Below are 48049 nucleotides of genomic sequence, written 5' to 3'. Positions count from 1 at the left end.
TTCAAGTTGGACAAGATCGGCAATCGGGGTGGGCGTGAGGTAGGTCATAAGGGGGTGCACTCCAGACACCATCATTGGAACAAGAAAAAGAGAAATTTCAAAACAGAATGCGATGATCATTAAATAATCGCTGACAAATTAAAAGCTTCTACAGCCAAGATTTCACGAAAATTCATCCTGCGAAATAATGCCTATCATAATGATTTTATGGGGATTTAACTGTGTTTTCGTGTCCCTGTCGTCAGTGCTCCCATGAATGTCCTCTGACGGTAGGGCAGGAATGTGTAATACTGGTTAACGTCGCATTTACCTGCCAAATTTTCGCCCTAATTCCGCCCTCAACTTGCCGGATCGGGGGGCTCAGGTGAGCGCATTGTAGTGTGTAGTTTTTCGGGTGTGTGATGTTGGGCTCTTTGGTTTGGGGCATTGTCGCCGGTTACGCCGTTTTTGGTATGGCGTGGATGACAGGTGTTTCTCTTCTCTTTTCTTTCGTCATAGGCGCCCTTCTGGGGGGCGGCGTATTCACCCTTCTGTCGCTCCGCTACAAAACATCCCAAGACACTGAAGTGAACGCGAATTGCCCTCGTCGGCAGGACTGCTGTTCCTCATCCTGAGATACCACTGCTCACAAGTTAGCCGCTCGCCGGAGGGTTTGCCGTGTTTGGGCGAACCCTCCGGCAAAATCCTGTGCTAGTGCAGAAATCCCAACCTTTTCCTAGCTTTCCTTTACCTGTTAAAGCTATGTCGAGCACAGCCTTCGCCGCCGGGGGAAGGGTGACAGTAAATATGGGACAAGCTTTATGAAATTTGTTGTTGCAGGCATTGGATATGTGGGCCTCTCGAACGCTGTTCTACTGGCGCAGAACCACCCTGTTGTGGCTGTCGATATTTCCGAAAGCCGCGTGGCGGATGTAAATGCCCGTAAGAGCCCCATCGTCGATGCCGAGCTCGAGGATTATCTGGCCAATCGCGACCTGAACCTGACCGCGACCACGGATCTGGCCGGTGCCGCTGCGGATGCCGATTACGTCATCGTGGCGACCCCCACCAACTATGACGCTGACACCAACTACTTCGACACCAGCAGTGTCGAGACGGTGATCAAGGCTGTTATCGCGGTTAATCCCAAAGCAACTCTGGTGATTAAGTCCACGATCCCCGTGGGTTACACCGCCCGTCTGGCCGAGGAACTGGAAACCGATCAGGTCATCTTCAGCCCCGAGTTCCTGCGTGAGGGCAAGGCGCTTTATGACAACCTGCACCCCAGCCGGATCGTGGTCGGCGAGCAGAGCGAACGCGCCAAGGTCTTTGCCGAGGCGCTGCTTGAAGGCGCAATCAAAAAGGACGTGCCGATCCTTTACACCGGCGCGACCGAGGCCGAGGCGATCAAGCTATTCGCGAACACCTACCTTGCGATGCGCGTCGCCTATTTCAACGAACTCGACAGCTATGGCATGGCGCTGGGTCTCGATACCCGCCAGATCATTCAGGGCGTTGGCCTCGATCCGCGAATCGGCAGCCACTACAACAACCCGAGCTTCGGTTATGGTGGTTACTGCTTGCCCAAGGACACCAAGCAGCTGCTGGCGAACTACTCTGAAGTGCCGCAGAACATCATCCGCGCGATCGTGGACGCCAACCGCACTCGCAAGGATTTCCTGTCCGACGCGATCGTTGCCCGCAAGCCCAAGATTGTCGGCATTTACCGTCTGGTGATGAAGGCGGGCTCTGACAACTTCCGCCAGAGCTCGATTCAAGGCATCATGAAGCGCGTCAAAGCCAAGGGCATCGAGGTCATCGTTTACGAACCCGTGCTACAAGAGAACGAATTCTTCCGTTCGCGCGTGGTAAATGATCTGGAGGCCTTCAAGGCCGAGGCTGACGTCATCGTGGCCAACCGCATCACCGACGATATCGCCGATGTTGCGGACAAGGTGTTCAGCCGCGATCTGTTCGGATCTGATTGATCCGGCTTACAGCGGTACGAAATCAGGTAGGCGTTTCAGACTGTTACGGACAATGTCCATCAGTCTGGCGTCGGCCTGTTCCGCTGTTTCTTTTGGGTAAATCGGGGTCACATATCGGACAAGGGCGCCATCGGTGCGGCCCATGGTCAGTCCATCTGACAGAACCGTCAGCTTTGCCTTGAAGTCGTTCGTTAACCGTTTTCCCCGCTGTTCAAACCAGTAATAGACCAACTGCTGGTCGGTTCCCTTCTGGATGATGGCGCGGTTCACGGCAAAGTCGCCGTAATCTCCACCGACCTGAATATTGAAGGGATTAATTTCGTAAATTTCCCAACCGGCAGATGGCAGACAGACCTCGGGCGAATGGATGCCTTGGCCTTCGGTCTGGCGCGCGTAAAAGGCCACGAACATGTTCGCGGTTTTGCCTGTGTTTTGGTCGATATAGGTCGCGTTCAGATAGTCATCCGCTGCCAGAACCCGCTCGATTTCCGGATCTAGACTGGACGTCGCCCCCCGCCATTTACCGAGTTGCCGCGGAAATACGGTAAATGCATCGCGTTGCAGCGGCTGTGCCGGAGAAGTGTCGATGGTGATGCTGGCGGCAGAAATACCCGCAGTCATCAGGATCGCAATCGCCAAGGTTTTTGAGAACCTGATTTCCCTGATTTTAGCCAGGTAAGGAAGCAGGCCGTCGAAGTCCAAATCCAGCGATTCGGTTAACGGGCGGGGCGTTGCTTCGGTGCGTTGCAGGCCCCAGGCCATCAGGAACAGGATCGCGATACATGCCAGGAACACGACCCAGCCTTCGAAGAAATGTAGGAATCCTTCGGCCTGTTCGATCCCGTAGCTGTTTACCAGTATGCCAATTACTCCGATGCGGAGGGCATTCATGAACACCGTTAACGGCGCGGCGGAGATCAAAAGAATGGCTTTGTGCCAGAGGGGCCCCCGATAAAGGATTGCGAACAAATAGGAAAAGCTGAGAATCGGGAAAAGGTACCGCAAGCCCGAGCAAGCCTCGGCCACCTGTAGCTTGTAGACCCCAAGGTCGATCACGTTGCCTTCTAGGTAAACGGGCACCCCTGCCAGCCGGACAAACCAAACGCCGAGTTCGGAACTGACCCTTTGCAAGTAGGTTGTCAGGTTCCAATACATGAACTGCGGCAGGGGCAGCATGAAGATTAGATGGATCACAGGCAGCAGGTGAAGACGCCCCCGCTTCGCACCGAATTGTACCAGCACTACTCCACCAAGCCACAGGATGAAGCCATAGGTGACGATGTCGGGAATGCGCGCCAGATTTCCGATTGCTGCCACCAGTAAAGCCGTGGTTATGACGGCCAAGCCGAAAACCCGGTCTTTGGGGTGGCGCTTGGCTGATGGCAGGGTTCGCAATTCCCTGAGGAATAAGTATAGCGAAATCAGTGGGATGAGTGGGCCGTGGCTGTATTCTGGCCTAGCCCAAGCCTGGATCAAATCCACGAAGCCGGGCCAGAAAATCGGGATCGCACTGAGCGTCAGGAGTAGGAAACACCAGAACCCAACCGAGTAAGCGCCCGTTCCTGCACGGAGGCTTTTGGAATGTACCGATGAAAATGCCATCGTGAAAACCCGAACCAAAAAATGAACCAAAATACACAGGCACCCTATCAGAGCGGCGATAGGATGCCTAATGCATATCGGAACCAATTCCGAGTAGGATGCGGAATTGTTCTTTCATTTTGGTTAATCAGCGAAGGCTAATAGGTCAGTTTCCGAAGCTAAAATCGCGGCTAACGCGCACGTAAACCTTGTTTGAGATGGCGTCTTCCAGACCCTCTTGCATGTTGCGACGCTGGCTGACGCCGGTGGTCAGGGTCCAGTCGCGGGTCAGCTGATGGTCATAATCCAGCGCGAGGTCGGCCTGCCATGTGGTCGGAGAGGTGCCCTCGACATAGTCCACTTCGCCGTAGTTGCCGCTGAGCGAGATGGAGGACAATCCGTTGATTTCGTAGGATACATTCGAGCCAAGCTGTGAAACCACGCGGTCCCCGCCGGTATCTGTGGCGGCAACATTGCGAACCAGATTCATGCCAACGGTGCTGCGCTTCATGTCGCGCGTATAGCTCATTTCGCCGATCCAGGTGCCATCGCCATTGTCGTTCTGGCTAAAGCCAAGCTCACCCGACAGGGTTGCGCCGGGCATCTCCATCGTTCTGGAAAAGGTTAACGCGTCGCGTGCGCCGGTCGCTGCAATGCTGTGGTCATAGGCCACGCCAGCGGATCCCAGCGTCAGCTCGCGCTGGTAACCAAGGTTAAAGGTCGAGCCTTCCTCGGTCTCCTCCAGCCCCGCAGAGGTGGTGTCGACGGTGGTGTAACCGGCGGCAAAGTTCAGGGTGCTCAGCCGCCCGATCTCGTAGGTCAGACCGGTTTCGGCGCTACGCGTCTCGCGCTCGGTGTTCTGAAGGTTGTCTGCCTCGTGGTATTTGTACCCGAGATCCGCGTTCATGGTCACCACAGGGGACAGACGGATGCGCGTCTTCAGCGTGCCGCCGGTCGTCCCGCTGTCGTAATAGGTCGGCGAGGTGGTGTCGAAATACTGGACGTTGCCACGCTCGGCGCTGATGTCCAGTTCGACGGGCATATCCTTGAGCATTTCCAAGGTGACCGACTGGTTCGACACGCGGCGACGGCCGGTGTCCGGCGTGATTGTGACTTCGCCGGTTTCCGGGTCAAAGACGTTGGTGACCGCACTGACGTCCTGTTCATCCACGCGGGTGATGGCGCGCAGGGTGCTGCCCGCGCCCTGACGTTCATAGAACATGCGCAGGGTCGGATCGGTGATGTCCTGAATGGTATCGTCCGGCTCTTCCGAGAAGGTCAGCGTGCCAGAGGTGTCGATATCCAGCTGTTGGATGGCCGTGCGGCGGCTGAAACCGGCGCTCAGGGTCGTGGCAAAAGTGTTGGTATCGCCCGCGGACGGGCGATCCATTCCAGCATTGCTTTCACTGCGCAATTCCGAGGAAATACCGAAACGGGTCTCATTTCCGGGGGTCTTGTCGTCCTGTGCGATCGCCGTGGTCGCCAGCAGCGTCGCTGCCGAGAACGAAAAGAATTGATAGAGCCGCTGACTCGACTTCATCGCCTGTACTTTCCCTTGCGCAGGGCGAAATCGGTGATTTCGCCTGCTATGCTGCCTCAATGACCCCTCTGACGGGGGTTACCCGTTAAAATCGGGCTTGAGGCTACATTATTCGAAAAGGCGGCGTTCGGGAACCACAATTACATCTCCTTCTTGGAGACGTGTTGCACCAGAGATACCCTTACCCCCTTTGTAATCGAACAGGTATTTGATTTCTTGGCCGGTTTTGGAATTCACGCGGCGCAGTTCGATACGGTTGGTCGCCGCAAAACGGGTGAAACCGCCCGCGGTTGCGATGGCCTGCAGGATGGTGACGTTTTCCTTGGTGTCGATGTTCAGGCGGCCCGGCGTTGTGATTTCGCCCATCGCGTAGACACCGTACGTGCGCACGACCGGTGCCGCAGTAGGGCGGGGCGGGGCCAGCGACGCGACGCTGACAAAGACGTTCGGTGCTACGTTAAAGTTGGGCGCAAGTTTGGACACGATCGACGATTTCACCGCGCCAACTGTTTGGCCCGCTGCTTTGATGGTGCCTGCGAAGGGAAAGTTAATATTTCCATCGGGTAGGACCAGCACAGGACGGCTGAGGTTTGCATCCTCAAGCACTTCGATCTGCAGGGTGTCGCCGGTTTTGATCCGGTAGTTGTCAGCGGCTGCGGTGGTGCCAATGGCCAAAAGAGCCAGAGAAATTCCAGTTAAAACAAGGCGCAGAAGGGCCCGCGCCATGATATAGAAACTCATTTTATAACCTCGTTAAAGACGGGGAGGGACGCTTTGCTCTGCTTGATTAGGGCAGGGCGAAACCCCGTTTCACTGATGCGAATGCGCTTTCATGATATGTCAATTCAGCTATCAATGAAACGTTTTCTCACAGTGAAGGGTTGGTTTTTTGCAAAGCTTCCCGACCTGTCTAATTCCCCGCCGAGGCCTGCTCTGGCACAGCGAGGCCGCCCAAAGCGTCGTTCACCATATTCGCCAGATCGGGCATTGCCTCGGGCGCCTGAGCTAGCAAATCTGCGGCTTGCAGCAGGACTTTGCGCGCCTTTTCCGGTTGATTGGTGGCGATATAGGCCATGCCAGCGTGGTACTGCACAGTCGGATCGAAGCTGAGCGCACTTGCTGCCGTATCCAGATGTGCTACCGCATCGGTTAACTCTCCGCGTCGATACGCGATCCAGCCATAGGTGTCCTGATAGGCCGGAATTGCGGAATTCTGCAGCCGGCGGGCGATGATGTAAGCGCGGTTCAGGCTGTCTTCGTCCGTGCGCGCAGTCGACAAGAGGCTGGCGAGGTTGTTGGCGATCATCTCGGCATCGGAATTTTTCTGGTAGAGATCTTCGTAAAGGACGATCGCCTGATCAATGTCGCCCGAGGTCTGCATATGGCTCGCCCGAATCCAGAGCAGGCCGGCGTCATCGGGCAGGTGAGTCAAAGCTTCGTCCAGAACGGCCAGGCCTTGATCCATCTGTCCATCCCGCTGGAGCAGATTGTAGATCGCCATCCAGCTATCCCGCTGGGTGGGGTCGTTGGTAACCAGTTTACGGAACAGAGCTATCGCCTTGGCGTCCTGTTTCTGATGGCCGAGCGTAGTCGCGTAAAGGAAAATGGCGACGGGATCTTCGGGGTTGGCGTCATAGGCTTTGCGCGCGAAATCGGTAGCTTCGTTGATCTGGTCGTTCAGAATCAGACTGCGCACGACCATCGCCGTGCCATTGCTGTCAGCCCCCAGATTAGCCTCGACGAATTGCATCAATTCCGCGGTTTTCCGGCGCAGGGCCAGTTGCTGCCCCTCGAGTTCGTTCGCCAGAGAGGTCGCCGCGGGCGCATCAAGGGAACGCAGGCGCTGGATGTCTTGGGTTACGCGGCCCCAATCCTCCATCGCGATGTGGATTTCGGCGAGGGTGCCGATGAGCGCGAGGTCGGTGTTCTGTCGGCGCAATGCGTCGATGGTTAACTCTTCGGCGGCGTGGAGCTGACCTTGGGCCTTCAGGACGTTAACCATGCGCAGGGTCAGAGAGGGTTCATAATTCGCAGCCTCGACTGCGCGCATCAGAACGTCGGACATCAGATCGCGGCTGCCTTCTCGCTCATAGGCTTGCGACAGGGTAGCGAGGACTTGGGCGTTGTCCGGCGCCTGATCCAAGGCCTTGCGCAGAAGCAGAATGGCGTCCCCGGTTTCGTCGGCGGCGATCATCCAGCTGGCTTGCAGGCGAAGGGCTTCGACCTGACTGGGATCATGGGTGAGGGTCGCGGAAACCAGAGATTGCGCCTCTTCGTGCTGATCCTGATCGTCCAGAATGGTGGCAAGGGCCATGCGGGCGCGATCTTTGCTTTCGCTTTCGGGGGCGTCCTCGATCAATGTGCGAAGTTCGTTAATGGCTTGGTCGCGTTCGCCATTCTCGTAACGCAACGCGGCGCGCATGGCGGCAAAGGTAAGGCTGTCCCGCGCGACATCTTCGGGCATCGGTTGGGCATTCAGCGCCTCGTCCAAGGCAGCCAGGGCGGGCGCGATTCCGCGGGTGCCACGGATATAGGTGATCAGCGTTTGGCGGGCGTCGGGGGATTGTCCGACCTGCTTCGCTAGCCATGCCTCGGCATCGTCGGTGCGGCCTTGCCGCGTGTACCAGTTAACCAGTTTGACACCGAGCGACTCCTCCTCTGGGAAAAGCTGGGTCATGGTTTGGAGCGAGGTTTCGATTCCACTTAGGTCCCCCAGCCGCTCCAGCGCCATCAGACGCGCGCGGTGGAGCGGGAGGCTGTGCTGATCGATCGCCAACCCAGCGTCAGCTTGGTCCAGAAGGGCGGTCCATGCGCCATTCTCGATCAGGTCCGCCATGACGGTCTGGCGCGCGTAGAACTGGCCGGGATCGGCCTGAAGAACGGCTTTGGCTTGCTCGAGGGCGTCGTGGACGCCCTTGGCGTCCTTGCCCTGAACCGCGAGTTGATAGGTGATCGCTGCACTCATGGCGCTTACGTTGGGATCATCGGGCAGGGCGGCCTTGGCTTTGGCGACATAGGGCGCAGCGCCCTCGTAATCACCGTTGGCCAGTAGCATCTGGGTCACGGTCCGGTTGGCGGCGCCATCTTCGGGGGTTTGCTCGGCAAGGCGCAGGTATTGCGCCAGCCCTTCTTCAAGCTGGCCGCGTTCGATGACGGTATCAGCATAGAGGCGACGGGCCTCTGTATGGCTGGTGTTCAGCTTGAGCACGTTACGCAGTTCGATCAACGCACGGTCGGGGTCGCCAGCCTCGAGCAGGGACATCGCGTTGCGGAAATGCTCTTCCGCCCGCTCCTCGGACGAGTCGCAGGCGGTGAGCGTGAAAAGAAGGGAGATCACGAGAAGAAGTCTGGTCACAATCAATCGATCCTGAAAGTTAACGGGGCCTTAGACCCCTGTCCCCCGCAGAACCACGACCACGGTCCGCAAGAGGATGCGCATGTCCGTGCGCAGGCTGAGTTTGTGCAAATAGGCGTCGTCGTAACCCGCCCTCTCCGCAAAGCTGGAATCGTGGCGGTCTGAAACCTGCCACATGCCTGTCAGGCCGGGGCGGGTCAGGTAATAGGCGCGGCCGGGGTACATCCCAGTTTGCTCGACCATCATGGGACGCGGGCCGACAAGGCTCATTTCCCCGCGTAGGACGTTGATAAGCTGGGGTAATTCATCCAGTGAAGTCTTCCGCAGAAAACGACCCACTGTCGTGATGCGCGGGTCGTAGCGCAGCTTCTGGTGCTTGTCCCACTCGGCTTGTGCCTCGGGGCATTTTTTCAGGTAGGCGGCCAGCTTTTGGTCCGCCTCGGGCACCATCGTTCTGAATTTGAACATGCGGAAGATCCGCCCGTGCCGCCCGATCCGTCGCTGACTGTAGATCGGGTTGTGCCCGTCCATCGCGATCAGCGCCGTAATCACCAAGGTCATGGGCAGCAGGAACGGCGAGGCCAGTAAAAGCAGGCCCACCGAAAGCCAGACATCCAGAAGCCGCTTGTAATAGAGCGCATAGGTCTGGTCGGGCCGAAGGAACGCTGGCGGAGTATCGGCGGGATAAACCACCGGTTGATGGTGAGACGTTGCAAAACTGTCGGAAAGCATCATGACAACCGAACTCTTTAACAAAAACGGGACCAGCGAGGGGGCTCGTCCGATAAAAAATCGTTACGAAGCCAGCGTGATTGGGGCTGGCAAATGTGCAAATTTGGTTAACGTGGTCGCGAAATGAAATTAAAATATTTATTACAGTACCTACTGCCTGACTACATTCCAAATTTATTCGATTTTTTTCAAGACCTTTAACCAAATGGAAACAGTGATCGGCGCGTAGTTGCCTGCCGATATCAGGTTAAATGTCATGTAAAACAGGAAGGTAGTTCGATTTCTGTTGGCTGGCTTTTCAGTCTTTGTGCAGCGGAGAAGTATGCTATCCGAGAAGATGTTTATGTATCGTTAACGATGTCGCTTAAATCGGTCGAAGCTAAAAATATTTATCAAATTGGTACAATATGAAAATGATACTTATTTGTTAGGTTGCATTAAATGTAAGTTTTGGACAATATTAAGGAGTGATTTCTATTTGGTTGTAGGGTTTCAGAATGGGCGAAGGTAAACATTCTGCTTTGGGTTGTTTGGTGGGCCTTGGTTGGTCTGCGTCGCGTCGATGATCCGCTTTGCTCCACTTCTGGCTCTGTTGCCTGTGATGCCGGTCCGGTTGCCTCGGATATTTTAGAGGGTCGCCGTGTTAACTGATTTTTCAAAAAGGTTTTTATGCATGTCTTCCGGTGCGATGTACGCCGCCCATTTCGGGCTCAAACAGCGTCCGTTTACCCTGTTACCCGATCCTGAGTTTCTGTTCTGGTCGCCCCAACATCGTAGGGCCTACTCGGTGCTGGAGATCGGCATCCTTTCCCGTGCGCCCATCACGCTGGTCACCGGCGAGATCGGTTCGGGTAAAACCACGTTGCTGCGTCAGCTGCTGAACCGCATGGAAGAGGAGCTGACAGTTGGCCTTATTTCCAACGCCACCGGCGGTCGAGGAGAGCTGATCCGGTGGGCGCTGAATGCCTTCGGGATCGAGGTGCCAGAGGATCATGCGGACTATGTCGACCTCTATCAGGCGCTCGTGGACTTTATGGTGCACGAATACGCCGAGGGGCGTCGGATCATCCTGATCATCGACGAGGCGCAGAACCTGTCTGCGGAATCCCTCGAAGAACTGCGGATGTTAACCAACGTGAACTCGAACAAGGACGAGCTGTTCCAGCTGATCCTGGTGGGGCAACCTGAGCTGCACGATTTGGTGTTACAGCCCCAGTTGCGTCAGTTGGCGCAACGGGTTGCGGCTAGCTTTCACCTTGGGGCCATGAACGAGGCGGGCGTCCGCGATTACATCCGCCACAGGCTGCGGATCGCGGGCGGTGATGGCGAAGAGATCACCGCGGATGCCGTTCACCGTATTTTCGACAGTACTGATGGAATTCCTAGGTTGATCAATCAGTTATGCGACCTGTCCATGATGTATGCTTGGACGGATGACGAAGAATTTGTGTCGGCCGAGACGGTCGATGCCGTGCTGGAGGATGGGGTGTTCTTTGGCGCGCAACTTTTGGGTGGGGCTCAGAAGGAGAAACAGGCTTGATGCACGAGCTGAAGTACGCATTTGCGATCTTTCTCAGGCGATTGCCCTGGTTTTTGCTGGTTGCAGGGGGCATTTCGACCCTCGCAATTCTCACTGCGATCAGTTTGCCGCCGGCATATGTTAGCCAAGTGAAGCTTTTGGTCGAGAGTTCGCAAATTCCCGGTGACTTGGCCGAGTCGACCGTCCAGACATCGCCGCAAGAGCAGTTGCAGATATTCGAAACGCGACTTCTGACGCGGGCAAATATGCTGGACATCTCGCGCAAACTTGGTGTGCCGGAAAATGTGGCAGAGATGTCGCCTGACCAGATCGTGGACGCGATGCGGGCGCGGACCAGCATCCGGATTTCCGCCGGCCGGCAGGAAGCCACGCTGATGAGCATCAGCTTCGAGGCGACCGATCCTCAGAAAGCGGCCGGTGTCCTGAACGAATACCTGACCCTGATTCTGCGCGAGGATGCGACCTATCGCACGACCCGCGCTGGCCAGACGCAGGAGTTCTTTGAACAGGAGGTGGATCGTCTTGGGGCCGAGTTGAGCGCCCAAAGCGCCAAAATCCTGACCTTCAAGAACGATCATTCCGATGCTTTGCCCGAAAGTCTGGAGTATCGGCGCACGCTGCTGCTGAACCAGCAGGACCGGATGTTGCAGATCGAACACGAGATCACCGGACTGGGTGATCAGCGCGAGCGGTTGACTCAGATTTTCAATTCGACCGGACGGGTGGATGCAGGCGCGGCCCAAACCCCCGAAGAGGTGCGTCTACAGGAACTTGAGAACGAGCTTAACAGCGTCCTGTCCATCTATTCCGAGAACCACCCACGGGTCCTGGCGCTGCGCTCTCAGGTGGCACAGGCGCAGAAATCCGTTAGCACCGCGCTGCGCCAACAGGATGGGGTCACCGAAACCGACCCCGCGCGGGCGATGTTCAAGCTGCAGATGGAAGAGATCGACACCCGCCTGGCCTATCTGACCGAACAGAAAACCCAGCTGGAAGCGCAGATGCAAATCCTGACCCAGAGCATCGATTTGACCCCAGCAAACGCCATCGCGCTTGAGGCGCTGGAGCGGGATCATCAAAACGTGCAGGAGCAGTATAATCAGGCGGTGGACCGCTTGGCGCGCGCCTCGACCGGCGAACGGATCGAGGCTTTGTCGCGTGGGCAGCGGATTACTGTGGTCGAACAGCCGACCGCGCCGTCCTCTCCGACCAAGCCGAACCGTTCGCTGATTGCGGGTGGCGGCACGGGCTTTGGCATTCTGGTGGGCCTGGCGCTGATCGCAGGTCTCGAGATGCTGAACCGCACGGTGCGGCGCCCCGCAGATCTGGTGAAACGTCTGGGGATCACCCCGATTGCGACGATTCCTTATTTGCGGACGCGGCGGCAGAAAATGATCCGGCGGCTGTCCTTTGCGACGGTGGTTCTGGTGGTCATCACCGTGATCCCTGCCAGCATTTATGCGCTTCATCTTTATTACCTGCCCCTCGACCTGATCGCCGAGCGGGTCATGGACAAACTTCATCTGCGCGGCTGAGGAGGCTAGGATGGAACGACTTCAGGCAGCACTGCAAAAGGCCCGCGCCCAACGGGAAACCGTGGTCGGAGAACCCGCGCGTCTGCGTAAACCCCGAGGGAATTTTGGCCAGACCCGCCGTCGGCGCACGGCTGCGATCGACGAAGTTTGGCAGAGTTTGCCCGAGATGGAGGTAAACACCGACGTTTGGCAGCTTCACCGTCTGTTCGCTTACAAGGGCGGGGCGGATGCGGCGCCATTTGACCTACTGCGGACGAAATTACTGCGGTTGGTGCGCCAACATAAATGGAAGCGGGTGGCGATCCTATCGGCGAACGCCGATGCGGGGAAATCGACCACGGTGGCCAACCTCGCGCTGTCCTTTGCGCGGCAAAAGGACATCCACGCGATGGCCATCGACTTTGACCTGCGGCGCCCGTCGATGGGGCGTCTGCTCGGGCAGCATTTACAAAACAACATGGGGCAGGTTCTGCGGGGCGAGATCCCGTTCGAGCGTCACGTTCGCCGGCTGGGGATGAACATGGCGTTTGCCATGAATGACCTGCCGGTTCACCAACCTGCGGAACTCTTGCAAAGCCAGCGGACCGAAGATTTCATCAAGCAGATCGAGGAGAAATACTCGACCGATCTGATCCTCTTTGACATGCCCCCGATGATGGTCGCCGACGATGCACATGGATTTTTGCGCTGGGTAGATGCCGCCCTGATCGTGATCGAGGCGGAAAAGACGCCGGTGAAACAGATCGACATTCTCGAGCGACAGGTCGCCGAGTTAACCAATGTCGCCGGTATTGTTCTGAACAAGTGCAACTATTCCGACGAATACACCGGCTCTTATCATGACTACTACTGAGGTCCCCTTCGCAGCCGTGATCATCCCGCATTTTAACGATCATACGCGGCTGGATCGGTGCTTGTCGGCGCTATGGCGTGGGGGCGTTCCATCGGATGTCGAGGTGATCGTGGTTGATAACGGGTCACAGCCACCTTTGGGTGACATGAGCGATTTTCCGGGCCTGCGGGTCGTGGTTGAAACGCGCAAGGGTGCAGCAAACGCCCGCAACCGAGGTGTGTCGGAAACCAGTGCGCCGCGGCTATGGTTTCTGGACGCCGATTGTGTACCCGCCGATGACTGGTTCGCACAGGCCCGAGCCGTTTGTGACAAGGCGGATATTATCGGAGGTGACGTCACGGTCTTTGACGAGAGCGGCCCACCCCGCAACGGTGCCCAAGGGTTCGAGACTGTTTTCGCCTTTGATTGCCGGTCCTATGTGCAGGAACTGGGCTTTGCGGTGACTGCCAACATGTTGACACGGCGACATATTTTCTATCGCGCAGGCCCATTCATTGACGGTGTTCCCGAAGACAAGGAATGGTGTCAGCGCGCCGTTCGCACAGGCGCCGACATCATCTTTGCGCCGGAATTGAGGGTGGCGCATCCTTCACGATCGGATTGGTCAGCCTTGCGTAAAAAATGGGTCCGCCTCACCCGAGAAGCATGGGCTGCGCATCGGCAAAGACGCTTTGCCTCGGGTCTTTGGGTGGCGCGGGCCGTGATGGTGGCACTGTCGGGACTGGTGCATCTGCGGCGCGTGTTCCAATCCTCAAAGTTAACGGGCGCGGAAAAACGATCAACAGCGTTAACCCTGCTCCGGCTGCGCGGATTGCGGTCGGCTTGGATGTTGCGTCAAGTCGTTGGATTAAGCGTTTAGCGAACGGTGTCTTTCCACTGAGTTAACCCTAGACCGCAATGTTCCTGCCGGATGTTCCAGCCCGTTTCGGGCATAGCGGAGGTGCGGCGATGATGATTTCAGTGGGGTCGAGTGTTTCAGCGGTCCGGTCTGCTCACAGAGGCAGTCGGCCCGCTATTTTGTTGGCGATGGGACAGTCAAATATGGTTGACCGCTCTGGCGCGGATGCCACTGCGCTTTGGCCAGCGAAGGTAAGTATTTTCGATCCCGCGACGGAAACTCTGGTGCCGCCGACCAAGAACCTTAATTGGGTGCCCTCGGTTCCGGGCGCGACCGCAGACTACGATGAAGGTCCAGGGCATGCGGTACGGGTTTTCGCGACCCACTGGTGTGGGGCCCATCCGGATAGGGAGCTAATCGTGCTGCCCGCGGCACGTGGGGGGACCGGTTTCAAAGACGAATGGTATGCCGACGGCTCTGGCGTGTTGTTTAACGAAATGGTTCGATTGCTGGACAGTTTGCTCGAGCAAGCACCTGATGCCGAAATCGTAGCAGGCCTGATGCAGAACGGTGAGCGCGATGCGGGCCAGAAAAACGCCTGCTATCAATGGAATGCTCTGGAACTGATCGCGCGTATCCGAGATCGATACTCTGCGGAAATTCCCTTTGTTTGGGGGGAGCCGGGCAATTTTGCCTCAACATCAGGTACTGATTTTGCTCGGGTCCGCGCTCAGATCCGAGAACTGCCGTCGGTGGCGCCATCCGTGGCCCTCGGTCGGGATTTGGCTCCGGAAACCTATGATGGTTTAACCGATATAGGGGATGGCCTTCACTTTGATCGCAACTCGCAAGAGGTGCTCGGCCAGTTGGATTACGCGGCCCTCGGGGCGCTTTCAGAGGAGGTTTCGCAACCCGATGTCGCGCTCATCTGGCAGTCTGCGGGCATCCCTGACTGGAACAATTTCGACATCGCCGCCTATGACGTGAGAGCAGGTGATACCCTGCTGATGCTAACCGCCGCTCATCGGTCCAGTGGAAATGCCTATCCTGACGCCGTGTGGATTGCGGGGCAAAGCGCGACGATCCTGAGCCGTTCTGTGACCGTGGTTACCACGCGACTGGCGCTATCCGCATCGACGGTTACTTTGACCGTCGATCCCTTGAGCCCCCTTTTGCCGGTGGCTTGTACCTGGCAGAAGCAGCCGTTAGGGGGCGCGATTTCGATCTGGCGAATCCGGAATATCACGCTCGCTGATGTTCAGACCTCTGTGGGGACGGGGGCATTAACGTTAACAGGCGGGGCGGAAGGGATGGCGTTCATGGTTTACGCTGTCGATACCGTTGGTGAATTGCCGTTCTCTGGCGAGGGTACAGTGTTGGTCGAGGGCAGCGGAAATGTTTTTGCGACCTCCTTTTCTACGCGCGAAGTCGGGACCGCTGAGAGCATCACACTGACGCCAGATAGAACGCCCTCGCACGGCTGTGGTGTGATCGGTGTCCAGTTTACCGCTTAGGGCATTATTAACCTTGCTTCGGCACTCTCCGGATCTGGAAAACCAGTTCCGGAGACATCGCAATGACGACCCCGTACCGTGCTGACATCGATGGACTTCGAGCCTTGGCGGTCATGCCTGTGGTCCTTGGACACGCTGGAATACCGGGGTTCGAGGGCGGATTTGTCGGTGTTGACGTATTTTTCGTCATATCCGGCTATCTAATTTCGACAATCCTCATGTCCGAACTGCGAGAGGGGCGGTTTTCGCTCTTCTCATTCTATTCACGCCGTGCAAAGCGACTGTTGCCGGCTCTCTTTACCGTAATAAATGCGTCGCTTTTGATGGGCTGGGTCATCATGACCCCAACCGACTTTGAGCAATTCGGTCGGTCGGTGCTGGCTGTTCTGGCGCTCGGGTCAAACGTCTGGATGTGGCAGAACACTGGTGACTATTTCGGCGCGGCAGCCGAAATCACGCCTATGCTCCATACTTGGTCACTATCGGTCGAGGAGCAATTTTACCTGATTTTCCCCTGTTTCTTGGCCTTGCTGTACCGCTTCAGTCCAAAGATCATCTGGCTGATTGTCGCACTGGGGACCGCTCTGGCCTTCTGGGGTAGCCAGTGGTTTACGCAAATGCACCCAACGGCAGGCTTTTACCTGATGCCGCCCCGCATTTGGGAGTTTGGTTTCGGTGTCTTAGTCGCTGCCATTCCGTGGCCCAGGGTCAGCGCCTTTACGGGGGCTTTTTCCACTTTGGCTGGGATCACCTTGATCGCCTACGCAGTCCTTGCCTTTTCGGCCGAGACCAGAACGCCAGGCGTCGCGGCGTTGGTGCCTGTTCTGGGTGCAACATGTGTGATACTCGGAGGGCGTCAGGTTAACCGAGTTTCGGGTCTCCTTGGCAGTTCAATTCCGGTTGCCATCGGGCTGTCGTCCTACAGCCTATACCTCTGGCACTGGCCGGTTCAGGTGGCATTTCGTCTGACTTCGGGCTATTTCAAACTGCCGATCGAACTGGGTATCGCCTCGATTTTGCTCTCATTTTTCTTGGCTTATCTGACTCAGCGCCTGATCGAAGAGCCGATGCGCAGAGAAGAGCTCTGGCCCGTTAACGTCGCGACTATCGCGCCTTGGTGCATAGGGATCGCCTGCCTTTCGGTCGTGATCACTCGGGAGCACGGCGTCCCGCAGCGAATTAACCAACAAGTGCTCGAAACCTATCAAACAGCTGTACTACCCGGTAAGGTACACGACGCCTGCATGGATCGACCGATAAAGGTTGGTCCCTGCCTGATCGGCGGATCGACCGGTCAGAGGGTGTTCTTTTGGGGCGACTCCCATGCTGGCGCCCTGTTACCCGCGATGGACGACTGGGGTCAGCAAGCCGGAATGCGGATCGAAGCGGCTGCCAAAGCAGGATGTCCGCCGATCCTTGGGATTGATCGCAGTGATCGACCTTCGGGATTCGGCTGCGCGGCTAACAACAGTTCGGTTATCAAATGGTTAAGGCAGAGCAATGCGCCTGAAACCGTAGTCATGCACGCTCGGTGGCCTCTGGTTCTGACCGGCACGCGAAGCAAGGAAGAAGCGGGCGGACCGCAGAAATTCTCTAATGCCGGAGTTGGAGAGGCTGACGTGCTCGCCAGCCTCGCGTCAACGCTGTCGCAGCTTCAAATGATGCACAAGCGCGTTGTGATCTTGGGGCCAGTCCCCGAGATTGGCCTCGATGTTCCAAGAGCGTTCCTTGCGCGCGAACGTCTGGGATTTACGTTAACCAATCGCCCCCCATCGTCCGGTTCACTGGAGCGGGTCAAAGAAGCGGAGAGGAATTTGCGCGAGTTGGCCCAAAGATTTGGCGCAGAATTTATCGAACTTTCCCAGAGTATTAACAGCATCAGGGTGAGCGGCCAAACCGGTGGCCTGCTCTATGCCGACGATGATCACCTAAGCGTGCTCGCCGCGCGTGATCATGTCCTGCCAGTGCTTCTTCGAGAGATGCTTCCGCTCGTGGATGACAGCGTCAAACTCGCGATGCAGTCAGCGCAAACGTACCCGTGATTTCCTCCCTTGGCCGAAGTATTGTTTGGACCAAGCCAGATTTTCTAGGTAAACTTCCCATATTGTTTCTGATTTTTAAAAAGAGCTCCCGTGTTTTCAGGGCGCTGGTTTTCAGGTGTATGCTGCAAAATTACAGGCATATCTGGGCTCTGCTTGATCGGCCCGAACGGTTTTCATTCATTGGCTTGGTGGGAGTGTCCATATTTATGGCTCTTCTCGAGATGACCGGAGTTGCCGCGATTTTCCCCTTTCTCAAGCTTGTCGGAGACCCCACTCTTTTCTCGACAAACGAAGTGTACGCGCAGGTCGCAAAACGTCTTAGCATAACGGAACCGACACAATTCACCTTGATTTTCGGTGTGTTGGTACTGTGCGTTCTGATCGTAGGCATGGTGTTCCGCGCCATCGGAAGCTACCTTCAAACACGCTTCGCGATGATGCGCGGGCGTTCGATCTCGCGCCGGATTCTCGCAGATTATCTGTCCAAGCCATATCCTTGGCATCTGCAACGGAATACCTCTGCACTCAGTCAAACCTTGCTGTCCGAGGTGGACCTTGTAGTTCAGCAGGCCGTCTTGCCGTCGATCATGTTGTTAACCAATGTGACGGTTGCACTCTTGATTATTGGGTTTCTGTTCCTGGCTCAGCCTGCGGTCGCACTTGGGGCGACGATGATGCTTGTGCTGGTTTATGGGATTGCCCTCTTGGTCCTGCGCAAACCTCTGCAACGCGCAGGAAGCGAACGTGTCCTTCACAACGAAGCGCGGTTTCAGAAAATCGCCGAGATAGGCGGTGGCATCAAAGAAATCAAAGCAGCTGGTCAGGAAGATGTTGCGATCTCTGGGTTTCGCCCATCTGCCAAGGGTATGGCCGAGGCGCACTCGCGTGCCATTGTTCTTGGGCAAATGCCCAAATTTGCTTTGGAAGCGGTGATCTATGGCGGGTTCGTTTCGCTTATCCTCATTAGCTTCGCTTCGGGCGGCGGAACGGCACAACTTATGCCGTTGTTCGGTCTGCTCGGCATGGCGAGCCTGAAGCTTTTCCCAGCGCTTCAGCAGATTTTTGCAGACATCAGCCTGATGCGCTTTTCCAGCAACGCGTTAAGCACGCTTGCCGCCAATACTTCCACTACAGGATCGGTCTCGACCATTCATGAGTCCGACAAGCAGGGCTTTAACCATGTCATTGAATTGAAAGATGTCAGCTTCCAGTTTCCAAGGGCTGATGCGCCTGCCATCTCCAACATCAATCTCAGTATTCCTGCAATGTCGACCCTGGGAATCGTTGGCGGAACCGGGGCTGGCAAAAGCACGCTGATAGATTTGCTAATGGGTCTGTTACCAGCGTCAGCGGGCGCGTCGACTTTGGATGGGCAGGCGTTGATCGCCCGGCGATGGCAAAAATCTATTGGTTATGTCCCGCAGCAGATTTTTCTGAGCGATGACAGTATCGCAGCGAACATCGCGTTTGGTGTTTCTGAGGCTGATATCGACCTCGACGCCGTGAAACGCGCGGCTAAAGCGGCTCGACTGCATGACTTTGTCGAGAACGAACTGGCTGATGGCTATTTGACCTCAGTGGGTGAGGGGGGCGTCAGGCTGTCCGGCGGTCAGCGGCAACGGATAGGGATCGCTCGCGCGCTCTATCGCAATCCGGATGTTCTGATTTTTGATGAGGCCACATCAGCCCTTGATAATCGAACCGAGGCCGCTGTGATGGAGGCAATCGATCAGCTTGCCGGTCAGAGGACCATCATTATGATCGCGCACCGCTTGGAAACAGTTAAAAACTGCGACCAAATCATCCTGCTAGACCGCGGCCAGATCGTTGCCCGCGGTAGCTATGCAGAACTCTTGCAGTCGAGCGATCGCTTCAAACGCTTGGTAAATGGATAGGGCTAAATTGCCCGGCGGTATCCAAGAGCATAGAGGAACTCATCGCGGAAAGACCGGCTCCGGCGCAGAATTCTGGCAGCGGCCAATGCTGCGGGTCCCTTCCCTCTGAGGACGTTGTGCAGGGCACGAACACTTTCACGGTGATCTGGCGTGATACCTTGAGTACTGTCAGTCCAACGGGTGTCACTTGCATAGCCAGCCGAAACGACTGCCTCGGCCATTTCGGGATGGGCAATCAACTGGGCTGCGACGCGTGGTAGATCTTTGCGCCAGGTACCTACACTCGCCGAGGAGATCGCACGAACCCCTTTCAGCGCCAAATTTGCCTGATCAGATGTTTTTGAAACTTGCTCGAACTCGGAAAACCGATGCTTCATTCGTAAAAACGGAAAGGCTGCGGCAATGCGGGCTTGCTCTGCATCCGGATCGCGCACCAGATTTTCGTAGCGGCATTCATAAAAACGGGCGTTGTCGGAAATTTTGGGGACAAGGCGCTGATTGTGCTGCCAAACATTGAAATCGCACCAATATTCCCCTCGCCGGCTGCCGTGTTCGGACACAACGATGTCACGAGGGTCCCGCTGCATGTAGATGACGTGCAGGGCTTTGTCCCAGCGGATCACCCGCGTGGCATGCACCAAATCTGTCGGTTTTTTTGACGCATACGGTCCGGCCACTTCGCGGGGTGCATGGAACAGGCTGACTTCGTGATCACCGAATTTTTCGATTTCGAAGCATGATGTTAGCAGCTCAAACAGCAGGGTCGTTCCCGAACGAGGAGACGACCCGACCACGTGTATTCTTGGGTGGTTCATACTTGGATTTTTACCATTCCACTGACGACATTCCGAAAATGCTTTGCCCGGTCCAGAGCGCGCTGATCGCGGATGGCTGACCGCAGGCTCCAGAAGGCAGCACGAGATAGGTTAAAGCCGAACAGGATGGCCCATGCCCCCGCCGCAGCGAGTGGGCCACTGTGTTTGCGGTGAAGGCGAATGGTGGCATCCGTCAGCATCAAATCGCGCTTATGATTAAGCTTGCGTGCAGACGCGCTGCCATAATGGACGATCTCTCCGACAGGCGCGAAACGAAGCTGCCAGCCAGCATTGGCGATACGGCGACACCAATCGGTCTCTTCTCCGAAGAAAAAGAAATCCTCATCCAAGGGGCCGACCTGCTCCAGAACCTCGCGGCGGAGCGCAAGGTAGCAGCCAGAGATCACCTCGACTTCGCGCTCGGTGTCACGTTGCCAATGGGTCATCTGGTATCGGCCCAGAAATTCGGGGCGCGGCAGCTTCCAGAGACCCGACGACATGAACGCCAAGTCCAGCAGGCGCGGCCACATGGAACAGGTTCGCTGCATGGTCATATCGGGGTTCAGCACCCTGCATCCCATCGCACCGACTTTGGGATTTTCATCCAAGTATACGACCGTGCGGGCCAGCACGTCTTTGAGCACATAGGTGTCAGAATTCAAAAGAAGAATGTGGCGGCCGGTGCAGATTTCGAACCCCTGATTGTTCGCAGCGGCGAAGCCGCGATTATCGGTGTTCCTGATTTGGATGACGGTGGGAAATTCCGCCTCGACCATCTCGGGCGAGCCATCAACTGATGCGTTGTCCACCACGATCACCTCGATCGAGATGCCGTCACAGTTGTCAAAGACCGACCGCAGGCAGTCGCGCAGAAGATCGACGGTGTTCCATTCGATGATGACGATCGACAGGTCAGGTCTGCTCATTGTGCGGCCCTTTCCTGTTTTGTGGCGCTTGTGGGCATGGCATCAGTTTGCGCCATGATCTGTTGATAGAAGGTTAACATCAGGTCGGCTTTGTCGTCCCAACTACCAAAGGACTTCAGCCGCGCCCGCGCCCCAGCGCCAAGCCGTGCGCGCAAGCTGGGGTCCATCGCCAGCGTCCGAACGGCGTCCGCGATGCCGCGGGCAAAATCATCCGGGTTGGTAACCGGCACCTTGATCCCGCAACTGTTGTTAATCAGGAAATCCGGCCCGCCATTGGCCGCAGCCACGATGGGCAGACCGTGGGCCATTGCCTCGAAAAAGACGCCGCCCATGGGCTCTCGGAAACTGGGAAAACAGAACACGTCGGCAGCCTCGTAGTGCTGTTCGACAGCGCCCCGGGGGATGCGGCCCAGAAATTTGATGCGATCCGCGACGCCGAGCGCCTTTGCCTCTGCCTTGCAGAGGGGCAGGTCTTCGCCATCACCAGCGGAAATCAGGCGGATGCCGGGCAGATCACGCAGGTGTGACAGGGCGCGGATAGTATCGCGTAGGGCCTTGGTCCGGATCACGCGACCCGCATGAAACAGGGTTAACTGACCGACGGCATTCTGCCGATCCCGCTCGAGCGCGAAATCACCGTAGCCGCGTTCGGGCAGCGCATGAAACCGTTGCAGATCGAGGCCGGCGAGGCGCTCCTCGACATAGGGGGCGACCCCGAGAACCAGAGAAGCCTTCTGATAGGTCCGTCGCAAGGCCTGATCGTGACGCAGGCGAAAATCGTCGAAATCCCGAAGGCGGGCGGCAAGGCCACGGTTCGCGTTAACTTCGGCCTCAAAAGCTGGCGGGGTCTTCAGTCCGCCACCGAGGGGCCCGATCACATAGGGTATGTCAAAGCTGGCCAAGGCCGAAACGTGGCGCATCCCTTGTGGCAGGATCTGGTGCCCAACGTCAAAGGTTTCGCCCCGCGCCAGCGCGTCTCGGATCCATTTGCGGCATTGCGCAACGAACAGGGGCAGACCCGGCTTGGCCATCGCGTTAAACCGCTCGAATTTTTGGTAGAGCCAGCGGATTTCGGGCCACGTCACCACCCGCGCGAGGGGCAGCTGCTTTTCCAAAGGTTCCGCGCCAATCCGGCTGGAGGCCAGAACGGTCACATCGGCGCGCCGCGACAGGGCCTCAACCCAGCGATAGGCCCATTCCGGTTCGCTCAAATCATTGCCGTCCAAAGACGGCGCAATCACCAATACCTTGAGACGCCTCTCATCGGTTTGCTGCAACACCACGAAAACATCCCTTAACTAAAAATAACAGAAAACAAACATCGGGATTTCAATATTGAACACACGTTATCCGCGAGTTTTGAGGATGACAAGAAATTCGGCGGGTGAATTCAGCATAATCCCTGTTTCTGTGATCAATCGTCAGGCTTGGTGCAAACTCCTGCAATTCTGGCGCGTGAGTGTTTGAGAAAAGGTTAACGCAGTTACATGTATTCGGGGGCGGGACCGAAAAGATTAAGCTCTGTTCCGATGATATCTGTTAACTCTGTCGGAGGTTTTTCGAGAGATCCGCTTTCGCCGGTAGCACACATGCCATCGCCGCTTGCGCCGTATGCAGAGGTGTCTGTAGACGGGGCAGGGCGCGCCTGAGTGAAATCAAAGCTATCGCCCAACTCGCCGGGGGCGAAACGGCGGCAAACAGTAGCGTCCGAGCTTACGAATTCAGCGGTTTCGCCAACGGTTAACGGAGCGGTTAGGTTTCCGGCTAACAGCCAATCCGACTGGTCTTTGTAGCCCCAGATATCAGACACGAAGTTCCCCGAGATTGTGACATCGGTCGACGCCTGATCCACGCGAATGCGCGGCAAATCGGTGGTTTCTGCCAGCGGGTCAGGGTTCACCAGCGTGTTCCCGAGGATGCTCAGATCGTTCGCGCCCCCCACATAAATGCCGTTTAAGTGCCCGTTGATCAGCGAATTTCCGGCTATCATCAGGGATTGGTAGAACATCTCGGTCCCATAGCCCTGATCCAATGCCTCATTGCCGAAAAAGATGCCTTGGGTGTGGTCGCCGCTGCCCATGTCCAGCGTGTTTCCGATGATGCTGATGTTGCTCATGGCCTCGGTGTTGCCGTTGGTCCAGAACTGGATCATGTCCGAATGATCTCCGGCCGACAGGTTCCGGGCAAAGTCGTGGATCGTGTTTCCGGCGATCAGGACTTCCTGCATCTTGGTAAACGTCAGGCCATCGACCCGCATTCCGCTTAGGTCATTATTCAGGATCGTCACATCAACGCTGTTCCCGAAACTGGCCCCGATCATAAAGGTTTCAAACACACTATCTGTCAGCGTGAAATCGGTGCAGCCGCGCACCGACAGGCCGATCCCCGTGGCGTACCCGTCAGCCTCGACACTGACATCCTGAGCCAGATCGCCATCAAAAGTGATCCCGTCCAACGTGATATTTACGCAGTCCGAAAACTCGAAGGGCCGCTTAAAGGGTGTTTGACCCGCCACCGCGTCATAGTCGAAAACCACATTCTCGATGGTTAGGTTGCTGACGCCTTTGGCCTCGAAATTATGGATAACGGCGGGGGTGTCGGGGTTGGCAGAGGCCAGCGTGACTCCATTGAGGTCCAGTTCGATCCCAAGCCCGTACCAGAGTGCGATATCGTCGTATTCGCCGGCCTCCAGCAAAATATGTTGCCCCGCGCTGGCAGCCGCCAACGCCGAGTACAGCTCCTCGGCAGAGGAGACGTAAATGTCTGTCATGTCCGGTCCCACCCGTGAATGCCTGCCCCACGCAGACCTATTGATCTGGCGGGGCAAGGGGGCCGGAAATGTGGCGGGCCTAGGGCATCGAGGCGAAAAGCCCTGCGGTTTAGCCGCAGTTTTTAGGCGGGTTTAGTTGGCTTTGTTCTCTTCTCCGGCCATGTGGCGGAAGGCGGCGTTATGAGCCATCAACTCGGCATAGGTGCCCTTGGCGGCGATTTGGCCGTGTTCGAGCATCATGATGCAGTCGCAATCGCGCAGGGTATTCAGGCGGTGCGCGATCATGATCACGGTTTTGTCGCCCAAGGCGCTGATCCCGTCGATCACCGCGCGTTCGGTCAGGTTATCCAGCGCCGAGGTTGCCTCGTCCAACACCAGCACGGCGGGATCTTGGTAAAGAGCGCGCGCGATGCCGATCCGTTGCCGCTGCCCACCGGACAGACGCGTGCCCCGCTCTCCGGAGGGGGTCTGATACCCCTCGGGCAGCTCGTTTACCACGAAATCATGGAGCTGCGCGACTTTGGCCACCTGCTGCACGCGATCCATGTCGATTATTTCGGGTGCCACGCCAAAGGCGATGTTCTCTGCGATCGAGGCGTCGGTCAGGAAAATCTGCTGCGGCACATAGCCGATACTGCGCTGCCAGCTGCTGATCGTCTCATCATTAACCTTAACGCCATCCACCAAAACCGCGCCTCTGTCCGGCGCCAGCAAGCCCAGTAGAATGTCGATCAATGTGGTTTTTCCAGCGCCCGTGCCGCCGACAAAGCCCACGGAACTGCCCGCGGGTATCTCGGCGCTCAGACCGGTTAACGCTGCACGATCCGCGCCCGGATAGGCAAAGTACAGGCCCTCGAGCGTGATCCGATCCGTTAATGGCAGCGCCTTGCCGTTGTCGAACCGTTGGCGCAGTTCCAGCGAATGCGCCGTTTCACACAGATTATCGAAGGCGGCCTGTGAAAACCGGATGTGGGCGAGATTCCCGTAGATTTGTTGCAGGGCGGGAAACAGCTTCATGCTCGCCACGCCGATCAGGCCGAATAGTGGCACCATTTGCGCCAGATCGCGGCCTGAAAACATCACCATCATCAGGATCATCAGGACAAAACCGCCATAGATCGCCCCCTCGATCGCGTAGCGGGGCAGGCGGGTAAGAACGGCGGCAAAACTCTGGGTCGTTGCAACCCCCAAGGAGGGCCGGTCGAACCGCGTGACGCTGAAATCCTCCAGCCCCATCAGTTTGATTTCTTTGATGCTTTTTGTGATCTCACTGACTGTCACGAAGCGGTCTCGGTTATGCTGAACGCGCAGTTTTCCCATCTCGTCCAGCTTGCCACGGAGCAGGGCATAGACCCCCAGATAGATCAGAACCAGCCCGATCGAGGCCCCGATGGCGACCCTCGGGTCGGCCAGAAACAGGGTTAATGCGATCAGCGCCACAACCGTCACATTCGACACCAATAGAACGGCGGGCAGGAACGTCCGGCGCACCACCTGATCAATCTCGGACAGCAGGGATTGGCCGAATTCCGCGGTGTTGCGCGACAGGAACCAGACATAGGGCTGGGATAGGATACGCTCGAGAATTCGTAGGGAAAGGCTGTAGGCGCGCATGATGCAGAACCGCGTCTGCCCATAGGTTCCGGCCCCCCGAACAACCATCCCCGATAGCAAAAGCACTAGAACCGTTAACCCGAAAACCATGGTTAACCGATGCGCATCCTCGATCCCTGTCACCTGCCCGAAAGCCCGCAGCAGCGGGTCCGTTTGCGCCACAGACGGATCGTTGATCAGTGACAGCAGTGGCATGATTAACGCCACGCCCGCGACCTCGAATAGGGCCATGCAGAAGGTGATGACCAGCAGAGCCAGAAACTGCCTGCGCTCTTTCCCCGTCAGAATTCCCCAGATTTGCCGATAAACCAGTAGCACCGTAAACTCTTTCACAGTAATTTTGACTAATGATCGCTTCATGCGATCCAGTTTGAATAGTTTTGTTTTAAATAGTTTTACCGCGAGGCAATCCTTTGCAGTACGGTGATTTTATCAGTGTTATCATCCCCGTCTACAACCGTGCGGCGACCCTGTCGCGATCGGTGGGCAGTATCTGCCGTCAGACCTATCCTAACCTTGAAATATTGGTGGTTGACGACTGTTCGACCGACGATATCGAAGGCGCTGTTGCAGCCTTGAACGATCCCCGCGTGCGTCTTGTGCGGCGCGATCGGAACGGTGGCGCGGCTGCGGCGCGCAACACAGGCGTGCAATCGGCCAGCCATGAATTGTTGGCCTTTATGGACAGCGATGATGTCAGCCTTCATGACAGATTCGAGCAGGAGATGCGCCTGTTCTGCAGCCTGCCCGACGACTATATTGGTGTTTATGCGGCGGCCATCGCTCACACCGATACGACCGAGCAGATGCGCAGCATGGCAGCCGCCCGCGTCTTGCCGCCGCCCCATCGCCGCATCCTGAGCGGGGATCTGTTCCCCGAGACGTTGCGCGGAAATTTCATCGATATGCCGACCATGCTGCTGAAAAAATCGGCGGTTCTTGCGGCGGGTCCGTTCGATGAACGACTGCGCAACAATGTGGATTGGGATTTTACCCTGCGTCTGACGCAGCAAGGTAAATTCGGGTTCATTCCCCAGCCGCTCTATGTCTTCAGCTATGTGCCGCGGGCCAGCCATGGGAACGACCACATCAGCCACAATCCGCGCTATTCCGTGCTGAGCTATTCCTACATCACTGGCAAATTGCGCCGTGCGGGCCACAAAGGCCCCGAGATGGCAGGGCACTATGCGGCGGCGGGCAGCTATCTGATGCGGATCGGCCGGCCGGCGCTGGCGCGTCGCTACTTTGAGGCCGCCCGCTGTATCACCCCGCGCAACCCGCGCCTTTGGGCCCACCTGATGCTGAGCCGGATGCCCGGTCTGCATGGTTGGGCGCGGGGCCGGTCCACGCGATTTAGCTGAACACACGGTCATAGGCCGCCAGCAGGTGCGGCACCGAATGATCCCACGACAGGGCGGCGAACACACGTTCCCGCCCGCGTTTCCCCATATCACGGGCCAGATCGGGGTGGTCCATTAACCAAGCGATCTGCGCGGCGAAATCCTCGGGGTCGTTTGGGGTAGCATAGCGAGAGGCCGTCCCCGCCGACACGCGCCCTTCGGTCAGATCGAACTGCACAACGGGTTTTTCCAGCGTCATGTACTCCATGACTTTGTTCATCGTCGAGATATCGTTCATCGCGTTCTTCGGGTCCGGCGCGACGCCGATATCGCAGCTGTTCAGGGCGTTCAGCAGATCGTCGCCGTAAAGGGCGCCGGTAAAGGTAAAATGCTCATCCAGGCGCCGGAAGCGGACTTCGTTCTGGATGGTTTCCAGCTCGGGGCCAAAGCCGACGATGATCGCGTGCACATCGGGGCGGCCCGAGCGGTTAACCAAGTGATCGACCGCCTCGATCAGCAGGTCCATGCCTTCTTGCTGGCCAATGACGCCGACATAGCCAAGGACGGTGCCGAACCCTTTGCGCAGGGTCGGATCGGCGGGGCGGATTTCGAACTTTTCGACTTTGGGCGCAGAGCGGACAACGAACACGTCTTGCGGCTTCATCTTGCCGCGCTTGATGGCGATCTGGCGGAAGCTTTCATTCGTCGCGATCGAGGTGCGCGCGCAGGCAAAGGTGATCCGCTCCCATGCCAGCATGACCTTGTGCAGCAGGCCTTTCTTGCCGAATTTCGCCTCGAAAAGCTCGGGGCAGACGTCGTGGTGATCGAACAGGTACCGGACCCCGCGCGGACGGTAGGCCAGCGCCAGCAGCCAGACCAGATCGGGCGGATTGCAGCCGTGGATCACGTCGAACCCGCGCTCGCGCCAGATCAACCGCGCCAGCCGGAACATGTGCCATAAGGCCAGCGAGTATTCGACGGCATAGGCCTTGGCGCCGCTATGGGCCTCGGGCGGTGCGGGGTAGCGATAGATGTGGACGCCCTCGATCACCTCATAGGGTTTGTCCCATCCGCGGCCGGTCGGGCAAATCACCGACACCTGATAACCAGCGGATTTCAGGGCCGTCGCCTCGAGCCAGACGCGGCGGTCCAGCGGAACGGGCAGGTTTTCGACAACAATCAGAACACGGCGGGAGAAGGGGACAAATGTCTGGGTAGGCGCAGTCATGGACGCAAAAACTCGGTAAACAAATGGGCGCGGGGTCAAAGGCCCCGCAGACTTAGGAAAATGTACAGCACTTAAAAATTAACGATGTTTTACCACCGTACGGTGAAAAAACCTGCTGTGAACGATGGTTGATCAGAAATGTTGCGCAATTGCAAACAATCAAGGCGCAAGACCCAATGGACCCTTTCAAAGATTACAGTGACAGCCTGACCTCTCCGATCCGTTCGGCGCAGGTCGTGACCCCCGATGATACGTCAGATTTGCCTGTGCTTCCGCGTGCGCTTTACGTCGGCACGGCGGGGGATTTGCACGTAACCATGGCCGAGGGGCAAGAGGCGACCTTTGCCGCCGTGCCCGCCGGTACTCTGCTGCCCGTCCGCGCGGCGCGCATTTGGGCGACCGGCACTGCGGCGGGCAGTATCCTTGCCATGTGGTAAAGGTTAACGCGCGTCGGGCCAGATGTATTCGGCGACCAGCGTCGTGCGAAAGCTCGAGTTGTCGTTGTCGGACACCAGCGTCAGATGCTGAGGGCCACCACCTTCGGGACGCCAGAGGGTCAGCCCCTCCATATTCCCCAGATCGCCGGGGCGGGTTTCCAGCATGACCTGCCCTGCTTGCCAGTCGGGCAGGCCATTCTCGCCTAGCGGAAAGCGCCTGATCCGGCTGGAAAAACCCAAGAACCCGATAGAGCGCTCCAGTATCCAGACGCTGCCATCATCGGCGCTGTCCGCGCCGGAAATATCCCAGCCGGGGTCCACGGGCACCCAGCCGCCGCTGGTCAGCATAACGAAGCCGTCAGGTCGAAGGTGTCTGGGCCAAATCCTGACAACGGGGATTGATGTTTCGTCCGGTGCTAGGCTGCCGCTAATTTCAAACAGTTCCAATACATCCTGATCCGGCCGGTCTTCGGTGATCGCCAGCAGGCTGCCGTCGGGCAGTGGCGCGAGCGCCTCGAACAGCTTGTTCCCTCTGGCGCGGACAAAGATGTCTTCGTCGATCAGGTTTTGCCGAGCCATACCATCGCCCATCAGTTCAGCGACCTGTGCGTACCCTTCGAAGGACACGTAGAGCTGGCCTTTGGCTCCCCAAGCCAGATCCTCGGCGTCATTCCTCATCTGCGTGATGTACGTATCCTCGCCCCGTTGGCGCAGATCGTAGGTCCGAACCAATTCCATCCCGGTCAGCGTGCCATCGGGGTCGCGTTTCGCGGTCGCTTTGGTCAGAGTGCCCCTGTCGCTGACCATCCAGAAACCGGCCCCGTGATCAATCGCGGCAATACCCGATTGCCCGCCGGTGATCGGATCGCTGATCGAAATCCAGATGCGGCCAGCGGGCTGCAATTCCGTTCTGCCGACGCTGGGATAGGGGACAATACCCCCTTCTATGATACGCGGCGCCGCGCAAGAGGCGAGCGGGATCAGACCAATGACAATGGCGAAGAGAAGCTTGCGGCGGGTCAACAAAACGGTCCCGATGGGTCAATCAAAATCAGGGCCACTCAAAGGGCCTTTTCTCAACGGGGTCAAGCAAAACTGCCTGACATGTCCTCAAGCTGCCGTGAGCGGTGGAAAAATGTCTCGGTTCCGGTGGAATTAGGTTAGGGTCGAGGCGATTCATTGTTTCCGTTTTGTGGTGAACCCGTTTTGACGTCTTCTGATTTTACGCCCCCCGCGCACAAGGATCGCCCCTCCAAAGGGCGACGGTTTCTAAGGCTGATCGGGGGGGCACTTGATCCGCGGGCTTGGCTCCATCTGGTGAGGATCGTTAACCACTATAACCATACCCATGTGGTGCCGCGTCGGCGGCTGACACTGGGGGTGGGCGCACAGATCAGCCCGACCGCCGCCTTTTCCTACCCGGAGCGGATCAGTGCGGGGCGCGGCCTGCACGTGGGGGCTGACTGTGTTATATGGGCCGGTCCTGCGCGCGGCCGGATCGTGATGGGTGATCATGTGTTGATGGGGCCCGGCGTGCTGGTCACGGCCGCCAATTATCGCTTCAACGACGGTCAGCCCGTGACCGATCAGGCGATGGACGAAAGCGACGTAATCATTGGAAATGACGTCTGGCTCGGGGCGCGGGCTATGGTGATGCCCGGGGTCACCATCGGCGACGGTGCGATCATCGGTGCAGGCTCCGTGGTGACTAGCGACATCCCGCCCATGACGATCGCCGCAGGCGTGCCGGCCAAGGTCATCAGTCAGCGCGAGTTGCAAAAAACCTGAATTTTCTCAACTCGGTTGAGACAGGTGAGGGGAAATATGCTACGCTAAGTCACGGATTATTCATATTTTTATCATTCTGATCTTGGTTGATTGGTGTTTGTTTGGGTGTTTGCGTGAATGACCTATCGCGCTGATATCGACGGGCTGCGGGCCATAGCCGTTCTGTCGGTGCTGCTCTTCCACTTGGGGGTGCCTCTGGTGCCCGGTGGGTTTGCGGGCGTCGATATTTTCTTTGTCATCTCGGGCTATCTGATCACGGGCATTTTGCTGCGCGATATGCAGGCAGGGCAGTTCAGCCTGCTGCATTTCTATCGCAAACGGGCGCTGCGCATTCTGCCCGCGCTGTGCTTTGTGCTGCTGGCGACGGTCGCGGTCGGTTCCCGTATCCTGTTGCCGTCTGAAATGGCCGAGCTTGGGCGCTCGATCGTGGCGACGATGCTGTTCGGGGCGAACATCTATTATTGGTCAACGCTTGATTACTTCCATCCGGACGCCAAGGAAAACCCGCTGCTGCATACGTGGTCCCTCGGGGTGGAGGAGCAGTTCTATATCCTGTTGCCGCTGCTTATGTGGCTCTGCTTTCGCTATACGCGTCAATGTGTTGTGCCGATGCTGGCCGCGACCGTTGCGATCAGTTTTGCACTGTCCGTTTTCGCTGTGGGGCCGATGCCAAGGGCCAGTTTCTACCTTCTCCCGACGCGATTTTGGGAGCTTGGGGCCGGCGCCTTGTTGGCGGCGATGCCCTTGCGACTCGCCCCTCGATGGGCTGAGGGCGCGGGGATGGCCGGTTTCGCGCTGCTGGTTGCGGGTATTTTCGGTTTGAACGAAACGCTTCCCTTCCCTGGGGCCGCCGCTCTGTTGCCTGTGGCCGGCGCCGCGCTATTGATCGCCGCCGGTGGGCAGGGGGGAATCGGTCGGTTGCTGTCCAAGACGGCGCCGGTGTGGATCGGGCAGATTTCCTATTCGGTATATCTGTGGCACTGGCCGTTAATCGTATTTTGGAAGATGCGGACTGACACAGATCTGACTGTGCCCGAGACTGCGGGCCTCGGGGCTGCGGCAATCCTGTTTGGGGCCCTATCGACCCGATTTATCGAACGCCCCTTCCGCAATCTGCCTGCGGGGCTGACCGATGGGCGCATTCTGTGGCCTGCGCTTGTTGCCGTTCTGGCAGGCATTGGCCTCGGTTGGGGCCTATCGCATATGCCGAGCGCCCTGCGGACCTACCCGACCGAAGTGGCGCGGCTCGACACCTATGGCGGCTATTTCGACGCGCCGGATTTCAAGGCCGATTGGCGGTATGACAGATGCCATCTTGACCCCCATAGTGGGGGCTTCGAGGCCTATGATCAGGTGACTTGCCTGAAGCAGGATGAACGTCCCTCTGTTCTACTGTTCGGCGACAGTCATGCCGCGCACATCTGGCGGGCATTGTCGCAGGCGCGGCCTGATCTGAATATCTTGCAGGCGTCTTCGACCAATTGTCGGCCTTTGCCCGATAACCCGAGCAGTTTTTGCGGCCAATTGAGCGATTTTATTTACCATGATTGGGTGCCCGCCCACCGACCCGAGGCCGTGATCCTGAGCGGAGTCTGGCGGGATGCCGAGCTGCCCGCTCTGTCCGGAGGAATTGCCGAGCTTCGTCAGAGCGGCGTGCAGCACGTCTATGTCCTTGGTGAGACGGTGACCTATACCGCGACTTTGCCGAAAATTCTGGCGCGGGCCGCTTTGGTCGGCGCGGATTCAGCCCGAAGTCAGGCCGCTCACCTGCAAAGTGGCTTGTGGCAGCGGGACAAGGCGTTGCGCGATTTGGTCCAGCGGGCGGGTGGCACATATGTGGATTTGCTGGACGTGGCCTGCCCCATGGGGGATTGCCGCGACCGTGTCCAAGGGGTGCCGCTGCTCTTCGACAGTAACCATTATACTCGCGAGGGGGCGGCCTTTGTTGCGGGGCAAATCGCCCGCCAATTCCAATGATGCGGTTGCTTTTCGCGTTGCTGCTGTGGCCCGTTGGCCTTTGGGCGGGCGAAATCCAGGTCACGGGTCGAGAGCAGCTGTTATCGGCTCTGACCGCTGCCAAAGGTGGTGAGGTGATCAGCCTCTCCCCCGGCAGTTATGGTGAACTGGATCTGTTCACTGGCGGTCCAGTGCCGCCGAGTTTCGCGCAGACCGTCACGCTTAAATCGGCTGATCCGTCCAAACCGGCGGTGATCACGGGTTTGAAGCTGACCGGTGCGCAGAACCTGACCTTTCAAGGGCTGATATTCGACTACACCTACCGCCCCAAGGATGATCCCGGCCAAATCCGCCCGTTTCAGGTTAATGACTCAAAGGATGTCCGTTTTAACCAAGTTGTGTTCGATGGCGACACAGCGCGCGGTTTTTCCCCCGAAGACAACGGATTTCCCGCTGGCTTGGGTCTGAGCCTGCGCAATGTCACCCGCCTAACCTTGGAAAACAGCGAGATCAGAAATTTCTATCGCGGCCTCGTTGTCGGAGAGGCGACGGACACGGTTATCCGCCGGAATGACCTGCATGATCTGCGGTCCGACGGCATGAACTTTGTTAAGGTTACCGGTCTTTTGGTCGAGGCGAATGTGATCCGTGATTTCCACCGCAGCTTCGCTTCGGACGATCACGCGGACATGATCCAGTTCTGGTCGATGAACGCCGACTATCCTAGCACTGACGTGACGATCCGGCGAAACTTTCTGACCGTTGGTCGCGGGGATCATACCCAAGGGATTTTCATGCGGAACGAAGCCGTGGATGCCCAACATGGCGGTCCATCGATGTTTTATCGCGACGTCGTCATCGAAGAAAATCTGATCATGAATAACCACTTCCATGGCATCACAGTGGGCGAAGTCGATGGTCTGACCATCCGCCAGAACACATTGATCCGCGTGCCGCGCCGGTCCGATCCTGATCAGCGGGGCGAGTTTGCCATGATGCCCGGCATTCAGGTGGCCGAGGCTTCGCGCAACGTGGCGATCACAGACAATATCGCCTCGCGCGTCCCCAAAAGTCAGCGGGGGTGGCGTCAATCAGGGAATGCGCTGGTGCAGGATCTGGAGCCGCTGGCGGCGGGTTTCTATTCTCGGGTGTTTGTTAACCCTTTCGTAACGGCTCCGTACGAACCTGAGAACTTCAGGCCGCTTGCGGGTGGCGGGTTGGATCGTGACGGTTTGGGTGCGCCGATGTCTGCATTTCATTGGGGGCGCTGAGGGCAAATGGTCAGTCTGGATGCCGGTCAATCTGTGCGCCGTGTAACGCAAACTGTAGCGAGAGGGGCGAAAAGCATCGCCTCTGCGCCGCTTCTGGTGCGATTCTATTTGATCGCATTGTTCCTGCCATTGGATTTTCAGTTGGGTCCTTTGGCAATGAACGCACTGCGTTTGTATTTATTGATTGTCATTGTGCCGCTTTTTGTCAGGCTTGTGACAGGCCATTATGGACGGCTTATTGCAACGGACATTCTATTTTTATTGCATTTATGTTTTGTCAGCCTGTCATTGGCTGCAAATAACCCTTCACAATTGGTGTCCGCGACCGGTTCGGCATCGGTCGAATTTCTGGGGGGCTATCTGGTCGCACGGGCCGCAATCCGCGATCGAGAGAGTTTTGCCGGTTTTTGCAGCTTTTTCGCTTTGCTAGTGATGCTGAGTTTGGCGCCAGCATTGGTCGAAAGCCTGACGGGGCGCGCTTTTGTGCCCGAAATGATCAACAAATTGCCGTTTTTCTCCGCATCCATGCCCTTCGAGATGGACCAGCGGATGGGGCTCAATCGCGTTCTGGTCGTTTTTCCCCATCCGATTTTGTATGGGCTCGTGTGTTCGACTGCGATTTCGCTGGTCTGGGTCGGGCTGCGGAACGACTACGCGCCGGCGCGCAAGGCTTGGGAGAGCGCGCTTGTCACGCTGGCGACGTTTCTGTCCCTGTCGAGCGGCGCCTTGCTGGCGGCCGCTTTGCAGTTTCTGCTGATCGGATGGCAGTGGATTTTGCGCACCGTGAAGGCCCGATGGATTATCTTTTTGGGACTCATCGCAGTGGCCTATGTGGTGGTCGATGTGGTGTCGACCCGCTCGCCCATGCGCGTGTTTCTGACCTACGCGACGTTCTCGGCGCATTCGGCCTATACGCGGCTTTATATCTTTGAGTGGGGCATGGTGAACGTCTGGCGCAGCCCTTGGCTGGGGATAGGACTGAATGATTGGGTGCGACCACCGTATATGGGGGGCAGCGTCGATAATTTCTGGCTGCTGACCACCATGCGCTGGGGCATCCCTGCGTTCCTGAGCCTCGCTGGTTCTGTCATTTATCTGGTGATCCGCGTGGCGCTTTTGCCCTTGGCTGAAGGCTCTCGGGTTTCAGACCAGCGGCGGGCATGGGTGTTTACCATCTGCGGTTTGTGCGTGACCTTGACGACGGTGCATGTATGGGCGGGCAGCTATTCCTATATCGCGTTCCTGTTTGGCGCTGGCGCGTGGTTTCTAAACGCTCAGGATGAAGAGGATGAGCCTATGGCAGAGGCCGAGGAGCCTGCAACGGGATCCATGTATCGCCGAAAAATCACTCCGGTTGCCTATTCCAGATCCGAAGTGCGCAGCCGAGAAGATCGCGAAAAATCAGGTCTGTAAGAAATCAATCGTGCCGTTCTTGATAACGGCAGCGCTAAGCGGATGTCCTTTGTAGGCGCCGGTATCTACGGAAATTCGGCCCGCGCGGATGCGAGGCTCTTTAACGATTGTATGACCGTGGATGATCCACATCCCGTCCGGTCGTTCTTGTTTTCGGAAGTCGCTATGGCCCCAAAGTAGGGTATCTTCCCTTTGCTCATCGAGCGGAAGCGCCGGGTCTGCCGCCGCGTGCACCACGCCCACGTTTCCTTCGCTCCAGAAAGTGGGAAGGCGCTGGAGCCAATTCAGAAGTTCCGCCCCCATGCGGGCCCGCAACTGATCAGCCAAATCTTCGAGACTGGTGAGCTGGCCTTGCAGTGAGATGTTGAACGACTCGAGAGTGTTAATCCCACCGCTTTGAATCCACCGGAGGCCGTTCTCGGACGGTTTCGCCAGAAAATCGAGCATCATCTGTTCGTGGTTGCCCTTGAGGCAGGTTAACCGCGCCCCCGAAACGCGCTGGAGTGCCACGAGTTTCTGCAGAACCTGCGCCGAATGTGGCCCGCGGTCAATCATGTCACCAACTGTGATGATGCGCGCGTCGAAGCCATCCCTTTTCCAAATCGTATCAAGAAGGGACTCTAGTTGTTCGAGGCAGCCATGAATATCGCCAATCACAAATAGCGGTTCGGCTAGATTTGGGGCCTTTAGCGAAGTCGCCTGTGTGGTCGGACTGCGTCCGAAGAGACGGTTCAAGGAAATCATACAGATACACGGAAGGGGAAAGAAATTGCAGTTGTCTTATAGAAGCCCGTTGCGGAGGGGGAAGTCAATCGTGTCGCGCACCTATTGACTGGCCTGCAGGAATGCAAATGGATCCCTCCGACGGGCAAATACAATTTTGAAATATCAAAATGCGCAAACATGGGAATAAAAATATTTTCACTTTGCGTAAATACATAACGAAAGTGTGTTTGATTTCAAATTAAGCAAATTGCCCATTTTTCCAAGAAGTGTCGGGATTTTACTTTAAACGAGGCGGAGGTCACGTTATTAAAGGATTAAATTATTTTGAATGTGCTGACGGCATGGGCGAATTTTTCCCAACTCAATTTTAACGAGATGTTGGCGCAGATTTGTAAGAAATTATTTGTGTATTAGAGGTGTCATTTGCGATACTCGATCGGTTCAAAATTCCTGCGAGTTGCCGGAGTGGCGATCGCAACATTAGCGACATGCGTTTCCGCGTCCGCCGCTGAATCTTACCGTCTGGTCGCTGGAGACAGTGTTCAGCTGATGTATTCCGGCCTTGGCGCGCCGATTGAACTCACCATCGACATCAACGGTCAGGTGCGCGTCGTTAACGTAGGCGGCGTGACTATTGCTGGTCTGACGATGGATGAGGCAGAGAAGAAGCTCGAGAAAGACATCATCGAGTCCGGCATGTTCATCGAACCCATCGTGAGCTTGCAGTTGATGCTCTATGCGCCGGTAATGGTGGCTGGTGATGTTGCGCATCCCGGGCGCTTTGATTTCACCGCAGGTATGACTGTAGCTTCGGCACTGGCGCTGTCTGGGGGAAGTGAACTGGCGGGCATCTCCCGCTATGAACTGCAAAGCACCCGCAGCGATCTGGAGGCCAAACTCAAGACTCTGAACCTGCAGATTGCCACGGCAGTTGCCGACATGGCCCGTTATCAGGCGGTTCTCGACGGCAAGGATGAGGTGGTCCTGAGTGACGAACTGATGGCCGCGATCCCCGCCAAAGATGCGGTGGACATGAGCGCGATCGTCACCAAGTCCAACGAAATCCTGAGCAGTGAGGCCGTGCAAGAGGCTGAACTGATGGCTGTCTGGGCCGAGGAGATCGCTGCGATTGAACAGCAGATCGTCCTGTTCGGTGACCGTATTGAAGTTCAAAAGGAAATCGTAGCGAGCGCGGCTTCCGACCTGGAAAATTCGCGTGACCTTCAGAACCGCGGTCTGCAGACGACCACCCGCCTTGTTGCGGCTGAACAGCGAGACGCGGACGCCCGTTCGAAGGTGATCGAGCTGGAATCTGCGCGCATTCTGGCGACGCAGTCCGTTGCAGATGCCAAGGCTCAACAGAGCACCTATCGCACGACCCGTGTCACCGAAGCCCTCAACAAGCTCAAGGACGACCAGGTCAAAGTCGACACCCTGACCTTGGATTATACAAGCGCGCTGGAGCAGTTGGCGATGTTGACCAGCGGCAGCATCAGTGCGCTGCTGCGGTCCGATGCGGTGGAGTTGAACTATGTTATTCAAGGCCCCCGTGCAGATCGCATTGCCAAAGAGGGAATCAACGAAGAAACCGAGCTGCTGCCCGGTGACACGCTGATCGTGTACCTCGAAGGCAGGGATCTCGCTCCTGTGGTTGCGACAAGCAATTAAGGACAGAGTTGTGAGTGTTAATGAGTTCGGTCGGGTAGCGATTATTCACTACTGGCTTGTGGGGATGCGCGGCGGCGAAAAGGTTATCGAAGCGCTGTGCCGGATGTTCCCGCAAGCCGACATCTATACCCACGTGGCAGATCCCTCGAAGTTGAGTGCCACATTAACCAAGCATAAGATCATCGAAACCCGCGTTGGCCGCCTGCCGCTGGCGCGCATCATGTACCAGAAATACTTGCCTCTGATGCCTCGCGCCCTCGAGGAGTTGGATCTGACGGGTTATGATCTGGTGATTTCGTCGGAGGCCGGCCCTGCCAAGGGGGTGATTGCGCCGCCTGATGCGCGTCACCTGTGTTATTGCCACTCGCCCATGCGATATTTGTGGGACCAATATCACGTCTACCGCAATGGGGCAGGGTTAATCACCCGGATGGCGATGCCGTTGTTGGCGCATTCCTTGCGCCAATGGGATGTGACCAGCGCCGCGCGAGTCGACGGTTTTGTTGCGAACTCCAACCATGTTGCAAACCGGATCCAGAAATACTGGCGCCGCGATGCGGATGTCGTCGCTCCGCCGGTTGCTGTCGACGATTTCGCGCCTGTCCCAAAGTCCGACCTTGGGGATTTCTATTTGTGGGCGGGTGAGTTGGCCCCGTACAAACGTCCCGATCTAGCGGTTGAGGCCTTCAAGCGGATGGATAAGCCGTTCGTCGTCATCGGTGGTCCTGATGAAACGGTCAAAAAGCTGCAGCAGATCGCGGGTCCCAAGACGAAGTTTCTGGGAAAGGCGCCATTTGCCGTGCTCAAAGAACATATGGCCAAATGCAAGGCGCTGATCTTTCCGGGCGAAGAAGACTTCGGCATTGTGCCTGTTGAAGTGATGGCTTCGGGCCGCCCCGTGATTGCATATGGTCGCGGCGGCATTCTGGATTCGGTCGTTGAAAACCAAACAGGCGTGTTCTTCCGCGAGCAGAGCATCGATGCATTGATGGACGCGGTCGAGCGTTTCGAGGCGAGCGGTCTTGATGCCGTTGATCCTCAGGTTTGCGTCGACCGCGCCCGTTGCTTTGACGAAAATGCGTTCCGTGAGGGTGTCTACGCTTCGCTCGCCAAGTTGTACTGAGTAGAAACCTGCTTTCGCTTAATTGCGCGGAAGCAGGGCGAATATCATAACGATTGTCGCACCAATCAGGCTATACGCGGGCAAAGCCCACCATAGCGACAATCCCATTTTTACGATGAGCCACATCGTAAAAATCAGAGCCACGGGAATAGCGAAAAACGCAACTCCCGGGAACATGGCGCTTGGCTTTCCGGAAATTTGAGCCTTGTTAGCTTTGCGGCCGATATTTTCGACTCCAGCTCGCCATTTCTCTAACAGATATATGTTCACCGGTCATCCTGCCCAAATATACCTTTGCGAAAATATAGGCAAATGGATCTGGGATCAACAGTCAAATTTGTGTGATTTAGGTGTGAGAAAATTACTTATGAGGCCAGGAGGCTTGTTAAGCTGTAAAATAGGTTTGCGGGACTAAGAGGTTCCGAGGTTGTCTTCGATTTGCAATGTGTACTGGTGAAGAGGTGCTAGTATTGATAGGGTTGTGGCTAAGATGTGTAATTAGAATTTGCAATGGATACTGGTGAAATATGTATGAATTTTCTAGGAAAGTTGATATCACTTATTTTGCGGATATCGCTGTCCAATTTTTGCAAAATCATCTCTCATAGGCGGCAATATTGCAAAATTCATTCATTTTTTTCCATTTATTCTTTCGCATGCAAAATGTGAGAAAATTGCCATGTTTGTAAAGTTATCTAGACTGTCAATCGCTGGACAGCTAGGTTCATGGTGCATTGATTTTAAATGCCCTGAGTGATTCGCGGCTCAGAAAGCGGAGCGGCGACATGAGCGACTTTTTTCGGCTAACCGACGCGCAGATGGAAGAGCTTTTCCCTTTCTTACTGTAATCTCAGGGCAAACCGCGGGTCGCTAAAAGGCGAGTGCTGAGTGGGTGTTGTCATCAATCGGAATGGATTACGCCGGAGCGAGAAGACGCCTGTGATGATCGACGCGACATACTTAAAGGCGCATCGAGCAGCGACCAGCATTGCTGTCAAACAACGGGGCGTGGTTGTCTGATCCAGTGCCCGACAGGGCACGATGGCCCGAGAAGGGGGGGGCAAGGGTGGCGTGAACACCAAACTGCACGCCGTCTGCGACAGTCAGACGCGGCCAATCGATCTGATCGTCAAGGTCGGATAGGAGAGCACCTATAGCGGTGCTTGGGTGATGTTGAATGGCCTGCCTAGCGTCAAATGCCATCGCGGCGATCTATGCTGCGACGCCGAATGGTTTGGGGACGCATTGCGAAACAAGGGTATAATCGCCTGCGTTCTCGGTCGAAAGCAACGGAATACCCCAGCCAAACACGACAGGCGTAGCTACAAGCGTCGAAGCCGCATCGAGATCATGTTCGGCAGGCTCAATGACTGGAGGCGGGTGGCGACCCGCTCTCAACGATGCCCGAAGGTTTTCCTTTCAGCAATCTCCTTCGCAGCTGTCCTCATATAATAGATATGAATCTTGACAATAGCGCCCCTGTATTCACGGACCTGACCAGCGGTCACTAAAGAATCACGTGGGGCAGCGAGAGGCATGGCTGACCGCGTGTGGCTTGATGTTCATGCCACCCTTCGTGCCCCCCCTCTCGGTCAATTGCTGTTCAATGCCCTGCCGGGCACTGGATAAGGTGTCCGCACCGACATTTTTCAGGTTGGATTCCGTGCGGGTCGGAATGTTCAGCGGCCAGCCCTTTCATGATCCAAGCAGGCACGCCCATATCACTCCATCGATTCTTACGGTTGTAGAGAGTCTTGAGTGGGCAACCTCCCTTGGAGAATCCAATCATCTCAGGCCATTGCGATTGATAGAATAATCGCACCCAGCACCCGCCGAACGTAGACCCGCGGCTTGCCGTGGCTTTTGGGAAAATACGGTTCCAAATGAGACATCTGCTCGCCAGAGGAAAAGAACAAGATGCTGATTACGCCTCCTGAATTTGAGAAGCTCGAAATAGCCGATGCGTCGACTGAAACCAAATAAATGTCAAGAGCCTGTGGCGAAAGCAACGTCAATTCTAAATCGACGAAATGTGTATGGAAGTTTCTGAAACTTTAATGAAGAAGTAACCCATTAGGGGCATAGGTAAAATGCATCTCACCAAATTGGCTCATGGAAACACGGCGAGATTAAGGCAGTGCGTCAAGAATCTCTAGAAATTGGGATGCTGCGCGGTTCCATGTGAACCGTTTTGCACGTACTTTGCCTGACTCAGCCAGTTCTGTTCGAAGGGAGTCATTTCGCGATAGCGAATCCATTGCTTGGGTCCACGCGGCCTGATCCAACGGGGAAATGCTGATCGAAGCACCTTCGGCCACTTCGGGAATGGCACCTCCGTCAGAGGCAATAACGGGACAGCCTAAAGTCATCGCTTCTGCGGGGGGGAGGCCGAAGCCTTCGGTGATCGAAGGAAACACGAGCGCGTAGGCATTTTCATACAATGCGCGCAACTCTTCATCAGTGACGCGACCGAGCATTTTCACGTTCTCTGACGGCACTAACCCGTTCTCGCTGAAAACAGTCGCATTGCCGCCACCCGCAATTACGAGTGGTCGGCTTTGGTCAGAGCGGGCATTCGCGGCCTGTATGAGCATTTTGAGATTCTTGTGCGGCGCCAAGCTTCCGATCGCAAGAAAATAGCCGGATGCTTCGAGGTTATTCTTCTGAAGAATTTTCGGATCCGCTATAAGCCGCAAAACGTGATCCGCACCGTTTTGGATGACAATGGCTTTGCCTTTCGGGACCACACCGAAATGCTCCAGTTCACGCTTTGAGTGAGCGGAAACGGTAAGGACCGAATGAGCGCGGTTCCCTAGTCGTGGCTGAATTTGATGGTAAAATGTTCGAAAGCCACGGGAATACGCCAGCGGCTGACGAAAGGCCTGCGCATCATGCATCATCACGATCTGCTTTTTGCGTAAAGCGGGACCAATGTTGCACAAACTGATCAGCCAAGAGTTCGGGTCTTCTTTTGCTAATGAAATTTGTTCCCACAGATGACCTTTCAGTCGGGATTTCGAGGCTGAGGTTAGCTCAAGCAAGTTCTTTGGTCGCTCGTGGGCGTTGTGAATTTCTCCAGTAGGGCGAATGGCCGAAATGTCCTTGAGGCGTGAATGATTGCATTGAGCCAGAGTTGCAGAGATGAGTTCTGTCGCGACCCTGTCAACTCCTGTTAGGGGGCGCATTAGAAAGCGGGTGTTAAATAGGTAACGTGACATGCAAAACTCTGTCTTTACGTAGGAAAATTTATGAAACAACTTATTCCTCCATAGCAAACTTTGCTCGAAGATGGTAACTGTGTTGTCGTGGGTGTCCCGGAATTTTATGTAGTTCCGATTGGGGGCGCTGACGGTGATTTCACGGAGAAGTAGGGGTATCAGTTATATATTTCGTATCCGTTATTTTGATTGAAATGCTGTCCAGCGCCTGGATGTTAAGTTCCCTGTAAATTTTTATTCAGTAGATTTTTCAGCTAGAAACCTTATCCTGTACTAACAGGAATTTTCGACTATAAATTGGTTAAATTGAAGGCTTTGATGTTATGGAGAATGTAACTCCTGTTATCCTGTGTGGCGGCTCTGGCACGCGGCTTTGGCCCCTGTCCCGCAAGAGCTACCCTAAACAATTCGCGCCTCTCGTGGGCGGTGGCACGCTGTTCCAGCAGACCGCGCAGCGCCTCAATGGCATCGGCGAAGGCGTTTGCTATGGTAAACCGCTGGTCGTCACCAACTCGGATTTCCGCTTCATTGTGACCGAACAACTGGCCAGCCTCGGCATTGATCCGGGTGCTGTGCTGATCGAACCTTCGGCGCGCAACACCGCGCCGGCTGTGTTGGCGTCTGCAATTTACCTGCATAATCAGGACCCCGAGGCAATCATGTTGGTTGCGCCTTCGGACCATATGATGCCCGATGCGGATGCTTTCCGCGCGGCTGTGGCCAAGGGGATCGAGGCAGTAAAACAAGGTAAACTTGTGCTCTTCGGCATTCGTCCGGACCGTGCCGAAACCGGCTATGGTTATCTGGAACTGGACGGCGAAGGCGCTGGCGGCGTGACCGCGCTGAATCGCTTTGTTGAAAAGCCTGACGCCGAAAATGCCCAGAAAATGCTGGAGGATGGCGGCTATCTGTGGAACGCAGGTATCTTCCTGTTCTGCGCTGCTGACATCATTGCTGCGTTCAAACAGCACGCGCCGTCGCTGGTCGCTCCGGTTGAGCAATCGGTTAACAGCGGCAAGCCCGACCTTGGCTTCCTGCGTCTGGCGGCCGAGCCTTGGGATCAGGCTCAGGACGTGTCGATCGACTACGCGATTATGGAAAAAGCGTCGGATCTTGCGGTTGTCCCCTATGACGATCTGTGGTCCGACTTGGGCGGCTGGGATGCGGTCTGGCGCGCGATGGATCAGGACGATGACGGCGTGGCTGTCACCGACCGCGTCACCGCGATTGACTGTAAGAACTCGGTCCTGCGTTCGGAATCCCCGCAGCTGGAACTGGTCGGCATCGGGGTCGAGGATATCGTCGCCGTCGCGATGAACGATGCCGTGCTCGTGGCCCACAAGGACCGCGCGCAGGACGTCAAACTGGCGGTCTCGGCACTGAAGAAAAAGGCCGCGATCCAGGCGGAATCCTTCCCCAAAGACCACCGCCCGTGGGGCTGGTTCGAAAGCCTGGCTGTCGGCTCGCGCTTTCAGGTCAAACGGATTCACGTGCACCCGGGCGCGTCGCTGTCGCTGCAGAGCCACTTCCACCGCTCCGAGCATTGGATCGTGGTCGAGGGCACCGCGAAGGTTACCGTGGACGACACCGTCAAACTGGTGACCGAGAACGAGTCGATCTACGTGCCGCTCGGGTCGGTCCACCGGATGGAAAACCTGGGCAAAGTCCCGATGGTCCTAATCGAGGTTCAGACAGGATCCTATGTCGGAGAAGATGACATCGTCCGGTACGACGACGTCTACTCCCGAGGCCAAGGCGCCAAGGGATAAACCCAACAAAAACGGGGGCTCCGCTAGCGGGGCCCTTCTTGTTTTATAGATTTTGATTTTTTATTTTTGCGAGTAACCCGTTGCGTAGATTGCTGATCAACGGCCGCTTTCTGTCTGGCCAGATCACGGCAGTGAACTCCGTGGCCAAAGAATTGAGCATTGCTCTACATCAGGCCTCCTTGCGGCAAGACAATGGTTGGAGTGTTGAGCTGGTGGTCCCTCGCGCCTTGGAAAGCAAGGCGTGGTCGTTAGGGATCCCTGTTCGTTCCCATGGGCGGTTGTCCGGAATTTTCTGGGAGCAGCTGGAGTTGCCAAAGTTGCGTCGCGACGGAGTGGTGCTGAGCTTGTTTAACACCGTGCCAATCTTTGGGCGCGGCTATACCACGATGCTTCACGATGCCAATGTGATGAAAACCCCGGAATCCTACGGGCGCTTGACCCGCAGGTGGCGAAAATTTTTGTCTTGGCGGGCGGGCAATTCCGGCAACCATATTCTAACGATTTCAGAGTACTCCCTCATGTCATTGTTGGATTGTGGCATAGGGCATCCTGAAATGTTCGGAATCGTGCCGAACGGCCTTGGGCAGGTGGGGCGGGTGCAGGCGGATATCGGTATTTTTACACGGCTTGGGTTGCGGTACGGGGTCCCTTACTGCGTTGGATTAAGCAGCCTGTTGCCCCATAAAAACATCGAAGTTCTGCTGAAAAGTTTTGCACGGCCTGCTCTGGCCGGTGTGGACTTGGTTCTGTTCGGCAACGCAACCGCTGATGATTTCCGAGAATTGGGCCATCCGGTATCGAGCAATGTTCACTTTGCAGGCTTCGTGACGGATGAGGAATTGGCGGCCCTTTATCGTGGCGCGCTCGCCGTGTGCATGCCATCAAGGGAAGAGGGTTTTGGCCTGCCCGCACTGGAAGGGATGGCTCATGGTGCGGTTGCGCTGGTTGCGCCGAATGGATCGCTGCCCGAAGTTGTTGCTGATGCGGGGGTTTATGCCCATCCCGATGATCCGGATGAGTGGGTTGAACAAATTCTGAAGTTGAAGTGCGACCGAGCCCTTACCCAGTCGCTGCGCTGTGCTGGCAGAAAACGGGCTGCTGAGTACACGTGGGACGCTTCGGCGGAGCGAACGTTTGAACTGCTTGAACGTTGGTATTGAACAATAATCGGAAACGATAGGGCCGCCAGACAACGTTCTGACGGCCCTTTTCTTATCAACGCGATTCGAAGATCTGCATGTCCAGAACATCGGACTTGATGCCGAAATAGATGGTCGGTGCGGCAAGTCCGAGCGACAGCGCGGTGGCCAGACTGAAGCGCAGCGTTTGTGCAATATCGAGACTGTTAATCAGGATTATACCCAGCAGAACCGCCACTCCGTAAGCGCAAAGCAAGGCCACGCCGGTAACCAATGGCGGCATTGCTACTCGCAGATTGATACGGCCCCAGTGCTTGAATACCAGTAGCGATCCAAAGAAAGACAGGACCTGAACACCGGCCTGAGCCCAAGCGATAGTCTCAAATCCCATGGGCGCAAAGACGACAATCGTCCCCAGCATTAGGCTGGTCCACAGCACGTTGGTGTGCAGGGTGATTTGGGTTTTGCGACGGGCGGCAAAGACGGGCTCGATTAGGTCATTGCCGGTGCGTGCGACAGCCCGTAGGGCAAAAGCATAAAGAGTTCCGATAGATGCAGCATATTCCGGACGGAAGAATGTCTCGACCGCGCCTGAGCCAAGGGCCGAGATCGCGATCGCAAATCCGCCTGTCAGGAACACTGAACCGCCAAGCATGATCTTGAAAATGGGGTCCAGAGGCTCTGACAGACGTGACGCGGCGCCGAACATTTTGATGGCGAAGCTGCGTAGCGGTTGGGCGATGATGTCTACCGTCCCGGTGGCCAGTCGGTTGGCAAAACGGTAAAGGCCAGCCTCGGTCGTGGACAGGGCGTAGGCAAGGATCAGGTCGGTCCCGAAGTTGGCCAGAAACGATAGCAGTCGTGACCCGTAAAGACCGCTCGAAAACTTCAGTCCTTCATAGGCAAGCTTACGGTCGAATCGCGTTGTGGGGCGGGCAGGGCAGGCGGCGATAAACAGCACCAGTTCTAACGCCGTACGAATGCCGCGATAGGCCACCAATGCAAAAAGCGATTGCCACACCACGAGGATTACGCAACCGACAAGCAGCCCGCCCAAATTGCCCGCAATCAAGATGAGAAAGAAACGCTTCATCAGGCCCATGCGGGTTAAGACGGCTGACGCCCACCCGATGATCGAAACAAATGGTTGGAACACCCCAAAATAACGCAAAACAGGGGCAAGGTCCGGAGCATGAAATAGGTGTGCAAGCCAATTGCTGCCTAAATACATGGCAGCGCCGCCGACCACACCAATTGCCAACATGATCCAAAAGACAGTCGATAAAACTGCCGTTTCATCCTTTTCGGAATTGACGAGAAAATGATAATATCCGCAATGGGTCAACATAATTACAAACTCTACTGCGATGATTGCAATAGTGTAGGTGCCATAGTCCGCAGCGGTAAGGAAGCTTGCGGCCAATAAAGTGATAACAAAAGAGGCAATTTGTTGAGACGCTAACCCGAATACAGAAATCGCGGCGGTGCCTCCACTTTTTGCAAAGGCGGCCTTAATTTTATTAAGCAACAAAATATCACTCCGATAATAAATCTTACGGAAAATGAGGAGGGTCTTTGGGGAATGGTGTCTTATAAGACAGAATTCATGATAATTTAGAAATACCGCTCTTGTCACGGGACGTGCAACCATGTTCTTTAGCGACATGCCGATGTTTTATTTGTTCGGATAAGTGCACAATTGTGCATTTTTGGAGATTTCTTTTTATGACTGATTTTGGCACCCAAAGCCCGCATTTCTCGGCTCAGGTTGCTGGACGCCAAATGTATGACGCCGAAACCATCCGCCCCGAAGAGGATGACAAGGCCGATCTGTCGCGGATGGTCAGATCAATCTGGGTCCGCAAGTATATCGTGTTCGGTTGCATTCTTGGTTTTGCCGTACTTTTTTTCGCGTTCGCAGCGTTTCAGCCCAAGCAATTCACGGCCAATACCACCGTGATGCTGGATGCCCGCGGCCAGCAGATCGTATCCCTGCAAGAGCAGGTCGTTGGTGACCTCAAGCTCGATAACCCTCTGGTCGAGAGTGAGGTCACGGTTCTGCGCTCGATGGCTTTGTTGCACACAGCAATCGAGAATATCGGCGTGGATCGCTTTGATACTCTGTTTGGTGAAGATGGCTTCGAGTACTTTGAGGATTCCCTCATCCCCAAAGAAACCCAGCGTCTCAATTTCATCGCCGACAAGCTGTCTGAAGGGATCAACGTCTACCGCGTTGGCGAATCCTATGTGATCGCGGTCAGCGTGATGACCACCGATGCTGAACTGTCTGCAGTGGTCGCGAACGCTCTGGTGGACGCATACATTAATGACCAGCTCAACGACCGTCAGACCATGGCAAACAGCGCGACCCGCTGGTTGCAGGATCAGGTCGAAGAGGCACGCCAGCATGTGGTTGCGGCCGAGGCCACGGTCGAAGACTTCAAACGTCAGTTGCTCCTTTCGAGCGGTGCATCGGAAGAGGTGCTTCAGCAGCAGTTGGCTGAATTGAACCAACAGCTGGCTCTGGCGCGTTCCGAGCGCGCCACCGAGGAGGCTCGTCTTAACCAGACCCTCACGCTGAAAGACAGCCAGGGTGCGATCGCTGTGGCGGAGACCCTGGACGTTCCTTATGTGACCGCGATGCGCGAGGCCCGTCAGGAGTTGCTGCGCAAAGATGCGGCGCTGTCGTCCTCGCTGGGGGCGAACCACCCTGATCGTCGCAACCTCGCCAAGGAGGTCAGCGAGATCGACGCCAACATCGCGACCGAGGTCGACAACATCCTGCGCGGTTACGATGGGCGCATCGAGGTTCTGGTGAACCGCGAGGAAGCTCTGTCCAAGGACGTCGCGAATCTGCAGTCCAAACTTTCGGCTCTGGCGAGTTCCTCGCTGCGCCTGCGCCAGTTGGAACGCGAAGCCGAAGCGGCCCGCCTGCGGTTCGACGAGCTGCTGACCCGTCTTGGCATGACCCAGGCTCAGGTCGAAATCCAGCGCGCTGATGCAAAAATCATCAACCCCGCGTCCATTCCTCAGGTGCCCTCGGCGCCTCGGGTCAAGCTGATGACCATGTTCGGCGGCGCAATCGGTATGACCATTGGGCTAGTGGCAGTGTTGATTATGGAAATGATGCGCGGTGGTTTTGCAACGGTCCGCCAGTTGGAGTCCGCAACCGGTTTGCCGGTGATGACCGTGCTGCCGAGTGCCGAAGTGAAATCGCCCAAGGACATCATCAGCCTGCTGAACAGCCGCGGTTATCACTTGCTGAACGAGCGGATCAGGCAGTTGCGTGTGATGTTGCCCATCGCGACGCGGAAGCAAAAGAACTGCTACATGCTGTTGTCTTCGGATCCTAACGAAGGAAAAACCTCTACCGCCGTTGCGTTGGCCCACGCCCACGCCAAGGCCGGAGCGTCAACCATTCTTGTGGATTTGGATAACAGACGGGGCTCCCTTCAG

General features: G+C 56.5%; 36 protein-coding genes and 1 pseudogene (1 of these 37 running past the window's edge). 21 read left to right on the top strand and 16 right to left on the bottom strand.

Features of this window, described 5'->3' with window-relative positions; all coding sequences use genetic code 11:
• Positions 1-800 precede the first annotated feature (800 nt).
• A complete protein-coding gene (locus HJ536_RS17945; RefSeq protein WP_177158792.1) occupies positions 801-1967 on the top strand; it encodes a nucleotide sugar dehydrogenase in 1167 nt (388 codons plus the stop codon).
• Between the two features lie 6 nt (positions 1968-1973).
• Here the strand turns inward: HJ536_RS17945 and xrtD are convergent, their stop codons facing one another.
• The 5 genes from xrtD to HJ536_RS17920 form a co-directional block, all read right to left on the bottom strand.
• Positions 1974-3569 carry a VPLPA-CTERM-specific exosortase XrtD gene (gene xrtD, locus HJ536_RS17940; RefSeq protein ID WP_177158791.1) on the bottom strand — a complete coding sequence of 532 codons (1596 nt, stop codon included), beginning with the start codon at positions 3567-3569 and terminating at the stop codon, positions 1974-1976.
• Between the two features lie 145 nt (positions 3570-3714).
• Positions 3715-5088 (bottom strand): hypothetical protein, encoded by a 1374-nt coding sequence (locus HJ536_RS17935; RefSeq protein WP_177158790.1) that lies wholly within the window; start codon positions 5086-5088, stop codon positions 3715-3717.
• Positions 5089-5196: 108 nt separating this feature from the next.
• Positions 5197-5829, bottom strand: a complete 633-nt coding sequence (locus tag HJ536_RS17930) for a polysaccharide biosynthesis/export family protein (protein ID WP_228028791.1) — start codon at positions 5827-5829, stop codon at positions 5197-5199.
• A gap of 169 nt (positions 5830-5998) precedes the next feature.
• Positions 5999-8443: a tetratricopeptide repeat protein gene (locus HJ536_RS17925; RefSeq protein ID WP_177158789.1), complete on the bottom strand. Its 2445-nt coding sequence runs from the start codon at positions 8441-8443 to the stop codon at positions 5999-6001.
• Positions 8444-8473: 30 nt separating this feature from the next.
• On the bottom strand, positions 8474-9178 hold the full coding sequence (locus HJ536_RS17920; protein WP_228028790.1) for a sugar transferase: 705 nt from the start codon (positions 9176-9178) through the stop codon (positions 8474-8476).
• On the opposite strand from HJ536_RS17920, the gene HJ536_RS21135 reads away from it, so the two are divergent.
• The 8 genes from HJ536_RS21135 (at position 9177) to HJ536_RS17885 (ending at position 19392) form a co-directional block, all read left to right on the top strand.
• Positions 9177-9302 carry a hypothetical protein gene (locus HJ536_RS21135; protein WP_265575607.1) on the top strand — a complete coding sequence of 42 codons (126 nt, stop codon included), beginning with the start codon at positions 9177-9179 and terminating at the stop codon, positions 9300-9302. The genes HJ536_RS17920 and HJ536_RS21135 overlap by 2 nt on opposite strands.
• Before the next feature lie 546 nt (positions 9303-9848).
• A complete protein-coding gene (locus HJ536_RS17915) occupies positions 9849-10715 on the top strand; it encodes an ExeA family protein (RefSeq protein WP_177158788.1) in 867 nt (288 codons plus the stop codon).
• A 128-nt stretch (positions 10716-10843) separates the two neighbouring features.
• On the top strand, positions 10844-12250 hold the full coding sequence (locus HJ536_RS17910) for a GumC family protein (RefSeq protein ID WP_177158787.1): 1407 nt from the start codon (positions 10844-10846) through the stop codon (positions 12248-12250).
• A gap of 10 nt (positions 12251-12260) precedes the next feature.
• Positions 12261-13103 carry a CpsD/CapB family tyrosine-protein kinase gene (locus HJ536_RS17905; protein ID WP_177158786.1) on the top strand — a complete coding sequence of 281 codons (843 nt, stop codon included), beginning with the start codon at positions 12261-12263 and terminating at the stop codon, positions 13101-13103.
• Positions 13090-13962 carry a glycosyltransferase family 2 protein gene (locus tag HJ536_RS17900; protein ID WP_177158785.1) on the top strand — a complete coding sequence of 291 codons (873 nt, stop codon included), beginning with the start codon at positions 13090-13092 and terminating at the stop codon, positions 13960-13962. Before HJ536_RS17905 ends, HJ536_RS17900 begins: the two co-directional genes overlap by 14 nt.
• 38 nt (positions 13963-14000) lie before the next feature.
• On the top strand, positions 14001-15455 hold the full coding sequence (locus tag HJ536_RS17895) for a sialate O-acetylesterase (RefSeq protein ID WP_338082458.1): 1455 nt from the start codon (positions 14001-14003) through the stop codon (positions 15453-15455).
• Positions 15456-15517: 62 nt separating this feature from the next.
• A complete protein-coding gene (locus HJ536_RS17890; RefSeq protein WP_177158783.1) occupies positions 15518-17497 on the top strand; it encodes an acyltransferase family protein in 1980 nt (659 codons plus the stop codon).
• Between the two features lie 206 nt (positions 17498-17703).
• Positions 17704-19392: an ABC transporter ATP-binding protein gene (locus HJ536_RS17885; protein ID WP_228028789.1), complete on the top strand. Its 1689-nt coding sequence runs from the start codon at positions 17704-17706 to the stop codon at positions 19390-19392.
• A gap of 2 nt (positions 19393-19394) precedes the next feature.
• On the opposite strand, the gene HJ536_RS17880 is transcribed toward HJ536_RS17885, so the two are convergent.
• From HJ536_RS17880 to HJ536_RS17860, 5 genes are all read right to left on the bottom strand, one after another.
• A complete protein-coding gene (locus HJ536_RS17880; protein ID WP_177158781.1) occupies positions 19395-20207 on the bottom strand; it encodes a sulfotransferase domain-containing protein in 813 nt (270 codons plus the stop codon).
• Positions 20204-21133, bottom strand: coding sequence for a glycosyltransferase family 2 protein (locus HJ536_RS17875; protein ID WP_177158780.1), 930 nt, complete (start codon positions 21131-21133; stop codon positions 20204-20206). The genes HJ536_RS17880 and HJ536_RS17875 overlap by 4 nt, the downstream gene beginning before the upstream one ends.
• Positions 21130-22416: a glycosyltransferase gene (locus tag HJ536_RS17870; protein WP_338082457.1), complete on the bottom strand. Its 1287-nt coding sequence runs from the start codon at positions 22414-22416 to the stop codon at positions 21130-21132. The genes HJ536_RS17875 and HJ536_RS17870 overlap by 4 nt, the downstream gene beginning before the upstream one ends.
• 200 nt (positions 22417-22616) lie before the next feature.
• The gene (locus tag HJ536_RS17865; RefSeq protein ID WP_177158779.1) at positions 22617-23903 is read right to left on the bottom strand and encodes a right-handed parallel beta-helix repeat-containing protein; all 1287 of its coding nucleotides are present in this window, start codon (positions 23901-23903) and stop codon (positions 22617-22619) included.
• Positions 23904-24035: 132 nt separating this feature from the next.
• Positions 24036-25835, bottom strand: a complete 1800-nt coding sequence (locus HJ536_RS17860; protein WP_177158778.1) for an ATP-binding cassette domain-containing protein — start codon at positions 25833-25835, stop codon at positions 24036-24038.
• A gap of 95 nt (positions 25836-25930) precedes the next feature.
• Here HJ536_RS17860 and HJ536_RS17855 point away from each other — a divergent pair, with 95 nt between their 5' ends.
• Complete coding sequence (locus HJ536_RS17855) at positions 25931-26878, top strand: glycosyltransferase family A protein (RefSeq protein WP_177158777.1); 948 nt, start codon at positions 25931-25933, stop codon at positions 26876-26878.
• On the opposite strand, the gene HJ536_RS17850 is transcribed toward HJ536_RS17855, so the two are convergent.
• Positions 26871-28085: a glycosyltransferase family 4 protein gene (locus HJ536_RS17850; protein WP_177158776.1), complete on the bottom strand. Its 1215-nt coding sequence runs from the start codon at positions 28083-28085 to the stop codon at positions 26871-26873. The two genes, HJ536_RS17855 and HJ536_RS17850, sit on opposite strands and share 8 nt — an antisense overlap.
• Before the next feature lie 176 nt (positions 28086-28261).
• On the opposite strand from HJ536_RS17850, the gene HJ536_RS17845 reads away from it, so the two are divergent.
• Positions 28262-28522, top strand: a complete 261-nt coding sequence (locus HJ536_RS17845; protein WP_177158775.1) for a spike base protein, RCAP_Rcc01079 family — start codon at positions 28262-28264, stop codon at positions 28520-28522.
• A 3-nt stretch (positions 28523-28525) separates the two neighbouring features.
• On the opposite strand, the gene HJ536_RS17840 is transcribed toward HJ536_RS17845, so the two are convergent.
• On the bottom strand, positions 28526-29545 hold the full coding sequence (locus HJ536_RS17840; RefSeq protein ID WP_177158774.1) for an esterase-like activity of phytase family protein: 1020 nt from the start codon (positions 29543-29545) through the stop codon (positions 28526-28528).
• A 183-nt stretch (positions 29546-29728) separates the two neighbouring features.
• On the opposite strand from HJ536_RS17840, the gene HJ536_RS21175 reads away from it, so the two are divergent.
• The 4 genes from HJ536_RS21175 to HJ536_RS17820 all read left to right on the top strand — a co-directional run bounded on the left by HJ536_RS21175 (position 29729) and on the right by HJ536_RS17820 (position 34950).
• Positions 29729-30310: an acyltransferase gene (locus HJ536_RS21175; RefSeq protein ID WP_276529523.1), complete on the top strand. Its 582-nt coding sequence runs from the start codon at positions 29729-29731 to the stop codon at positions 30308-30310.
• Positions 30311-30427: 117 nt separating this feature from the next.
• Complete coding sequence (locus HJ536_RS17830; RefSeq protein WP_177158773.1) at positions 30428-32287, top strand: acyltransferase family protein; 1860 nt, start codon at positions 30428-30430, stop codon at positions 32285-32287.
• Positions 32284-33537 carry a right-handed parallel beta-helix repeat-containing protein gene (locus HJ536_RS17825; RefSeq protein WP_177158772.1) on the top strand — a complete coding sequence of 418 codons (1254 nt, stop codon included), beginning with the start codon at positions 32284-32286 and terminating at the stop codon, positions 33535-33537. Before HJ536_RS17830 ends, HJ536_RS17825 begins: the two co-directional genes overlap by 4 nt.
• 6 nt (positions 33538-33543) lie before the next feature.
• On the top strand, positions 33544-34950 hold the full coding sequence (locus HJ536_RS17820) for an O-antigen ligase family protein (RefSeq protein WP_177158771.1): 1407 nt from the start codon (positions 33544-33546) through the stop codon (positions 34948-34950).
• Here HJ536_RS17820 and HJ536_RS17815 read toward each other — a convergent pair.
• Entirely contained in the window at positions 34939-35694 is a 756-nt protein-coding gene (locus tag HJ536_RS17815; RefSeq protein WP_177158770.1) for a metallophosphoesterase family protein, read from the bottom strand. The genes HJ536_RS17820 and HJ536_RS17815 overlap by 12 nt on opposite strands.
• Positions 35695-36099: 405 nt before the next feature.
• Between HJ536_RS17815 and HJ536_RS17810 the strand changes: the two genes are divergently transcribed.
• Both HJ536_RS17810 and HJ536_RS17805 read left to right on the top strand, forming a co-directional pair.
• Positions 36100-37344: a polysaccharide biosynthesis/export family protein gene (locus HJ536_RS17810; RefSeq protein WP_177158769.1), complete on the top strand. Its 1245-nt coding sequence runs from the start codon at positions 36100-36102 to the stop codon at positions 37342-37344.
• 10 nt (positions 37345-37354) lie between these two features.
• On the top strand, positions 37355-38467 hold the full coding sequence (locus HJ536_RS17805) for a glycosyltransferase (RefSeq protein WP_338082456.1): 1113 nt from the start codon (positions 37355-37357) through the stop codon (positions 38465-38467).
• Between the two features lie 18 nt (positions 38468-38485).
• On the opposite strand, the gene HJ536_RS17800 is transcribed toward HJ536_RS17805, so the two are convergent.
• Entirely contained in the window at positions 38486-38737 is a 252-nt protein-coding gene (locus HJ536_RS17800) for a hypothetical protein (RefSeq protein WP_177158768.1), read from the bottom strand.
• Positions 38738-39252: 515 nt separating this feature from the next.
• On the opposite strand from HJ536_RS17800, the pseudogene HJ536_RS17795 reads away from it, so the two are divergent.
• A pseudogene (locus tag HJ536_RS17795) lies at positions 39253-39919 on the top strand (transposase).
• A gap of 677 nt (positions 39920-40596) precedes the next feature.
• Here the strand turns inward: HJ536_RS17795 and HJ536_RS17790 are convergent.
• On the bottom strand, positions 40597-41685 hold the full coding sequence (locus tag HJ536_RS17790; RefSeq protein ID WP_177158767.1) for a glycosyltransferase family 4 protein: 1089 nt from the start codon (positions 41683-41685) through the stop codon (positions 40597-40599).
• A gap of 323 nt (positions 41686-42008) precedes the next feature.
• Here HJ536_RS17790 and HJ536_RS17785 point away from each other — a divergent pair, with 323 nt between their 5' ends.
• The gene (locus tag HJ536_RS17785) at positions 42009-43454 is read left to right on the top strand and encodes a mannose-1-phosphate guanylyltransferase/mannose-6-phosphate isomerase (protein WP_177158766.1); all 1446 of its coding nucleotides are present in this window, start codon (positions 42009-42011) and stop codon (positions 43452-43454) included.
• A gap of 89 nt (positions 43455-43543) precedes the next feature.
• A complete protein-coding gene (locus tag HJ536_RS17780) occupies positions 43544-44614 on the top strand; it encodes a glycosyltransferase family 4 protein (protein ID WP_177158765.1) in 1071 nt (356 codons plus the stop codon).
• Positions 44615-44669: 55 nt separating this feature from the next.
• Here the strand turns inward: HJ536_RS17780 and HJ536_RS17775 are convergent, their stop codons facing one another.
• A complete protein-coding gene (locus HJ536_RS17775; RefSeq protein WP_177158764.1) occupies positions 44670-46124 on the bottom strand; it encodes an oligosaccharide flippase family protein in 1455 nt (484 codons plus the stop codon).
• Positions 46125-46318: 194 nt separating this feature from the next.
• Between HJ536_RS17775 and HJ536_RS17770 the strand changes: the two genes are divergently transcribed.
• Positions 46319-48049 carry the 5' portion of a GumC family protein gene (locus HJ536_RS17770; RefSeq protein WP_177158763.1) on the top strand. Its footprint extends 432 nt past the window's final position, so 1731 of the gene's 2163 nt are visible here — the first part of the coding sequence; it begins with the start codon at positions 46319-46321; the stop codon falls past the right edge of the window.

Source organism: Donghicola mangrovi (genome assembly GCF_013377535.1).
Classification (GTDB): domain Bacteria; phylum Pseudomonadota; class Alphaproteobacteria; order Rhodobacterales; family Rhodobacteraceae; genus Donghicola; species Donghicola mangrovi.
Note: the sequence above shows the minus strand (reverse complement) of the source record. Positions and strands in the feature narration are given on the sequence as shown.

Bases quoted from the DNA above. Each gene is read 5' to 3' on its own strand.
- HJ536_RS17945 (WP_177158792.1), top strand. From the start codon at position 801: ATGAAATTTGTTGTTGCAGGCATTGGATATGTGGGCCTCTCGAACGCT.
- xrtD (WP_177158791.1), bottom strand. From the start codon at position 3,569: ATGGCATTTTCATCGGTACATTCCAAAAGCCTCCGTGCAGGAACGGGC.
- HJ536_RS17935 (WP_177158790.1), bottom strand. From the start codon at position 5,088: ATGAAGTCGAGTCAGCGGCTCTATCAATTCTTTTCGTTCTCGGCAGCG.
- HJ536_RS17930 (WP_228028791.1), bottom strand. From the start codon at position 5,829: ATGAGTTTCTATATCATGGCGCGGGCCCTTCTGCGCCTTGTTTTAACT.
- HJ536_RS21135 (WP_265575607.1), top strand. From the start codon at position 9,177: ATGACAACCGAACTCTTTAACAAAAACGGGACCAGCGAGGGGGCTCGT.
- HJ536_RS17920 (WP_228028790.1), bottom strand. From the start codon at position 9,178: ATGATGCTTTCCGACAGTTTTGCAACGTCTCACCATCAACCGGTGGTT.
- HJ536_RS17915 (WP_177158788.1), top strand. From the start codon at position 9,849: ATGTCTTCCGGTGCGATGTACGCCGCCCATTTCGGGCTCAAACAGCGT.
- HJ536_RS17905 (WP_177158786.1), top strand. From the start codon at position 12,261: ATGGAACGACTTCAGGCAGCACTGCAAAAGGCCCGCGCCCAACGGGAA.
- HJ536_RS17900 (WP_177158785.1), top strand. From the start codon at position 13,090: ATGACTACTACTGAGGTCCCCTTCGCAGCCGTGATCATCCCGCATTTT.
- HJ536_RS17895 (WP_338082458.1), top strand. From the start codon at position 14,001: ATGTTCCTGCCGGATGTTCCAGCCCGTTTCGGGCATAGCGGAGGTGCG.
- HJ536_RS17890 (WP_177158783.1), top strand. From the start codon at position 15,518: ATGACGACCCCGTACCGTGCTGACATCGATGGACTTCGAGCCTTGGCG.
- HJ536_RS17885 (WP_228028789.1), top strand. From the start codon at position 17,704: ATGGCTCTTCTCGAGATGACCGGAGTTGCCGCGATTTTCCCCTTTCTC.
- HJ536_RS17880 (WP_177158781.1), bottom strand. From the start codon at position 20,207: ATGAACCACCCAAGAATACACGTGGTCGGGTCGTCTCCTCGTTCGGGA.
- HJ536_RS17875 (WP_177158780.1), bottom strand. From the start codon at position 21,133: ATGAGCAGACCTGACCTGTCGATCGTCATCATCGAATGGAACACCGTC.
- HJ536_RS17865 (WP_177158779.1), bottom strand. From the start codon at position 23,903: ATGACAGACATTTACGTCTCCTCTGCCGAGGAGCTGTACTCGGCGTTG.
- HJ536_RS17850 (WP_177158776.1), bottom strand. From the start codon at position 28,085: ATGACTGCGCCTACCCAGACATTTGTCCCCTTCTCCCGCCGTGTTCTG.
- HJ536_RS17845 (WP_177158775.1), top strand. From the start codon at position 28,262: ATGGACCCTTTCAAAGATTACAGTGACAGCCTGACCTCTCCGATCCGT.
- HJ536_RS17830 (WP_177158773.1), top strand. From the start codon at position 30,428: ATGACCTATCGCGCTGATATCGACGGGCTGCGGGCCATAGCCGTTCTG.
- HJ536_RS17825 (WP_177158772.1), top strand. From the start codon at position 32,284: ATGATGCGGTTGCTTTTCGCGTTGCTGCTGTGGCCCGTTGGCCTTTGG.
- HJ536_RS17820 (WP_177158771.1), top strand. From the start codon at position 33,544: ATGGTCAGTCTGGATGCCGGTCAATCTGTGCGCCGTGTAACGCAAACT.
- HJ536_RS17815 (WP_177158770.1), bottom strand. From the start codon at position 35,694: ATGATTTCCTTGAACCGTCTCTTCGGACGCAGTCCGACCACACAGGCG.
- HJ536_RS17790 (WP_177158767.1), bottom strand. From the start codon at position 41,685: ATGTCACGTTACCTATTTAACACCCGCTTTCTAATGCGCCCCCTAACA.
- HJ536_RS17785 (WP_177158766.1), top strand. From the start codon at position 42,009: ATGGAGAATGTAACTCCTGTTATCCTGTGTGGCGGCTCTGGCACGCGG.